The sequence below is a fragment of the Flavobacterium sp. IB48 genome, assembly GCF_016405855.1.
Taxonomy (GTDB): domain Bacteria; phylum Bacteroidota; class Bacteroidia; order Flavobacteriales; family Flavobacteriaceae; genus Flavobacterium; species Flavobacterium ginsengisoli.
Genome location: NZ_JAEFCA010000002.1, coordinates 562,702 through 620,372 on the forward strand (window position 1 = coordinate 562,702; position 57,671 = coordinate 620,372).

At 35.9% G+C, this 57,671-nt stretch carries 38 protein-coding genes and 1 pseudogene (2 of these 39 only partly in view); 21 read left to right on the top strand and 18 right to left on the bottom strand.

What is annotated here, in order from left to right:
• Positions 1–694: the 5' portion of a DUF4440 domain-containing protein gene (locus JC605_RS09515; RefSeq protein WP_198855942.1), read on the bottom strand. The gene continues 212 nt to the left of window position 1, outside the view; 694 of the gene's 906 nt are visible here — the first part of the coding sequence; the start codon lies at positions 692–694; its stop codon lies off the left edge, out of view.
• A gap of 235 nt (positions 695–929) precedes the next feature.
• Here JC605_RS09515 and JC605_RS09520 point away from each other — a divergent pair, with 235 nt between their 5' ends.
• The 3 genes from JC605_RS09520 to JC605_RS09530 all read left to right on the top strand — a co-directional run bounded on the left by JC605_RS09520 (position 930) and on the right by JC605_RS09530 (position 2,611).
• Entirely contained in the window at positions 930–1,523 is a 594-nt protein-coding gene (locus JC605_RS09520; RefSeq protein ID WP_198855943.1) for a hypothetical protein, read from the top strand.
• A 126-nt stretch (positions 1,524–1,649) separates the two neighbouring features.
• Positions 1,650–2,135: a GNAT family N-acetyltransferase gene (locus JC605_RS09525; protein ID WP_198855944.1), complete on the top strand. Its 486-nt coding sequence runs from the start codon at positions 1,650–1,652 to the stop codon at positions 2,133–2,135.
• Positions 2,136–2,137: 2 nt separating this feature from the next.
• The gene (locus tag JC605_RS09530; protein WP_198855945.1) at positions 2,138–2,611 is read left to right on the top strand and encodes a MarR family winged helix-turn-helix transcriptional regulator; all 474 of its coding nucleotides are present in this window, start codon (positions 2,138–2,140) and stop codon (positions 2,609–2,611) included.
• A gap of 1 nt (position 2,612) precedes the next feature.
• Here JC605_RS09530 and JC605_RS09535 read toward each other — a convergent pair whose 3' ends face one another.
• A complete protein-coding gene (locus tag JC605_RS09535) occupies positions 2,613–2,969 on the bottom strand; it encodes a helix-turn-helix domain-containing protein (RefSeq protein ID WP_198855946.1) in 357 nt (118 codons plus the stop codon).
• Between the two features lie 108 nt (positions 2,970–3,077).
• On the opposite strand from JC605_RS09535, the gene JC605_RS09540 reads away from it, so the two are divergent.
• The 3 genes and pseudogenes from JC605_RS09540 to JC605_RS09550 form a co-directional block, all read left to right on the top strand.
• Positions 3,078–3,710, top strand: a complete 633-nt coding sequence (locus JC605_RS09540; protein WP_198855947.1) for a nitroreductase family protein — start codon at positions 3,078–3,080, stop codon at positions 3,708–3,710.
• 259 nt (positions 3,711–3,969) lie between these two features.
• The gene (locus JC605_RS09545; RefSeq protein WP_198855948.1) at positions 3,970–4,347 is read left to right on the top strand and encodes a hypothetical protein; all 378 of its coding nucleotides are present in this window, start codon (positions 3,970–3,972) and stop codon (positions 4,345–4,347) included.
• A 129-nt stretch (positions 4,348–4,476) separates the two neighbouring features.
• A pseudogene (locus tag JC605_RS09550) lies at positions 4,477–4,935 on the top strand (transposase); the annotation flags it as partial.
• Between the two features lie 178 nt (positions 4,936–5,113).
• On the opposite strand, the gene JC605_RS09555 reads toward JC605_RS09550, so the two are convergent.
• Positions 5,114–5,632, bottom strand: coding sequence for a hypothetical protein (locus tag JC605_RS09555; protein WP_198855950.1), 519 nt, complete (start codon positions 5,630–5,632; stop codon positions 5,114–5,116).
• Positions 5,633–5,942: 310 nt separating this feature from the next.
• Between JC605_RS09555 and JC605_RS09560 the strand changes: the two genes are divergently transcribed.
• The 6 genes from JC605_RS09560 to JC605_RS09585 all read left to right on the top strand — a co-directional run bounded on the left by JC605_RS09560 (position 5,943) and on the right by JC605_RS09585 (position 23,465).
• On the top strand, positions 5,943–6,701 hold the full coding sequence (locus JC605_RS09560; RefSeq protein WP_198855951.1) for an AraC family transcriptional regulator: 759 nt from the start codon (positions 5,943–5,945) through the stop codon (positions 6,699–6,701).
• A gap of 30 nt (positions 6,702–6,731) precedes the next feature.
• On the top strand, positions 6,732–7,934 hold the full coding sequence (locus JC605_RS09565; protein ID WP_198855952.1) for an NAD(P)/FAD-dependent oxidoreductase: 1,203 nt from the start codon (positions 6,732–6,734) through the stop codon (positions 7,932–7,934).
• Between the two features lie 110 nt (positions 7,935–8,044).
• A complete protein-coding gene (locus JC605_RS09570) occupies positions 8,045–9,112 on the top strand; it encodes a BamA/TamA family outer membrane protein (protein ID WP_198855953.1) in 1,068 nt (355 codons plus the stop codon).
• A gap of 243 nt (positions 9,113–9,355) precedes the next feature.
• Positions 9,356–20,545, top strand: a complete 11,190-nt coding sequence (locus JC605_RS09575) for a gliding motility-associated C-terminal domain-containing protein (RefSeq protein ID WP_198855954.1) — start codon at positions 9,356–9,358, stop codon at positions 20,543–20,545.
• Between the two features lie 55 nt (positions 20,546–20,600).
• On the top strand, positions 20,601–21,524 hold the full coding sequence (locus JC605_RS09580; protein ID WP_198855955.1) for a type IX secretion system membrane protein PorP/SprF: 924 nt from the start codon (positions 20,601–20,603) through the stop codon (positions 21,522–21,524).
• A gap of 12 nt (positions 21,525–21,536) precedes the next feature.
• Positions 21,537–23,465, top strand: a complete 1,929-nt coding sequence (locus JC605_RS09585; RefSeq protein ID WP_198855956.1) for an OmpA family protein — start codon at positions 21,537–21,539, stop codon at positions 23,463–23,465.
• 74 nt (positions 23,466–23,539) lie between these two features.
• On the opposite strand, the gene JC605_RS09590 is transcribed toward JC605_RS09585, so the two are convergent.
• The 9 genes from JC605_RS09590 to JC605_RS09630 all read right to left on the bottom strand — a co-directional run bounded on the left by JC605_RS09590 (position 23,540) and on the right by JC605_RS09630 (position 36,767).
• The gene (locus JC605_RS09590) at positions 23,540–23,953 is read right to left on the bottom strand and encodes a 3-hydroxyacyl-ACP dehydratase FabZ family protein (RefSeq protein WP_198855957.1); all 414 of its coding nucleotides are present in this window, start codon (positions 23,951–23,953) and stop codon (positions 23,540–23,542) included.
• 144 nt (positions 23,954–24,097) lie between these two features.
• Positions 24,098–25,078 (bottom strand): glycoside hydrolase family 43 protein, encoded by a 981-nt coding sequence (locus tag JC605_RS09595; RefSeq protein ID WP_198855958.1) that lies wholly within the window; start codon positions 25,076–25,078, stop codon positions 24,098–24,100.
• A gap of 196 nt (positions 25,079–25,274) precedes the next feature.
• A complete protein-coding gene (locus JC605_RS09600; RefSeq protein ID WP_198855959.1) occupies positions 25,275–26,450 on the bottom strand; it encodes an aldose epimerase family protein in 1,176 nt (391 codons plus the stop codon).
• Positions 26,451–26,472: 22 nt separating this feature from the next.
• On the bottom strand, positions 26,473–27,495 hold the full coding sequence (locus JC605_RS09605; RefSeq protein WP_198855960.1) for a family 43 glycosylhydrolase: 1,023 nt from the start codon (positions 27,493–27,495) through the stop codon (positions 26,473–26,475).
• Positions 27,496–27,595: 100 nt separating this feature from the next.
• Positions 27,596–29,404, bottom strand: coding sequence for a glycoside hydrolase family 2 protein (locus JC605_RS09610; RefSeq protein ID WP_198855961.1), 1,809 nt, complete (start codon positions 29,402–29,404; stop codon positions 27,596–27,598).
• Positions 29,405–29,641: 237 nt separating this feature from the next.
• On the bottom strand, positions 29,642–30,682 hold the full coding sequence (locus JC605_RS09615; protein ID WP_198855962.1) for a glycoside hydrolase family 43 protein: 1,041 nt from the start codon (positions 30,680–30,682) through the stop codon (positions 29,642–29,644).
• Positions 30,683–30,967: 285 nt separating this feature from the next.
• Positions 30,968–32,140, bottom strand: coding sequence for a cellulase family glycosylhydrolase (locus JC605_RS09620; RefSeq protein ID WP_198855963.1), 1,173 nt, complete (start codon positions 32,138–32,140; stop codon positions 30,968–30,970).
• A gap of 81 nt (positions 32,141–32,221) precedes the next feature.
• Entirely contained in the window at positions 32,222–33,745 is a 1,524-nt protein-coding gene (locus tag JC605_RS09625) for a RagB/SusD family nutrient uptake outer membrane protein (RefSeq protein WP_198855964.1), read from the bottom strand.
• A gap of 16 nt (positions 33,746–33,761) precedes the next feature.
• A complete protein-coding gene (locus JC605_RS09630; RefSeq protein WP_233074078.1) occupies positions 33,762–36,767 on the bottom strand; it encodes a TonB-dependent receptor in 3,006 nt (1,001 codons plus the stop codon).
• Positions 36,768–37,162: 395 nt separating this feature from the next.
• Between JC605_RS09630 and JC605_RS09635 the strand changes: the two genes are divergently transcribed.
• Positions 37,163–41,092 (top strand): hybrid sensor histidine kinase/response regulator transcription factor, encoded by a 3,930-nt coding sequence (locus JC605_RS09635; protein ID WP_198855966.1) that lies wholly within the window; start codon positions 37,163–37,165, stop codon positions 41,090–41,092.
• A gap of 216 nt (positions 41,093–41,308) precedes the next feature.
• Here JC605_RS09635 and JC605_RS09640 read toward each other — a convergent pair whose 3' ends face one another.
• From JC605_RS09640 to JC605_RS09650, 3 genes are all read right to left on the bottom strand, one after another.
• A complete protein-coding gene (locus JC605_RS09640) occupies positions 41,309–43,513 on the bottom strand; it encodes a TonB-dependent receptor domain-containing protein (RefSeq protein WP_198855967.1) in 2,205 nt (734 codons plus the stop codon).
• 128 nt (positions 43,514–43,641) lie between these two features.
• Positions 43,642–44,028, bottom strand: a complete 387-nt coding sequence (locus tag JC605_RS09645; RefSeq protein ID WP_198855968.1) for a DoxX family protein — start codon at positions 44,026–44,028, stop codon at positions 43,642–43,644.
• Between the two features lie 143 nt (positions 44,029–44,171).
• On the bottom strand, positions 44,172–45,185 hold the full coding sequence (locus tag JC605_RS09650; protein ID WP_198855969.1) for a zinc-binding alcohol dehydrogenase family protein: 1,014 nt from the start codon (positions 45,183–45,185) through the stop codon (positions 44,172–44,174).
• Between the two features lie 280 nt (positions 45,186–45,465).
• On the opposite strand from JC605_RS09650, the gene JC605_RS09655 reads away from it, so the two are divergent.
• Positions 45,466–46,023 (top strand): GNAT family N-acetyltransferase, encoded by a 558-nt coding sequence (locus tag JC605_RS09655; protein WP_198855970.1) that lies wholly within the window; start codon positions 45,466–45,468, stop codon positions 46,021–46,023.
• A 7-nt stretch (positions 46,024–46,030) separates the two neighbouring features.
• Positions 46,031–46,465 (top strand): DoxX family membrane protein, encoded by a 435-nt coding sequence (locus JC605_RS09660; protein WP_198855971.1) that lies wholly within the window; start codon positions 46,031–46,033, stop codon positions 46,463–46,465.
• Positions 46,466–46,557: 92 nt separating this feature from the next.
• Here JC605_RS09660 and JC605_RS09665 read toward each other — a convergent pair whose 3' ends face one another.
• Complete coding sequence (locus JC605_RS09665) at positions 46,558–47,058, bottom strand: hypothetical protein (protein ID WP_198855972.1); 501 nt, start codon at positions 47,056–47,058, stop codon at positions 46,558–46,560.
• A 99-nt stretch (positions 47,059–47,157) separates the two neighbouring features.
• Positions 47,158–48,021, bottom strand: coding sequence for an AraC family transcriptional regulator (locus JC605_RS09670; protein ID WP_198855973.1), 864 nt, complete (start codon positions 48,019–48,021; stop codon positions 47,158–47,160).
• Positions 48,022–48,324: 303 nt separating this feature from the next.
• Here JC605_RS09670 and JC605_RS09675 point away from each other — a divergent pair, with 303 nt between their 5' ends.
• From JC605_RS09675 to JC605_RS09685, 3 genes are all read left to right on the top strand, one after another.
• Complete coding sequence (locus JC605_RS09675) at positions 48,325–49,161, top strand: sulfite exporter TauE/SafE family protein (RefSeq protein WP_198855974.1); 837 nt, start codon at positions 48,325–48,327, stop codon at positions 49,159–49,161.
• Positions 49,148–49,555 (top strand): DUF1634 domain-containing protein, encoded by a 408-nt coding sequence (locus JC605_RS09680; protein WP_198855975.1) that lies wholly within the window; start codon positions 49,148–49,150, stop codon positions 49,553–49,555. Before JC605_RS09675 ends, JC605_RS09680 begins: the two co-directional genes overlap by 14 nt.
• A 64-nt stretch (positions 49,556–49,619) precedes the next feature.
• A complete protein-coding gene (locus JC605_RS09685; RefSeq protein ID WP_198855976.1) occupies positions 49,620–50,642 on the top strand; it encodes an LLM class flavin-dependent oxidoreductase in 1,023 nt (340 codons plus the stop codon).
• A 485-nt stretch (positions 50,643–51,127) separates the two neighbouring features.
• Here JC605_RS09685 and JC605_RS09690 read toward each other — a convergent pair whose 3' ends face one another.
• Positions 51,128–53,527, bottom strand: a complete 2,400-nt coding sequence (locus tag JC605_RS09690) for a TonB-dependent receptor (RefSeq protein ID WP_198855977.1) — start codon at positions 53,525–53,527, stop codon at positions 51,128–51,130.
• Positions 53,528–53,763: 236 nt separating this feature from the next.
• Here JC605_RS09690 and JC605_RS09695 point away from each other — a divergent pair, with 236 nt between their 5' ends.
• From JC605_RS09695 to JC605_RS09705, 3 genes are all read left to right on the top strand, one after another.
• Positions 53,764–55,041: an acetyl-CoA C-acetyltransferase gene (locus tag JC605_RS09695; RefSeq protein ID WP_198855978.1), complete on the top strand. Its 1,278-nt coding sequence runs from the start codon at positions 53,764–53,766 to the stop codon at positions 55,039–55,041.
• 211 nt (positions 55,042–55,252) lie between these two features.
• Positions 55,253–57,163, top strand: coding sequence for a fumarate reductase/succinate dehydrogenase flavoprotein subunit (locus tag JC605_RS09700; RefSeq protein ID WP_198855979.1), 1,911 nt, complete (start codon positions 55,253–55,255; stop codon positions 57,161–57,163).
• Positions 57,164–57,238: 75 nt separating this feature from the next.
• Positions 57,239–57,671, top strand: partial view of a succinate dehydrogenase/fumarate reductase iron-sulfur subunit gene (locus JC605_RS09705; RefSeq protein ID WP_198855980.1) — the 5' portion only. 314 nt of this gene lie beyond the right edge of the window; the window shows 433 of its 747 coding nt (coding positions 1–433); it begins with the start codon at positions 57,239–57,241; the stop codon falls past the right edge of the window.

Consider the following 57,671-nt stretch of genomic DNA (forward strand, 5'->3'; position numbering starts at 1 on the left):
CATGCTCTCTAAAGTAAGCTGTAATATCTTTTTCTCCAGAAAGAATTGGCGTATAGTACGTTAAATACATCGCATCTGGCGTGAACATTTTAGCATGCTCTGCTCCCAGTCTGTTCTGAACCAAATTTTTAATAGAACCGTTTCTTTCTATTACTTCATTAATCAATTTGTCTGACGAAGTGTACTCTTTTGTTAAAGGAACTGTTGTGTCATCAATTTCAGGAATAAATCTATCATCAAAATAGCTATTAGCGCCCCAAATTTCTGCTGCGATAGTCATTCTATTTTTAGACGTTTTTTTCCATAAAACCATATATTTTCCTAAATAAGCGTACGGTTTTAAGTCTTTTAAGTGCAGGTTTTCAGTAAAATTTCCAATTTCTAGAATATAATTTCCAAAATCCTGCAATTCTAAAATAGTCTTTTGAAAAGAATTGACTTTTGCCTGATCTAACCATTGTTCATAAAACGCCGCAATCATTTTCTTTCCAACTCTTTGCCTACTATGTTCTGGCATTAACACAGATTGATCTGTATAGAATTTTAGCATCATGTCCTTATTGTTTTCAAATAAGGCAGCCGCAAAAGCAGCATTATAATCTTCAATTTGTTTTCTAACATCTGAGTCTGTTTTATTTTCTTGAGAAAAAACACTAACTACAAAAAAAAGAAAGGCTAAACTTAACTTAATCATATCTTATTACATTTGATTAAAACATAAAGATACAACATTGATAATCAAAATTTTAAAAACACAAAATTGCATTTAAAAACTGCTTCAGCAGAAACTTGTTTTTATAAAATATAAAGTTAATTTTTAGAAAAATTACATCTTATTGGGCAATAATTAGTTCTATAAAATGTTTATATAAAAGATTATGATGCATCTAATCTTTACATCAACCCTTCAAGATTAATATATACAAAAGATGAAAAAAATATTTTTTATAATTGCCTTTATTTCTTTTTCACTGCACAGTTTTGCACAGGAAATCGATAATAAATTCAAGCCAATTCCGGCAAAAGACGCCACAAAAAAAGAAGTTGTTCCTCCTAAAGAAGCAGCGCCAAAAGAAAACCCGCCTGCTCCTATTGAGAAACCTGCGCCGTTACAAGTTAATCCAGACGAATTGTTTAAAGATCAAAATCTATACAAACCAGAGGCTAATGTTGAAGGCATTTTTTATAGAAGAAATCAATTTTTAGGCAATTTCAACACTACAGCGGTTACATCAACTATTATGTATCGCGATGCAGCTTTTGTAGACGGCGATAAAGTAAAAGTATATTTAAACGACAAAGTAATTGAACCCGAAGTATTTTTAACTGGCGACTTTAAAAGCGTAAAAATAAACTTGGTAAAAGGAATCAACAAAATTGATATTGAAGCATTAAACGAAGGTTTTGCCTCTCCAAATACAGCTGAATTTAAAGTTTATGACGATAAAGGTCAGGTTATTTCGTCAAGCGAATGGAATGTTGGAACGGGATACAAAGCTGTTATTGTCTTGGTTAAAGAGTAAAATCTTTCTAACAGAAATCGTTTGAAATCATAAAAAACATTTAAAACTGCTGATCTCAGCAGTTTTTTTGTTGTATATATGTAGTTAACTACGTAGTTTTGTACCTATATTTAATTTACAAGACAAATGCAAATCCAGCCTATACAAAATAAGTACGAAAATGAAATCGTAGATTTGATTTTAAACATTCAGCAAAAAGAATTTAATGTTCCTGTTACTCTAGAAGATCAGCCAGATTTATTGGATATTGAGAATTTCTATTATAAACCAGGCGGAATTTTTCTTGGCGCTTTTATAGAAGAAAAATTAGTAGGCACAATCGCTTTGGTAAAATTCAATTCTGAAGCTGGAGCCATCAGAAAAATGTTCGTGAAAAAAGAATACCGAGGAAAAGAATTTCAAATCGCCCAACAATTATTAGAACAGCTAATTGCTTATAGCAAAGAAAAAGGAATTAAAGACTTATATTTAGGAACGGTTACACTGTTACAAGCTGCTTTACGTTTTTATGAGAAAAATAATTTTGTTACGATACCAAAAGAAACGCTCCCAACAGATTTTCCGTTAATGAGGCCTGACAATGTATTTTGTCATTTAAAACTAAATCAATAGAAATGAATATAATTGACGAAATTGGAATATTAGCCATATCAACGCGATTGCAACGTCTGAGCGAGCAACTTCGCAAAGACGGTGCATTAGTCTATAAATCTTTCGACATTGATTTTGAACCGAAATGGTTTCCTGTAATTTACACGCTCCATATCAAAGAAATGCTGAGTGTTGTCGAAATTGCAAATGAAATTGGTTATAGCCATCCGTCAACTATAAGTTTATTGAAGGAATTAGAAAAGCAAAAAATTATTAGTTCTAAAAAAGACAAATTGGACGAACGCAAAAGATTGATTGTTCTTACTGCCAAAGGAAAAGAGCTGGTATTAAAAATGCAGCCGGTTTGGACAATAATGAAAAATGCTTTAAACGAAATTGCAGATAATCAGAACAATCTTTTGAAAGCTATTGAAGAAGCAGAGCAAAAGTTAGCAACGCAAGGTTTTTTTCAGAGAATTTCAGAACTTAAAAGCTAGATTATTCTTTGCCCGTAATCTTTTTTCTGTGATTGTGTCCCCATTTTGCAAGAGAATCGATTACTTCTTTTAATGTATGCCCATATTCTGTCAACTCATATTCAACAGTTATAGGTTGCGTATTTAAAACAGTTCTTGTAACTAACTGGTTTTCTTCTAGATTTTTCAATTCTCGGCTTAACATTTTTCCAGAAATTCCTTCAACCTCCTTTAATAAATCGGTAAATCTTAGCCTATTAAAGCAAAGTGATGCAATGATAGAGATTTTCCATCTTCCGTTTAAAATATACATTGCATCATGCACTGCCATAATATGCTGTGCGCATTTTTTCTGATCGTGTTCTGGTTCTTTCAGCATGTTGTATTGTTAAGTTACCTCAATGTTACAGTTACTTTTGGTAATTGGATGACAAAAATACACTTAAAGTGTTTACATTTGAATACAATTTTTAATTTATAAAGAAAAATGGCCTTAATAGATGCACTAAAGTGGCGTTATGCTACAAAAAAAATGAACGGACAAGCAGTTCCGCAAGAAAAAGTAGATTATATTCTTGAAGCAGCAAAACTTGCACCTTCTTCTTCTGGATTGCAACCTTACAAGATTTTTGTTATCACAAACAAAGATTTAAAAGACAAAATTAGAGCGGTAAGTTTTGACCAAAGCCAAGTTACAGATGCTTCTCACGTTTTGGTTTGGGCTGCTTGGGATGGTTACAGCTTAGACAGAATCTCTGCTGTATTTGATAGAACAATTGCAGAAAGAGGAATTCCTGCTAATGCAATGGATGAGTACAAACAAAGACTTTGGGGAATGTACGAACCTCTTGGACAAGAATGGCATGCTAACCACGCTGCAAAACAAGCATACATTTCGTTTGGTGTAGCGATTGCTGCAGCTGCTGAACAAGAAGTAGATGCAACTCCAATGGAAGGTTTTATTCCTGCTGAAGTAGATAAACTTTTAGGATTAAATGAACTTGGTCTAAAAAGCGTTTTGGTTTTACCTCTAGGATATAGAGATCATGAAAATGACTGGTTGGTAAACATGAAAAAAGTTAGAACTCCGCAAGAAGATTTTATCACAGAAATTAAGTAAAAAATTAATTTTTGCTTAAAAAATGCTTTTGAAATGGCACCATAATAGTGCTTTTTCAGAAGCATTTTTGTTTTAAATATTTCATTTTCAAATTCAAACAAGATTCGAATAAACGAAATGAAAACTTGAATTTATTAAAGCTGTGTTATTTTTTTATTATTTGCAAAAAATAGGTACGCATTACGGATAATTAAATAATATTGTATAGCTAATTTTGCTTATATCCAAAACAATTCATTCTAATTAAATTCTAAGAACTATGTCTGATTTCTTAACGCAATTTGGGGAAGACCTAAAAAAAAACGTCCCAGGTTTCATCGCAGTATCTGTTGCTGAAATCGCTAGCGGCATGTCATACTATTCACAGTCTGCAGTTGCAGATTTTGATCCAGAATTGGCATCGGCTTACAACCTTGAAGTAGTTAAAGCAAAAATGAGCGCTATTAAAGCATTGAATTTAAATGGTCAGGTTATTGACAATATCATGATTACATTAAGTTCTCAAATTCACATTATTGATGTTTCTGATAATCAGGAATATTTTATTTACCTAGCGGTAGATTCTACAAAAGCTAATTTAGGTATGACAAAATCTATCCTTAATAAGTACAAAAAAGAAATTGTAGCTAAATTATAACACCATTTGCCCCCACGATAAAAAGGAATATTTCATGCTTGAAGTATTCCTTTTTATTTTTTATTGCAGTTTGTCCTTCGTTTCTTCAAAATATTCTATATTTCGAAAAACAAATGAGGAATTGTATAAATGGAATTACGCGCTTATTTTGAAAAATATTCTGATGAGGCAACCTGTATTGAAGAGCTCAAAAACAAACGTTTGGAGAATGGGCTTTTATGCAGAAAATGTGGGCATGATGAACACTCTTTCAGACAGAATGATTTAAAATTTCAATGCCGTAAATGCGGAAGCCGTACAAGTCTTCGATCTGGAACTGTAATGGAAAATTCTAATCTTCCAATTCGGTACTGGATGATCTGCATTGAATTAATGACTCTTTCGCATAGAAGAATGTCAATACTTAAAATTCAATATTTACTAGGACACAAAAGATATGAACCTATTTGGTTGATGGTGCAAAAAATTCGTTTGGTAATGAAAATTAGAGACGAAAAATACCGATTAAGAGCTTACTCTGAATTTGACCCCGAATTTCTTCAGAAAATAGATAAACTTGCCATGCAGAAAAAAAAGCAAAAACTGAATGATGGTGAAATGTGAAATGTGAGATGAAAAAACTTTTGAATAAAAAAGCCACAGATTACAAGATTAAAATGATTTTAAATCAGTGCTAATCCTGTAATCTGTGGCTTTATAATTTTATTGTTATAATTGCTTTGGAAAAATTCACAATTAACCATTCACAATTCACAATTCACAATTATTATTTCTTCTTATTCTTTTTTGCTTTAGATCTTTTCGCTTTGTTTTTAGCGATTTTTTTTGCTTTTGCTTTATCCTTAGCTTTTTTCGCTTTTGCTTTCTTTTTAGCTTTAGCTTTTAGTTTTGCTTTTTTAGCTTTCTCTTTCTTTTTGTCTTTTGCTTTTTCTTTTTTCTTAGCAACAGCTTTTTTCTTTTTCTCTTTTTTCTCTTTTTCCTTTTCTTTTTCTTTCATTTTTTTACTCTTTTTAGATTTTGGCTGATTTTCGTTTTCTTCAGATGTTTCTTCTTCAGCCTCAGATGAAATTTCTTCTATTTGTGTTGATTCTTGCACTGCTTCCTCTACCGTATTATCCTCTTTTTCTGCTACTTTTTTTGGAGCTCTTTTAGGTTTTGGTTTTACTTCTGGAGTTTCAGCAGATTCTAGAACTGGAGTCTCTTTTTGCTCGATTTCGTCATTTGAAATAACCGAAACAGCTTCTGCCTCCTGATTGATTTCATCAACAAGTATTTCTTTTGCCATTATTCTGTTAATTTTAAGAAATTGATTAAATTTATTTTGAATTAAACTAATTTTTAATGTTATTAAATCATTAAATTAACATCAAAAAATAATAAACAAAGATAGATTGAAAAAGACATTCGCCAATGTTAAGTTTTTCATTGCAAGAAAAAACGACATCTAATATACTAAAAAACAACAACTTACCCAATGTTAAGTTTTTTATCACACTTTTTATCGAATTACAAAGTCTCTTATAAGCTTTCTATGAGCGATACTTTTAATAGAAATAAAGTACATTTTGTTTAATTTCACTTTAAAATTTGATAAAATGCATCACGATTTATCCTATCAATACATCAAACCCAACAAAAACCTTTCAGATTTTGTGGATAGTTTTTGGTGTATGGAAAATAAATCGGATGAAAAACTGGAAACAATTGGTCTTCCAGACGGACGAATTGATTTATCGTTTATAAAAACAGCTGAAAATCCTTTTCAAATCAGGCTTCTGGGTTTAGGAACGCAACAGTATGAAAAAGGAATAATTCCAGCTAAAAGCTTAACGTTTGTTATTAGCTTTAAACTTCTTGCTGCTGAATATGTTTTTCACGAAAGTATTGCATCTCTTTTAAATTCAGGAAAAATACTCGAATCTGGCTTTTGGGATTTTGAAGAGCATGATTTGAAAAATTTTGAATTGTTCTGCGAAAAAGCAACTTCAAAAATTAACTCCTTATTAATAAAGGAAGTCGATACTCGAAAGCAAAAACTATTTGGTCTTGTTTATGAAACTCATGGTGCAATGACTGTAAAAGAATTATCAGAACAATCTAACTGGAGCAGCCGTCAGATTAACAGGTATTTCAATCAGTATTTTGGAATTTCATTAAAAGGATATTGTTCCATACTTCGTTTTCGGGCTTCATTGGAACATATTGCAAAAGGTAAACTTTTTCCAGAAGAGAATTTTTCCGATCAGACGCATTTTATTAAAGAGATCAAGAAAATTTCGGGTTCACTTCCAAAAGAATTATTTCAAAACAAAAACGACCGATTTATACTATTATCTGCTCTTTCATCACAATAATTTTGCAACATAGATTTTAAATACAAAACTATGTTACTAGAAAATAAACACGTTGCCATTGTTGGCGGCGGTATGGGCGGATTACTCTTGGCCCGTCTTTTACAACTACAGAATATAAATGTAAAAGTATACGAAAGAGACCTCAACTCAAAAGTTCGCGTACAAGGTTCTCCATTAGATCTGCATGACGATTCAGGTTTAATAGCTATGGAAAAAGGAGGTTTATTAGATGAATTTTATAAAAATATTCGTCCAAATGCCAGTAAAGCCCGCATTGTGAATCAAAATTTAGAATTGAAGTTTGACGAGCATTCTATTACTAAAAGTTCTACTGAAGAAATTATAAACCCTAGCAAGGATTCGCTTCAGGATATTTCAAAACCTCGTCCAGAAATAGACCGCTCAGAGCTTCGAGCCATTTTATTGCATTCGCTTAGGACTGAAACTATGGTTTGGGATAGTCAATTTCTTTCTATGGAAAAAGAAAATAATGGCTGGAGACTGTTCTTTAAAAATGGTATAAGTACTTATGCCGATTTGGTAATTGGTGCAGATGGAGCAAATTCTAAAATTCGTCCTTATGTAAGCGCACTTAAACCTATTTATTCTGGAATTACAATGATTGAAGGAACAATTTATAATGCCAAGAAAAATGCTCCTAATCTTTTTGAGTTTTCAAAAGGTGGAAAAGTACTGGCTTTAGGAAACGAACAAACCATTATGTACGGAACAAAAGGAGACGGTTCTTTAATGTTTTTGCTCAGCAGTAAAATTCTTGAAAATTGGATTTCAGAAAATGATCTAGATTTTAAAGACAATCAGAAGATTTTTGAATGGTTTAAAGAAATTTATCAAGATTGGAGTTCTGATTGGCATGAACTTTTTATGAGTGACGAATTGTATTTTATACCTCGTCCGCAATATTATTTTTCTCAGAATCAGTCTTGGGAAACGCAAGAAAATGTAACTATTATAGGCGATGCAGCGCATAGAATGCCTCCTTTTGCAGGAAAAGGCGCTAATTTAGCCATGCTCGATGCTGTTGAATTGGCTGATTTCTTAACTAATAATCAGTTTTCTGATTTAAAAACGACAATTTCTTATTTTGAAAAACGAATGCTCGAAAGAGCTGCAGAGGCTTTAGAAAATACTTTGAAAAACGGTGAAAAACTTCATGCCAAAGATGCTCTAGAAAAACTGGTTTCTATATTTAATCAAATAGCCAAATCTTAATTTCTTTTATTTCAATTACTTACATTTTTTAATTAAATTTACAAGTACCTGAAAAGTGTTATTTACTTATTTATACATCTAATATAAGTTTCACTAAACAAATTTAGACCATGAGGCATTTTCTACTCCTACTCTTTTTTACTTGTTTTATTTCTTCTTCTTTCGGACAAAAAATAACCGATTCTGTTCCAAAAAAAGCAAAAGAGAAGAAAATCGAACTTAGAGTAATGCCTTATTTGAGCTACAATAGAAATCTTGATTTTATGTTTGGGGTTATTCCAATGGCAATGTACAAAGTCAATCATAATGATACTATTTCTCCTAAATCATTATCTGGAATGTCGGCCATTTATACGACCAATAAATCTTATGTTTTGGTTTTCTTTAATAAATGGTACTTAAATGAGGACAAATGGCGTTTGAAATTTTTCTTTTTTACCGGAAATCAGAATTCCCAATTTTATGTTGATGATATAGATCAGCCTGATTTTTACGATTACGGAACCAAAACAACTATTTTGAGTTTGGGCGGCCAGCGCAAAATTGCCGGAAAGTTTTATGGCGGACTTTCTTATACTTATGCACACTACAATACAGTATATGAGGATAATGTTTCTCCTTCGTCGGTTTCACATAGTAATGCTTTGGTTGTAAACTTATTATTTGATACTAGAGATGCCGTTTATTATCCTACGATAGGATACAAAATTAAACTGGACTGGTCTACGTATCCAAAATTTTTAGATAACGAACTGGCATCAAATCGAATATCCTTTCAAGCCAATAGATATATTCCAAGTAGAGATAATAAAGATGTTATTGCAGCTCGTGTTTTTGGAAAATTCGGACTTGGGAATGTTGCATTTGAACAGCAAAGCACTATTGGAGGAACAGATATTCGCGGTTATTCTGAAGGAAAATACAGAGGAGCCGGATTAATGGATATTCAAGGTGAATACCGATACAACTTTGGAAAGAAAATGGGATTGGTTGGCTTTTTTGGTATCGCCACTATTTATGGTTCTGATACTCCAAGCTTTGATTGGAAAATGTATCCTGGAGGCGGTGTTGGTTATCGATACAATCCGTTCAAAAAATCAAAATTTAACGTTGGTTTAGATGGTGCAGTCGGAAAAGGAGATTGGGGAATTTATTTCAGAATCGGCGAAGCTTTCTAGTTTTAAAAAATTATTTAAAAAGCCCTAAGTCTAAGATTTAGGGCTTTTTTATTGTTTCATCCTCTGTTTTCTTGTTTCATTTTATAATATGCAACATCGAAAAAAAAATTTCAAGGCTATCTTTCTTTAAATTTGAGTATCCCCAGATATATTCAAAAATCTTAACTAATTAATGCTCAAAATCAATTTATTAATTTAAGGCGGTTAAACATTAATTTGCCTCCTTTCTATTCCTGATTGCTTATGGCACAATTTTATTTTTCTTGGAGAATCTGCACTTTATCAAAAAAACTAGCTTTTGCTGCATTGTTAATTTTTCTCACTTTTCAAACAAATGCACAAAACTGTACTGTAAACGCCGGAGTATTGAATATAACCATTTGCGCAACCGATGCAATGGTTTTAACTGGAAACAATCCGAGTCCTATTATTGGCACAGTCAAATGGACTCAAATCTCTGGTCCAGCAGTAACTATTAATTCACCAACAAGCCCAAGTACAACCGTTTCTGGCTACACAGGAGGAAATACCTATATTTTTAGATATAGCGCAACCTGTTCGGACGGAATTACAGCTTATCAGGATAAAGTTGTAAATGTTAAGCCTATTACTACTGCAATTGCAGGAAGCAACATAACAAGCTGTCCAAATAGTTCTGGAAATTTATCTATTACGGCAAATGCTCCTCAAAATACAGGAGAAACTGGCCGTTGGGAAATCGTCGGAGCTAACAATGCCGGGGTAGTAATTAATTTTCCAGATCTGCCAACCTCAACTATAACTTTGCCTTCTACGAGTTGCGGTGTTACAACACTTCAATGGGTTATTGAAGGTCCTGAATATGCTCCAGGCCAGCGCTGTAGAACTACTTCGCAGATAACTGTAACCAATTATGGCGGTGTTAAACCTGTTTCAGCAGGGCCAGATCAAACGCTTAGCAATTGTTATACTACAACACAAAGCACCAATCTTAATGCAACTTATGGAGGTTGCGGCCTAAATGGACAAAATGGGCAATGGACTTTTGTAAGTGGTCCAAATACGCCAACAATTGCCAATCCTAGTGCTAATAATACAGGAGTTTCAAATCTTGTACAGGGAACTTATACTTTTAGATGGACTGTAACTGGTCCTTGTGCTTCTGGCAATGATACAGTTGTAATTAATGTTCCTGCCGCGACACAAGATGTTACGACTCTTCCTGGTGGCGATGAAAATATTTTCTTTTGCGACAACAATATTAATCAAGTAACTTTAGTAGCACAAACTCCTTTATATGCAGGTGAAACCGTTCAATGGACACAGATAGCTGGAGATACTGGCGCTGTAATTGTTTCGCCAACAAATCCAACTACATTAGTTACAAATATATCTGATGCTGGTGATCCATATACATTTAGATATACGCTTACCAATAACAATACGGGTTGTGTTTTTACTAAAGACTATCATGTAGAATATAACGGTGCAACAAGAAGTATTGTGGCCAATAATGGCGATGATATGGTTGGAAGCTGTAATGCAACTGTATTTACTATTCCGCTTACCGTAACAGGAACTGGAGTAAATCAATATCGAATTGTGACAGGACCAGACACTTCTCCGCTCGCCCCTTTCCCTACTGCATTACAAGATGCCGGAAATTCTTTGACTTTAACGCTTACTACACCAGGAGAATATACTGTCGAATTTATTAGAAGCCAAAACGGATCAATTCTTGCTGGCTGCGATTATGGCTTTGACACTCTAAATATTCTAGTTTCTGGTGATCCTACTCCATCTAATGCAGGATCTGATGTAAGTTTGCCTTGCGGTGATACCAGTACAATGCTTTCTGGAGTTGTAACTGGCGAAGGCATGCATTTCTGGAGTCAGCTTAGCGGACCAAATCAGGCAGTGATTGCAGATAATTTTGCCATAGATACTCAGGTCACCGGACTTATTCCTGGAAGTTATGTCTTTCAATATATAACCAAAGGGGGCGGCGCAACTTGTGGTTTTTCAGTTGCCACAGTAACTATTTATGTATCTGATACGACATTGGGTACTCCAAATGCAGGACCGGATCAGATTGTTTGTGCCAATTCTCAAGTACGTCTTGGAGCTGCACCAGTTGAAGCAGGCGAAATTGGCACATGGAGTCAGGTCTCTGGACCAACTACAATTTCGTTTTCCAATGTTAACGACCCAAATGCGATAGCCTCAGGTTTTACGACAAATGTATCGCAATACGAATTACAATGGACTGTTTCTTATCTTCATCCTGGTCCATCTTGTAGTGCATCTGCTTCTGACAATGTAATAATCGTAACGAATAATTCTACAGCAGCCTCAACCTCAGATGCAGGCCCAGATGCCTGTTATCCTTCTGGAACAACCTCTTTTAACCTCAGCGGTAATACTCCTGGCTTTTTAGAAATAGGACTTTGGTCTGTAACACCATCAGCTGGAGTTATTTTTGCCGATACCAGCGATCCAAACACCTTAGTTACCGTTCCTGGAAACGGAACCTATGTTTTCACGTGGTCTATAGAAACCATAACAAGACTTTGTGAACCAAATCAGAGCAACGTTTCTGTTACAATTGCCAATACTCCTCCTGCCGCAAATGCAGGTCCTGATCAAGAAATCTGTGGATCTACCATTACAATGGCCGCTACAACTAGCAGTGGAGCAATTGGAACTTGGACAAGAATTTCTGGTGTTGGAGACTATACCATAAGCGATATTCATGACCCAAACGCAGTTTTTACTTTTACCTATAGTGGTTATTATATTTTTAGATGGACAGTAGATGCTTCGGTCTGCGGTCAAGCATTCGACGACGTTAATTTAACAATTGGTATTCCGCCTCACCAAGCTGTTGCAGGACCAGACCAAAATGTCTGTGGCAATACTAGCGTTACAATGGCAGGAAGTACGTATGACAGTTTTTTTGAAACAGGACAATGGTCAGTTCTAACTGGTGCGCCAAATCAGCCCAATATTGTTGATCCGACTAATCCAAACACTGTCATTAATGGGCTTGTAGCCGGAACTTATACCTTTAGATGGACCATAACTGCAAAAAGCATTTTCTTGTGCCAAGGAACTTTTGATGATATGGTTGTAGTGGTTACCCCAGCGGCAAATGCAGGAGCTGATCAGACTTATTGTGATGTTACTAGCATTCAGCTTACAGGAAATAAAAATTCAACTGGAACCTGGACACTTACTAGCACGTCCGGAAATCCAGCAGATGTTCATATATCACAATCTCCGCCAAATAGTTATATTGCAAATGCTACAGTAGTTCCTGGAAATAGTTACGTTTTTACCTATACCACTTCTAGTGCTACTTTTCCTAATGGATCAACTTGTCCAGGATCGTCTGATTCTGTAAATGTTGAAATTTTTAGTGGAGCAAGTATTCCGCCTGATGCAGGTCCAGATCAAACATTATGTATTTCTGATGTTAACGGAACTGCAACTTTACAAGGAAATATGCCTCCGCCAGATGTTGCTACTTTCGAATGGCGTTTTGCTTCTCAGCCCGCTGGAAGTGTAGCTGTAATCACAACTCCTACTGCTCCACTGACAACAGTTACAGGCTTAACAGTGCCAGGTTTATATATTTTGGAATGGGTTTTTGAAAGCCCTTCTTGCAGAACATTGTCTGATATTGTGAGAATCGTTATGAATGCACCTCCAAGTGCTGCAAATGCTGGCCCTGATGACACAGTAGCTTGTCAGACTACTTACAAAACGGCAGCTGTACCACCTACGGTAGGTATTGGTACATGGACATTTGCCTCTCAGCCTCCGGGAGGAGCGGCAGTAATTGACAATCCAAACAGTCCGGTTACTACATTATCCAATATTAATGTTTTAGGTACTTATGTCTTAACTTGGACAGTTACAAACGGTCCTTTTCCTAATCCATCATTATGTCAGCCAACCTCAGACACAGTCAATATTACTTTTAACGATAATCCACCAACCGTAGCCAATGCAGGCCCTGATCAAGAAATGTGTAATGTTACTACAGCAACTATGGCTGCAAATACTCCACTTATTGGCACTGGACTTTGGACTCAAGTTTCTGGACCTAATACGGCTACAATATCAGCTCCAAATAATCCAAACTCGCTAATGTTAACTTTAATTCCTGGGACTTACATATTTAAATGGACAATAACAACAACCGGATGTATTTCTGAAGATACTGTTCAAGTTACAATTTATGCAAATCCATCAACTGCAGAAGCAGGTCCAAATCAAAGAGTTCCTCAATTTACAGCAGTAAATATGAATGCAACTCCTCCAACAGTTGGTACTGGAGAATGGACTCAGGTTTCTGGACCAAGTACGGTAAGTTTTATGGATCCAACCTCACCAACGACAGCCATTACAGGAACTGTTCCTGGAATATATACTTTGCAATGGACCGTAAGCAATGGTAATTGTGCCGTTTCATCAGACACTATGAACCTAACCATTTTGTCGATTGCCGATCTTGAATTAACTAAAACAGTAACGCCAACAACAGGAAGTATTGGCGATGTTGTTACTTTCAATATCAACGTTTTCAATAATAACGCACTAGGTGGGTCCGCTACCGCAACTAATGTTTCCATACGTGATTTCATTCCGTTCGGTTTTGCACTTGTTGCTGGAACGGTTACTTCGGGAGGAGTATACAATGTTGGAGACAATACCATTACTTGGAGCGGTATCACAATTCCTAGCGGAAGTATTTTAAATTTATCCTTTAAGGCTACAATTCTGGGCGGAGGATCTTATGTTAATACCGCAGAAGTTGTCGCATCAGATCAATTCGATCCTGATAGTACACCTAACAACCAAAATCCTGCAGAAGATGATCAGGATAGCGCAACAGTGGTGCTAGATGTAGCCGATTTATCATTACAGAAAACCGTTTCGCCCGCTACTGTAAGTATAAACGATAACGTCGTGTTTACAATTAGAGTTACCAACAGTGGTCCTAATAATGCTACTGGAATTACAGTTTCAGACAATCTGCCACCTGGATATACGTATGTAAGCGATAATGGAGGCGGAAAATACAATAATACCACTGGAATTTGGAATGTTGGCAATCTGAATAATGGAAATTCTCTTGCTTTGCAAATTACAGCCAAAGTAAACGTTGTTTCATCAGCAAATAATTATATCAATACCACCGAAATACAAACTGCGCATCAATTTGATCCAGACAGTACTCCAGGAAACGGATTACCTGAAGATGACATGGCTAGCGCTACAGTTTCTTTAAAACAAGCTGACTTAGAACTTACTAAAACGGTAACCCCAACTTCTGCCGCAGCTGGAGATCAGGTAACTTTTACAATTAATGTGCTTAACAGAGGACCTGGAAACGCGACTGGAGTTGCAGTAAAAGATGTTATTCCTGTGGGATACACGCTTATTCCAGGATCAGTATCTGCTGGTGGAACCTACCAGGTTGCAACGGCAACACTTGAATGGAAAAATCTGTTAATACCTGCAAACTCTAATGTCAATCTGACTTTTAACGCATTTGTTAATCCTTTAGGAAATTATCTAAATGTTGCACAAATTACAGCTAGTGATTTACCTGATCCCGATAGTGTACCAAATAACAATGTTCCATCTGAAGATGATCAAGATGATGCTGAAATAACTTTTATCGGGCCTTCTGCCGACTTATCTTTAACCAAAAATGTAGTTACAGGTAATACAAGTCCTGTGGTTGGAAGTCAAGTTTCATTTGAACTTAAAATAACAAATGACGGTCCAAATAATGCAACCGGAGTGCAAGTAACAGATTTATTGCCTTCTGGCTTTCAATACGTAAATTATAGTTCGTCTGCCGGAACATACGACAGTACTACTGGAATATGGAATGTTGGTACAGTTGATACTGGTGTTACTGAATCACTTATTCTTGATGCAAAAGTATTGCCAACAGGAGATTACAAAAACATAACACAGGTTACCGCCAGTGATCTTCCTGATCCTGACAGTACGCCAAATAATGACGATGGAGATCAAAGCGAAGATGATGAAGATAATGTGGTATTAACTCCTATACCGCCATCTGCAGATCTTTCATTAACAAAAACAGTAAGCAATGCTACCCCGCTTGTTGGCTCTCTCGTAACGTTTACTATTATCACCACAAACAGTGGCCCGCAAGATGCAGCCCAAGTTCAAGTAACCGATTTACTGCCTTCTGGATATACTTTTGCTACTTTTAACGCCACAAGCGGAACTTATGATAGTACAAGTGGCTTATGGACTTTGGACATATTAGAAAGCAGTGAGTCTGAAACCTTACAGATTAATGCGATAGTCAAAGCAACTGGAGATTATACCAATATTGCAGAGGTTACCAATAGTGATACTCCAGATCCTGACTCAACACCAAATAATGGAGTGCCAACAGAAGACGATTACGGAACAGCTACAACTACTCCTATTCAGCAGTCTTCAGATTTATCTTTGGCTAAAACTGTTAATAATGCTACACCATTAGTGGGTTCTCTGGTTACTTTTGAAGTAGTAGTGACCAATAACGGCCCACAAGATAATTTTGGCATACAAGTTACAGATGTGCTTCCGTCTGGTTATACTTTTACAGGATTTACCGTTTCTACAGGAACTTATGACACCGCTACAGGAATATGGACTGTGGGTAATTTAGTAGCTGGTGATGCAGAAACACTGCAAATTGTGGCAAAAGTAAACCCAAGTGGCGATTATTTAAACAAAGCCGAAATAACTGCCGCTAGTCTTCCTGATCCTGATTCTACTCCAAATAACGGAGTTACAACAGAAGACGATTATGCAGAAGCTACAACAGTTCCTATTCCAACATCAGCAGATTTATCACTAACTAAAACTGTTAGTAATGCTACTCCGCCAGTTGGTTCACAAGTAACGTTTAGTATTCAAGTCACAAATTCTGGTCCGCAGGAAGCAAATGGAGTTACTGTTACCGATTTACTGCCTTCTGGATATACTTATGTATCGTATAGTGCAACGACAGGAAGCTATAATCCAGCAACGGGTCTTTGGACAGTTGGAAACATGCCTATTTCAGATTCTTATACTTTACAAATAACAGCTACAGTAAACGCTTCTGGAAATTATACCAATAGTGCAGAAATTACAGCAAGTAGTCAGCCAGATCCTGATTCAACTCCAAATAATGGTGTTACAACAGAAGATGACTATGCAGAAGCGACAACAGTTCCTGTACCAACATCGGCCGATTTATCGTTAACTAAAACAGTAGACAACACTACTCCACTTGTAGGCTCTCAAGTAACTTTTAGTCTTCAAGTAAGCAATGCAGGGCCTCAAGCTGCAGATGGCGTTGCTGTTACCGATTTACTACCTTCTGGTTATACTTATACATCTTACAGTGCAACTGCTGGAAGCTATAATTCGGCAACAGGTGTATGGACTGTTGGAAATGTCGCAATTGGTGTGACTCATACTTTACAAATAACAGCGGTAGTGAATGCTGCAGGAAATTACACAAATACTTCCGAAATTACAGCAAGCAATCAGCCAGATCCTGATTCAACTCCAAATAATGGAGTAACGACAGAAGATGATTATGCAGAAGTATCAACAACACCTGTAACGCAATCATCTGATTTATCAATAACCAAAACAGTAAACAATACTACGCCTCTAGCCGGCTCACCAGTGACTTTTGCGGTTGTTGTTACCAATAATGGACCACAGGATAATACGGGAGTTCAAATAACCGACTTGTTACCTTCAGGGTATACATATAGCGGTTTCACACTTTCTAGAGGAACCTATAATCCAACAACAGGTCTTTGGACAGTTGGTAATTTAGCCAATGGAGAATCTGAAACACTGCAAATTACAGCCATAGTAAATGATACTGGTGATTATCTTAATATTGCTGAAGTAACTGCAGCCGATCTTCCAGACCCTAATTCTACTCCAAATAATGGAGTTCCTACTGAAAATGATTATGCTACAGCAACTATTACTCCGACAGCACAATCTGCAGATTTATCATTGACCAAAACAGTAAGCAATAACACCCCATTAGTAGGTTCTTTGGTTACTTTTGAAGTCATTGTAACCAATAACGGACCTCAAGATACTTCGGGTGTAACGGTTACCGATTTACTTCCAAGCGGCTACACTTATTCTAATTTCACGATTTCTACAGGAACTTATAATCCAACGACTGGATTATGGACAGTTGGCAATTTAATCAATGGAAAATCAGAGACTTTACAAATTTTAGCAATAGTAAATCCGACAGGAAATTATGTAAACATTGCCGAAGTAACCGCAAGTGCGCTTCCTGACCCAGACTCAACGCCAAATAACGGGGTTGTAACAGAAGATGATTATGCAACGGCAACAGCCACTCCAAATGCTCAAGCCGCAGATTTATCTTTAACTAAAACAGTTAATAATACCACTCCATTAGTAGGGTCGCCAGTTATTTTTGAAATAATTGCAACAAACAATGGTCCACAGAATACTTCTGGTGTTGAAATAACCGATCTGCTGCCTACTGGATACACTTTTGTTACTTATAGTGCCACAAAAGGAGTCTATAACGCTGTGACAGGAAAATGGACAATTGGCACATTTCTAAATGGAGATTCGCAAGTTTTAAGAATAACAGCTATTGTTAACCCAACAGGAAACTATGTAAATATTGCCGAGGTAACTGCAAGCAATCTGCCAGATCCTAATTCAACACCTGGAAACGGAGATCCAACTGAAAATGATTATGGAACGGCTACAACCTCACCGTTAGGACAATCTGCTGATTTATCTTTAACCAAAACAGTTAATAATCCTACTCCATTAATTGGATCATCGGTAACTTTTGAAATCATTGTTTCAAATAACGGCCCGCAGAATACTTCTGGAGTTGAAGTGACTGACTTATTACCTACAGGATATACCTTTAGCGGTTTTACAGCAACAAAAGGAACATACAACAGCACCACAGGAAAATGGAATATTGGTTCTTTAGTTAATGGAGATTCTCAGACATTACAGTTAACCGCTATTGTAAATGCAACTGGCAATTATTTAAATACGGCCGAAGTTACTGCAAGCAGCCTTCCAGATCCAAATTCAACTCCAAACAACGGAGTTACTACTGAAAATGATTATGCAGAAATTGCAACTGTTCCTGTTCCTCCAATGGCAGATTTATCTCTTGTAAAAGCTGTAATTGGCGGAAATTTAAGCCCAATATTTGGAGCAACAATTACATTCCAAGTTACCGTAACCAACAGCGGTCCACAAGATGCTACTGGGGTAAAAGTACTCGATATGCTGCCAAGCGGTTACGAATATGTGGTATACAGTTCTACATCTGGACAATATTATAATACAACTGGAATTTGGGATATTGGCACTATACCAAGTGGAGCTTCAGAGTCTTTACAAATAGGTGTCAAAGTCAATACAACCGGAGACTATCAAAACATTGCAGAGGTTTACGCTTCTAATGAATTGGATCCAGATTCAACTCCAAATAACGGAGTTACTTCAGAAGATGACATCAGTTCTGTGTTATTGAGTCCTGTTCCAGCAGTAGCCGATCTTTCAATAGAGAAAAAAGTAATCAATAATATACTTAATCCTGCCGTAGGATCGCAAATTTCATTCTCTATTACAGTAACCAACTCAGGCCCTAGCAATTCTACTGGTGTTACCATAAAAGATGTATTGCCTTCTGGATATGATTATATTTTCTATAATTCGACTTCGGGACCTTATAATCCTGTAACGGGCGAATGGACTCCGGGAATCATCCTTGCTGGAAATAGTCATACTTTAATTTTGAATGTTTTTGTAAAAAGTCCAACAGGTACTCCAGACGAATACTTAAATACAGCAGAAATTATGACTGCAGATCAGCATGATCCGGACAGTACACCAGGTAACGGAGTTACGACTGAAGATGATTATGATAGTATTGCGGTTACACCGGTAATTGTAATGGCAGATTTGTCTATTAAGAAAACAGCTCTTAATCAAGATGCCGTTCACGATGTAGGTTCAACGGTTATTTTTACTGTCACCGTAACCAATGATGGTCCTGCAGATGCCTCTGGTGTAAGAGTAAAAGACTTGCTTCCTCCTGGATTTACCTATCAGACCAGTAGTCCTACGAGCGGTTTATACAACTATGTGACAGGTATTTGGAATGTCGGAAATATTCCAACCGGAACCGATCAGTCATTGGATATTTATACAACAGTAAATAAGCCGTCAGGTATAGCAGGCGAATATACAAATATAACCGAGGTTATTGCCAGTAATCTGCCAGATCCAGATTCGACTCCAAATAATGGAGTCACGACCGAAGATGACTATGACAGTTTGCAAATCAAAGTTGCCGTTGCCGATTTAAGCCTGGAAAAAACAGCCAGCAACAAAAACGCAAATGTAAACGAAGTTGTCACATTCACCTTACAGCTTAACAATGAAGGCCCAAGCACCGCTACTGGTGTCGCTGTTGAAGACTTGATACCGCTTGGATTCAAGAATATATCGAATATCAATAATGGAGGTATATTCAGTAAGAACACAATCAAATGGGTTGACCTAACTGTTCCTGTCGGAGGTATTACATTGACCTATGAAGCAACTGTAGCGAATCCGCTCGGATTGGAAAGTGTTGATTATGTTAATATTGCTCAAGTAACTGCCAGTAATCAATTTGATCCAGATTCGACTCCAAATAATGATAACGGAGATCAGAGCGAAGACGATGAAGATTCTGAATCTATCAACATCCCTTCTACCGACGTAGCCATCAATAAAGAAGTCGATAAAACAGATGTTCCGATGGATAGCCAAGTAGTCTTTACCATAACGGCAGAAAATTTAGGCAATTTAACTGCAACAAATGTAGAAGTGCAAGATGTATTGCCTAAAGGATATTCATTAGTAAACTCAGCGGTAACTTCTGGAACATACGACTCGAAAACGGGAATCTGGAGCATTCCAGCGATTACTAAAGGAACTCCTCAAACATTAACACTAACTGTTAAAGTGGTTGATTTTAATGATTATTTGAATAACGCTCATTTGGTTAAACTAGATCAGATAGACACCAATTCGGCAAACAATCAGGATAGCGCGACCGTTTCGCCGAACTGTCTGAAAATCTATAATGAGTTTTCACCAAATGACGACGGCCAAAACGATTTCTTCTACATTGATTGTATTGAAAGATATCCAAATAATCAGCTCGAAATCTTTAACCGCTGGGGTAATTTGGTTTACTACCAAAAAGGCTATAAAAATACTTGGGACGGAAAAGCGGAAGGTTCTGCTAAAACGCTTCCTGAAGGCACCTATTTCTATATCCTTGATTTAGGAGACGGATCTAAAAAAACCTCTGGATGGGTTTACCTAAAATAAAACCATCCAGAAAAAAGAAAATTTAAGAATAGGATTAACCAAAATAAAATTGGCTATGATTAAAAATATAAAAAAGGTTTTCGCGATAATAACTCTATTCTCGGTATATGGAGCCTTTGCACAGCAAGACCCGCAATACACGCAGTATATGTACAACACACTCACCGTAAACTCGGCTTATGCCGGTTCGCTGGGACATTTAGCTATAACAGGAATTTACAGAACACAATGGGTTGGTATTGAAGGCGCTCCAGACACTCAAAGTTTTTCTCTCGATACACCAGTCGGAAAAAATGTAGGTCTTGGAATTTCAATCGTAAACGAAGAAATCGGACCAACAGATGAGCAATATCTAGACGCCAATTTCTCTTATACCATTAAATCTGGAGAAAATCATAAACTTTCTTTTGGAGTAAAAGGAGGCGGACGTGTCATTAATATCGACTGGTCTAAAGGAAGTTATAAAGATCCCGATGTACAATTTCGTGAAAACATTACCAACAAATTCCTTCCCGTTATTGGAGCTGGATTGTATTGGCATGGAGAGAGAGATTATATCGGACTTTCTATTCCGAATTTTATGACCCGCGAACGTTATACTTACGATGATATCAGCGAAGATTTGGTCAATCAGAGAATACACGTTTATCTTATTGGAGGTTATGTTTTTGACCTTTCGGCACATACCAAATTCAAACCTGCTCTTTTCCTAAAATATGTGGCTGGCGCTCCTATGATTGCCGATATATCTGCCAATTTTATGTTCAATAACGCTCTTACACTTGGTGTTTCCTATCGTACATCAGATTCTGTGAGCGGTTTGGTCGGAATACAGATCACGCCAATGATTATGGCAGGTTACGCTTACGATTATACTACAACCGCTTTGCAGAATTACAATAGCGGTACGCACGAAATTATGCTTCGTTTTGAACTGGTTTCACGCAAAAAAGGACTAAAATCACCAAGATTCTTTTAATACGAATAGTCTATGAAAAGAACAATTACTATACTCGCATTATTGGTTTTACAGCTGATTCATTCGCAAACCAAAAACAAAACTGCCGATGCTCTTTTTGATAAGATGTATTATGTTGAAGCCGCAAAATCGTATGAACTTTCCATCAACAATGGAGATGCTTCCAAAGAAACACTTCAGCGACTTGGAGACGCTTATTATTTCAATACAAAAATGTCCAGTGCTTCAAAATGGTACGGAAAGCTAATTGCTGACTATCCGAATGAAGTTTCTGCGGAATATTTATTTCGTTACGCACAGTCGCTGCAAGGAATTCAGAATTATGAACTGGCAAAAAAATGGATGAAAAATTTCTCCGAAAAGCAAAAATCCACAGATCCTAGGGCTAAGAATTTTTCTCTTAAAAATGTCACTTTAGAAGATATTGAAAATATAAAACCTTCTTTTCTGCTAGAAAATTTAGACATAAATACTGCTAATTCCGATTTTGGACCAATGTATTACAAAGGCGACTTAGTTTATTCTACTACCGCCGATTCTTCCTATTTTAAAACTGAAAAATACGGATGGAACGATCAGCCTTATCTGAATATGCAACTGGGAAAAATAAGCGAAACGCAATCTAATGTCACTTTTAAAGAACGCTTCGGAAAGGACATTACAACAAAGTATCACGAGGCTTGTATCGCCTTTTCTCCTGACGAAAAAACGATTTATTTTACCCGAAATAACTATAACGGCAAATTAAAACGTGACAATAAAGGCATTAACAATCTAAAAATCTACTCGGCAACCGCTGTAGAAAACCAAAACGGAACTACACAATGGACCGACATTAAAGAATTACCTTTTAACAGCGACAATTACTCAGTTGGGCATCCTTCCGTAAGCAAAGATGGTAAAAAGTTGTATTTCGTGTCAGATATGCCAGGAACAATTGGTTCTACCGATATTTTTGTAGTGGATATTTTAGGCAATAATCAATTCTCGGAACCTAAAAATTTAGGCGAAAAAATAAATACGACAGGACGTGAAATGTTCCCATACATTACCGATCAGGCGCTGTATTTTTCTTCTGACGGATTTTTAGGATTAGGAGGTTTAGACGTATTTGAAAGCAGATTAAACGATGGCGCTTTTGACACACCAGCCAATCTAGGAGCGCCTTTAAACAGCAATAGAGATGATTTTGGTTATATCGTTAACGAAGCCACTAACAAAGGTTTTGTGTGCTCAAACAGAAAAACAGGAAAAGGCGATGATGATATTTACTCTTTTGAAAGATCGTGCAACCAAGCCATAAGCGGTTATGTTTATGATGCTATTTCAAACAACAGAATTGCCGGTGCAATGGTAACGCTTAAAAATGCAAACGGAATAAAAGTAGCAGAAACCGTTTCTCAGCTCGACGGAAGATATGATTTTAACAACAACGTAAATTGCAATACTCCATATACAATTGAGGTTACAAAGGACAATTATAACACCAATACGAAAGCCATTGTTACGGCAAACAGCTCTGGAAAAACAGAAGCTCTTGTAGGTTTAGATCCTGCTTTAATTGCTCGGGAAAATGGAGTTCTGAAAATAAAAATCGGAATTATTTTCTTTGATTTAGACAAATCAAATATACGTTATGATGCTGCAATAGAATTAAATAAAGTAGTTCTCTTAATGCATCAGTATAACTCAATTGTTATAAAAATTGAATCGCACACCGACTCTCGTGCCAATGATCAATACAACTTGGAATTATCTGATAGAAGAGCAAAAGCCACAAGAGATTATCTTATTTCCCAAGGAGTTGCTCCCGAAAGAATCGAAAGTGCAATTGGTTACGGAGAAACCCAATTAATCAATAATTGCTCCAATGGCGTTCCGTGTACAGAAGCGCAACATCAAGTCAATCGCCGAAGCGAATTCATCATAACAAAAATGTAAAAAAAAACGCCTTAAGAATCCAATCTCAAGGCGTTTTTCTATAATCTTTCTTCTTGCTTCTATTGTCTATTGTCTCACTGAAGCTTCACACACATCCATTCTCCTTTCATAATCAACTTATCTTCATCAAAGGCTTCACCAGATTGTTTTATGATTTTTTCGCTTGTACGAATGTTTTTTACGACAAATTTAACGAGCTTATTGAATTCAACACCTCCAAAAAACTCCACTTTATCTAAGCTAACCAATCCAAAAACGCCATCTGCGATTCCTAAAAGCTTTATTCCTGCACCACCACATTGCGCCATAGCTTCGATCAAAATAGTTCCCGGAACAAAATTAAAATCGGGAAAACTGCCCTGAAGCCAGGCATCTTTATCTGTAAACGTCTTTAAACCAACGATTGTGTCTGTTGTATAAGAAATAATTTCATCTACAAAGAGAAATGGAGCACGATGCGGAATTAAGTCTTCTATTTTTTTAGTCATGTCTGTAATTTTTAACAATGTACGAATCTGAACTGAAATAGACAATATTAAAATGGCATCTGTGTTAAAAGCAGGTTAAAATGTTAAAAAAAGGCTGACTTAAAAACAAGTCAGCCCACGTTATCAACTCTAAAATCACAAGTTTTATTCTGTTAGCAAAACAAAACTTTTCGCATCTGCTTTGATTTTATTTCCTTCAAAATCAATATCGATTATTGCTGCTTTTCTTGGAGAAACACCGCTATTGCTAAAATGCGTATGCAGCACATACTTCATTTTTCCGTTTTTATCATAAAAAACATCGCCGTGACCCACTCCGTTTATGCCAACATCTTTTCTGCTAATTATCGGACTTTCAGTTGCTTTTTCCCAAGGTCCCATTGGACTTGAAGCTGTCGCATAACCCACTGCATAATCGGGATTTCTAAAATCGTTTGCAGAATAAATCATATAATACAGATTATTGTGTTTTAAAACTGTCGGACCTTCTGTAACAGGCCATGAAACATTCTGGGTATTTTCCCACGGAAGAATACCAGAAATACATTCTTTCAGCGTTTCTTCTTTTATTCCAGAGAAATCATCATTCAATTCAGCTACAAAAATTCGGTTTCCATTAGTCAAACGCACGTGATAAAGGTACTTTTTGCCGTCCTGATCAACAAAAAAGAAAGGATCAATCTGTTTGCCCGAATTAAACATTGAAGCCTTAGAATCGTTTTTAAATGGCCCAAGCGGACTATCGCTGCTTGCAATGGCAATATTCTCATCGGCAGTATAAATCATATAAAACTTATTGTTGCTTTTAAAAACTTGCGGTGCCCAAAAACCTTTCGTTCCATAAGCATCTCCTTTTTTTAGAGCCAGTCCATTTTGCGCTCCAACAGGACCTTTCCATTTTTTCAAATCGGAAGAAGTGTACACTTGAAAACCTTCTCCATTAGGAAAATCTCCCGTGGTTGTTCCGTACAAATAATAAACTCCATTTTCATAAAAAATGGTTGGATCTGCCAACAAGATCGGTTGCTCTTTTGAAGTCGTTTTTTTAACCGTTTCTTTATCCTGAGAACAACAAATAAAGGCACAAAACAGACTTAAAAGCGTAAAATATTTTTTTATTTTCATTATTAAACTTTTTATTTAATTAAATCAATTTAAAAGCTAAAAATCAATTAGTTAAAACAACACTATAGAAAACCTCTATGACGCAAATTTTGTTAAAACCCCGTCATTTCGCTTCAAAAAACTCCTTTTTATTTTTCACAAAAAAATCTTTCGCATAACGTTTTTCAACTTCTAATTTCCAACTCAAAACTCCTTACTATTTAACCGAAAATTGATACAAAGAAACCGTATGATACTTCTCTCCTGCCTTTAAAGTTATTTGAGGGAATTTTGGCTGATTTGGCGCATCTGGAAAGTGCTGTGTTTCTAACGCAAAAGCAGTTCTAAAATCATCTTTAGCGCCTGATTTAAAGGCGTTTTTGCTCTGCATGAAGTTTCCACTATAAAACTGTAGTCCAGGCTCTTCTGTATAAATATCTAAAGTAATACCTGAAACATCACCTTTAATCGTTGCCGCATGAACAAATCCGTCTTTTTTAGTGCCATTAAGCACATAATTATGGTCATAACCTTTTCCGAATTTCAGCTGTTCGTCTTTGGTTTCTATTCTTTCGCCAATTTTATGTTTTGATGTAAAATCGAATGATGTATTTTTTACCGATTTCAATTCTCCAGTCGGAATCAAACCTTCATCAACTGGTGTAAATTTATCTCCGTAAATCTGTAATTCGTGATTTAAAATTGTTCCGCTTCCTTCTCCATTCAAATTGAAAAAGGCATGATTGGTTAAATTAACAATCGTAGTTTTATCCGTTGTAGCTTCATATTCCATTTTTATTGCATGATCATCTGTAATAGAATAAGTTACTTTTACATTTAGATTTCCGGGAAAGCCTTGTTCTCCATCTGGCGAAGCATACGTAAAAACCAGCGTATTCTCATTTGTCTTTTCAGCATTCCAAACAACGTCTTGAAACCCTTTTATACCACCGTGCAGCGCATTTTTTCCGTTATTAAGCGGAATTTGATATTGCTTTCCTTCGAGCGTAAATTTGCCTAATGCAACTCTGTTGCCAACTCTTCCGATTGTAGCACCAAAGTAAGGTTCCGTGGAGTTTTTAAAGCCTTTTACGCTATTCATTCCGACTACGACATCGGTTGGTTTTCCATTTTTATCCTTAACCCATAAACCTACTAATCGCCCGCCATAGTTGGTAAAAGCAACTTTTATGTCTTTATTTTCGATCCAATACAAACTGACTTTTTTACCATCGATTATTGTGTCGAAGTTTTTAGTCTCTAAAACCGTTTTTACTGAATCTGATTTGATTTCCGAACTTTCTTTTGAAGCCGTATTTTCTTTTTTATTGTCTTTACAGTTAAATTGGAAAAGTACAAGCAACAAAACTGCAGCAATTTGAATATTTTTCATTTTTATCTTTTTTGAAATGATTTTAATTTGACGGAATAGCCAATGGCATTCCTTCACTAACTGGCTCACCCAAAACTGGAAAACCGTTGGCGTCCCATTCTATTTTTTGCATTCTTGGCGATCTTTTGTTACCGCATCCCTCTCCTGGGTTTGAATTGGCATGATACAAAATCCAGTCTTCCTTTCCGTCAGGAGATTTAAAGAATGAATTATGTCCCGGCGCGTAAACTTTGTTTTTTTCTGATTGTTTGAAAATAGGCTCAGGAGATTTCTTCCAAGCATTTGCATCTAGCAAATTATCTGTGCCCGTAAAGGTTAACAGTCCTAAAGCATAGAAATCGGTCCAGCATCCACTTGCCGAAAACACAATGAAGATTTTTCCGTTTCTTTCTAAAAACTGTGGCCCTTCGTTCACATTTACCTGCGGCGGATTCACCTCATCGTGCAAAGCTCCGTGTGTTTCCCAATCGTTTGTTGGTGCAGAAATCATAACGCGATCGCCATCAATCTCTAACGGATTTTTCATTTTGGCAATGTAAATATTCTGCTGACCGTTTTTGTCTCCTTCCCAGCCTGCCCAAATCATGTACAGCTGTTTTTTATATTCAAAAACATTTCCGTCAATTGCCCATTTATCGGTTTTCGCAGCGATTTTGCCTTTAAATTCAAATTTCCCTTCAAACGGATCTGAAGATTTATTTTCTAAAACATACATTCTGTGATTGTTATTATCGCCATTATCTGCCGCGAAATAGCAATACCATTTTCCATTAATGATATGAAACTCAGGCGCCCAGATTTCTGCCGAATAATTGGTGTTTTTGGGCGGTGTCCAAATCACTTTGCTTTCTGCATTTTTAATATCCGAAAGATCTTTTGTTTTCCACAAAACCAATTTGTTTCCAAGTGTGTTGGTGTAGTAATAGTAGCCTTTGTAATACGTACTGTAAGGATCTGCTCCCGACGGAAGGATTGGGTTAGTGAATGTTTTTTGCTGTGCGAAACTTATCGTTGTGAACAGGAAAAGGATTAGATATTTTTTCATTTTTAGTTTTTTGTTAGTCTTTGAATTTTCTCTCGCAGATTTGGCAGATTTTTTTTTATCAGCATAATCTGCCAAATCTGCGAGAGAAATAAATTTAATTTTAATTCAAAGCATTGATAACCTCCGTATTAATTTTGTTCACAGCTTTAAAATCCATTTTATCTACTTTTCTATCGTAAGTCATAAAACCGTTTACTTCGCCTTCAACATCGGTTGTTTGAGTATAGACTGCAGCCGAGAATCCCGTTTTAACGTATTTTCGAAGCGTTTCCGCGTACTTTTTGTATTCGGCGGTAACTTCTGCCTCATTCTTAAATTTGATGTATCCCCAGTTGTCATTTGCTCTCCAAAGATGTCCTTCTAACGGAAGACCGATTCCGCCATACTCTCCCAAGACGGTAACTCTTCTAGCATCGTACAAATACATATCTGGACCAGGATAATTGTGTAAATCTAAAATATCGCCCGTTTGAAAGTGATTTCCTCCGCTTGCAGAATTAATCAGACGCGTTGAATCATGATTTTTGGTCCATTCTGTAATTTCAACAGTTTTAAATTGCCCCCAAGCTTCGTTAAACGGAACCCAAACCACAATACTTGGGTAGGAATACAGATGATCCATAATTTCACGCCACTCTTTTCTGTAGATTTCTTCTGATTTTGCCGAACGCTGTAATTCTGTTCCTTCAAAATACTTTCTATTTTGCCAAACTGGCTGATCGTCTCCACTTGGCATATCTTGCCAAACCAAAATTCCTAACTGATCGCAATGCGTATACCAGCGCTCCGGCTCGACTTTTACGTGTTTACGAATCATATTAAATCCTAGTTCTTTGGTTTTAACAATGTCGTATTTCAAAGCTTCATCAGTTGGCGCTGTATATAATCCGTCTGGCCACCAACCTTGGTCAAGAGGTCCGAATTGAAAATAATCTTTGTTGTTTAATTGCATTCTCACGATTCCGTTTTCATCGCGTTTAGAAGAGATTTTTCGCATCACAAAATAACTCTTTACCTCATCAACCACTTTGTTTTTGCTGATTAAGCGAATTTTTGTCTGATATAAAAACGGACTTTCAGGCGACCACAGTTTCGGATTATTCAAAACAATATCATTGCTTTCACCCACAACTGCTTTTTCTTTAGCAATCTCTTTTCCGTTATCGAAAACAGAAATTTCTACCAAATCGCCTTTTTCTGCTCCATTTACCTCAGCTTTTATACTAATCGTATTTTGATCAATATTTGGCGTTGTTTTTAATGCTAAAATGTTTTTAGCATTTACAGGCTCAATCCAAACCGTTTGCCAGATTCCAGTAACGGGCGTGTACCAAATTCCTTCTGGATTTTTGACTTGTTTTCCTCTTGGCTGAGGCCCATCGTTGGAAGGATCCCAAACTTTCACAACCAGTTTCTGATTTTTTCCTTTTTGAATGAATGGCGTAATGTCAAACGAAAACGGCGTATAACCTCCCGTATGCGAACCTACTTTTACATCATTCACAAAAACTTCTGTTTTCCAATCGACAGCACCAAAATGCAAAAGGATGTTTTTTCCGTTCCAGCCCGATTCAATCGAAAATTGAGTTTCGTACCAAAGTTCGTTTTTAGCACCAACTTCTTTCATCACGCCAGACAGACTCGATTCGGCTGCAAACGGAACCAGAATCTGCCCGTCATATTTTGAAGGCGCTGCTTTTCCAAATTCTTGAATGCTATAATTCCACAAACCATTCAGATTTTTCCATTGGCCGCGCTCCATAATCGGACGGGGATATTCGGGTAAAGTTTTCTTCGGATCAACCTGCTCTGCCCATTTGGTCTTGATTTTATCACCTTGTGGTTTCCATTGCGCATTAGCCGCAAACATGGACAACAAGGCTAAAAAAAGGATGCTTTTTCTTTTCATGTTTTATATTTTTAGGCATTTAATGAATGCCATGATTTTCTTCTAAATCAAAATGAATTACCGGGCTCATCTCCACATAAGCCCGATAATTACTGAACTAAACTAACTTAACTAACCAATTTTTTGAGTTATGAGTTTTGAGTTAGAAGTTATGAGTTCTTGCTAATTGTTATTTTATTCCTCAATAAATAACCAGCTAGTCATCACAACAAAAACTCATAACTTCTAATTCATAACTTATAACTTCTTCGTAAGGCCGAATTTCTTCACCAAACTGTCGTATTCTTTTTTAGAGATTGTAATCATGCAGCCGTGGCGTACTTTTTCCGGAAGACTGTATTTGTCCCAATCTGAGAAAAAAGTGTAGCCTGAGGCTTGAAACCAAGGTCCGTTTAGGTTGTCTGCAATCGATAATCCGTAGGAAACACCTGGATATTGTTCGTAATACATGTACCATATTTTGTCATCTGGAGAAGGAATTAACATTGGCGCTTCTCTGAAGTTTGGACTGATAGATTGCTGGGGCAAAGAATAAGGTCCTAAAAGATTTTTTGATTTGGCAATTCGGATGGTCTTTCCGGTTGTCCAATACAAAGTCGGATACGTTTCGTCTTTAATCACGGCGTAGTAAGAATCGCCAACTTTACGAATAAAAACATCAATCGTTCCCATATCCCAATCGAATAAACGTTTTGGAGTTCCTTCGAAAGTTTTTAAATCTTTAGACAAAACATACAAAGTACGCTGACTTGCCCAATAACGTTCTCCGTCTTCTTTTGTTCCTTCTAAATGTGGCGTATGCCAAGTCATGATGAACTTTTGAGAAGGTTCATCATAATACAATTTTGGAGCACCAATTCGCTGTAAAGCATTTGAATAATCTGGCGTACTTTTTAAATCGGGCGTATAATCGGAATGTTTTTTCCAAGTGATTAAATCATCCGAAACCCAGATATTAATGCTTTTGGCATCGTCTCCTGTATTTCCTGCAATGTAATATTTCCCGTCTGGACCTTTGCAGATATCGGGATGTCCCTTATAATCTTCAAAAACGCGTTTTCCATTGTTCAGATTTTCCCAATGAAGTCCATCCAAACTAACCGAATAATACAATCTGCCGTAATCGTTATGCGTCATATGCGCAAAAAGATAGGCTTCGTTTTTTGGTTTTTCGTTTCCTTTTACTTGTCCGGGTGGGTCTGGCTGTTGCGCATTTGCTGAAAACCCAACAACGATTACCATCGCCAAGAAAAGATTTTTTATTGTATTTTTTTTCATGTTGCTTAAGAATTGTTTTTTGCCACTAATTCCACTAATTCACACTAATTCTTTTTTTTTGCCACAGATTAATGGATTAAAATGATTTAATCTTTGGGCTGAAAATTTAAACATATAGAAACATAGATTTTATTCTTTCTGTTCAAGATTACCAAAAAAAAGCTCGCTTTTACACATAGAACTATGTGCTTTATTTGCAATGAAATGCCTTTTTCATAGACAATCAAAAACTATGTTTCTATGTGTTTAAAATCCTTTTAATCCTTTTAATCTGTGGCTTAAAAACTATTTTTTATTCGCCTCAGCAGTCATTTTTTTAATCAAATCGGTTTCCGCCTGAATGTATGGCGTTCCGTCTGTATGTAAAACATCGTGAAACCATAATTTTGGTTCTGCTGTGTATGTTTTTGTCCAACTATCCCAAGCATATTTCGTTTGTGTTTTTCCGTCTACAAATCCCCAATTGATCATTCCTACGTTGTATTTTCTCGCAATTGGAAGGAATCCTTCAAAAGTGCTTCCGTTTGGTCTTGCCATATATTCTGTACAGATTAGTGGTTTTCCATAACGCTGTAATTGTTTGATTACTTTTTCGAAATCCTGAGGCGTGTTGTAATTGTGGAAAGAAACAATATCAGACTGCTCGATCTGCATTTTGTGCATTGGTTTCATCTTTGCTTCGTCGCTCCAATCTCCTACCCAAACTCCAGAAGTCAGTGGCTGAGAAGGATTGCTCTCTCTTGCCCACGCAAAAACATCTTTTAAAAGCGGTAAAATCAAATCGACTTTGTTTTTAATTTCTACTTTTTCGTAAGATGGTCCTGTCATGTTATCTGGTTCGTTCCAAACATCCCAGCCTAAAATTCGTTTGTCATCTTTAAAATGAGAAACTGTTTCTTTTACATATTTCTCTAAACGTGGATATTGTGTTTTATCCTGAAGCGCCTTTTGTCCCGGAGCTTGCACCCAACCTGAATTATGTGTGTGTGGTTTTGGAGCACGCTGTTTTCCTAAAGCAGGAAACGGATCCCAACAAGAATCAAACAAAACAAAAAGGGTTTTGATGTGATGTTTATCAGCAATTTCTAAAAACTGATCCATACGTTTGTAAAGTCCTTCTGCATCTTGCTGATGCAATAAGTCGTGCAGATACACGCGCATTACATTCATACCAAGACCTTCAGCCCAGCCCAATTCCTGATCAATTCGTTTTGGATCAAAAGTATCTTCCTGCCACATCTCTAACTGATTTATAGCTGTGCTAGGAGAATAATTTGCCCCAACCAACCAAGGCTGTTCTGCGTACCATTTATTGGCCTGATCTTTTGTCCAGATTTCTCTTTTTTCTATTGAGGCGACTTCGCTTTCCTTTTCTTCAGGATTATTTTTTTTATTGTTGCAGCTAAGCAATACGAGTCCTGCTAACATAAATGTCAGACACAATTTTACTTTCTTCATTTCAATTTTATTTTTTTGAACAATCGTTCTTTATGATAAGGGAACCAGACTTTTACATCTGATTCCCTCAAAAAATCAGTTTTAATATCCAGAGTTCTGCTCTAGATTTGGATTATTATCTACATCACTTTGCGGAATTGGCATTCTGTGATTTTTTCCAACTGTGAAGTTTTTAAAATCTGGATCACGAAGCGCAATTTTATCAACAGAAGCTTGAGAATTTAAATCTCCCCAACGTTTTAAATCTTCCCAACGCACGCTTTCGCCACACAATTCCAAAACTCTTTCCATTTTCAAACGCTCTAGGAATTTGTCGTGATCGTTTCCAATTTCAGGATGTGCTGTCGCCAATGCATTCATATTTGCACGAGCTCTAACTAAATCAACATACTGATACGCTTGAGCAGTATTTCCTAATTCGTTTAAAACTTCCGCGTAGCGCAATAAAATATCCGCATAACGAACCAATCTGTAGTTTACTTGGTTGTAGTAATCTTCGTTATTTCTGTAATAATCGCGGCTTCCTTTTCTAAACCAAGCTTCATTATTGTTCCATTCCCAGTTTCTTCCGTATGTTTTGTCTCCAAAATCGGCTAATAACTGAGGGTAGAATAAAGTCCATCTTAACCTTTCATCCAATTTTCCGTCTTTATTGTTTTCTTGTTTAAAAGCATCCACTAACCAAATACGCGCTTGTCCGTCAGACCATCCAATTCCTCTTGGCGCGAAAAACTGAGAACGGTTGCTAGAAACTGCTGCATTTTGCGCTTCATCAGTTCCTCCTTTTCTTTGGTCTCCAAACTGGATTTCAAAAACAGATTCGGCATTATTTTCATTTGTATCCGTAAAATTATCTCTGTAGTTAGATACCAAACTGTACTTCGCTCCTGCTCCAGAAATTAAAAACTCAAGAGCTCCTTTTGCTTCATTCCATTTGTGCTGTTGCATATATACTTTGGCAAGAAAGGCCTTTGCGGCACCTTTATCTGGTCTTCCTAATTGATCAGCTGACCAATCTCTTGGCAAATCTTCAAAAGCTTCATTCAAATCTTTTTCTACTTGAGCCCATATTTCGTCTACCTTTACTTGTTTTGGCAAATCTGCTGGCGTAGACGGATCTAAAACCAATGGCACATCTTCCCAAATTACACCTGCATAATAGTAGTGTAATGCTCTAAAGAATTTAGCCTGCGCGATAATTTTCTTTTTATCATCTTCATTCTGAAAAGTGATATTCGGAACATTAGCCAAAACCTGATTACATCTAAAAATAGCTTTATAAGTATCTCTCCACGTTACGGCATTTCCTTCCCAAAAATTATAATTGATATAATTGAATCTAGTCCAATCTGCCAATTCTGTCCACGGACTCACGCTATAACCTTCATCAGAAGTTAAATCCAGACGGAAATAAATCCATCTCGCCCACAAACCGTCTTTATAAAACATGGCATAAATAGAGTTTACACCGGCTTGTGCATCACTTTCAGTTTTCCAATATTGGTCTACTGTAATATCATTTGGGCTATTCAAGTCCAATTCGTTTTCACAAGCGGTAAAAACAAGACCTAGAAAAGCTGCTGTTATAATTATTATTTTTTTCATTACGCTGTTTTTTTAATTAAAAGCTAAACTCTACACCCAAAGAATATGTTCTAAGATTTGGGAATGCCCCATTATCTACACCTCTTTCAAAAATATTACTGTTGGTAAACTCAGGATCCAATCCTTTATACTTAGTAATCGTTATAATGTTCTGTGCAGATAATGTTAATCTTGCTCTCGAAATACCCGAATCTTTCAAGACACTTTGCGGAAAATTATATCCAAATCCGATGTATTTCAATCTGATAAAATCGCCATTTTCTAAGAAACGGTCTGTATCTCCTCTTGAATTTAAAGTTGATCCTTTTGTAATTCTAGGAAAATCGGTATTTGGATTTTCAGGTGTCCAAGGCTGAATGCCTCTTCTGTAGTTACTATTGTCATCAAAACGATCTACAACACTTCTAAATCCGTCATAAACAGTAGCTCCATGAGAAGCAATCCAGTTCATAGAAAAATCAAAGCCTTTATATTCAGCTCCAGCGTTTAAACCCATTTCAAATTCTGGCCACGGACTTCCAACGATTGTTTTATCTTCATTAGTAATTTGTCCGTCTCCATTGTTATCCTTAAAACGAATATCTCCAGGAACAGCATTTGGCATGATTACTTTTCCGTCAGCATTTTTGTAATTATTAATTTCTTGCTGATTTTGGAATAATCCATCTGTTTGCAATACATACCACATTCCTACTGGCAAACCAGCTCTTGTTACTGTATTTCCTGAGTAGTTTTCATTTTGTCCGTTACCCAATGAAACCAGTTTGTTGTTTATTTTGGTAAAGTTGACAGAAGCGTTAAATGAGAAATCATTGATTTTTTTGCTATAAGCCAATTCCAATTCAAAACCTTTATTTTCTACAGTTGCAGCGTTAGAAATTGGGTTTCCTCCGTCGTTTCCTGTAGTCAATAAAATTGGGAAACCAAATAATACGTCTTCAGTACGAGCAATAAAATAATCTGCTGTAAAACGTAAATCATTATTTAAAACTCCTAAATCCAATCCGAAGTTGGTTTGTTTTAGTTTTTCCCAACGCAATTCAGAATTTGATAATTTTACTTGAGTGGCAGAAGGATATAAAGTCTGGTCTTTTCCTAATACAATTTGTCCAAAATTATTTACGAAGCTTTTGTACTCGTAATTTCCAATATTTCCAGATCCTAATTCTCCATAACTTGCTCTTAATTTTAAATCTTTAATGAATTCTGATTTAAAGAAAGATTCGTTGCTTATTCTCCATCCTGCAGAAATAGATGGAAAATTCCCCCATTTATTGCCATCGCTGAATCTTGAAGATCCGTCACGTCTGATTACGGCATTGAATAAATAACGATTATCATAATTGTATTCTAATCTTCCTAAATACGACGTTAAAGCCGCTTCATTAATAAAACCTCCAACAACTGGCGAATCTCCTTGGTTTAAAACTTCATAATATTCTCCAGTTCCAGAATTCATCGGAAGATTTCTTTTTGTTCCGTAAATCTGATTGTAATTGTCTTTTTGATAGGTCTGACCAACTAAAACCGTGATATCATGCTTTCCAAATTCTTTCTTGAAAGTCAATGTATTTTCGAACAATAAAGTTTCTGATCTTCCTTTGTTTTGGTCTGTCTGAGAAGGATCCTCAGGCTGGTTTAAAGTCCAGCTTCCTTTTTTTCTCATGTATTTATAAGAATCAAAACTTGTTTCATAACCAAAATTAAAACGGTATTTCAACCAAGGCACAAATTTTAATTCAGACCAAATGTTACCTCTAATTCTAAAGTTTTCGTTTGTTGTGTTAGAAAAATCAGCTAACGCCAAAGGGTTTGTTCCAAAAGTATCGGCAACTCCTTGTTTTCCGTAACCATATCCGCCTGGATTAGAAGCGTCATAAAGCGGAATTGTAGGCGTCATTCTGTATACATCAATAATTGGATTTCCAGACATTTCATCTGTTTTAGAATTACTAATGGCTAAATTTTCTCCAATGCTAAAAATTCCTTTTGTACCGCTTGAATTCACACGGAATGAAATTCTGTCAAAATCAGTTCCGATAACAGTACCTTGATTTCCAAAATAATTTCCAGACATAAAGAATGAAGAATTCTCACTTCCTCCAGAAAAACTAGCATTATAATCTTGCATCATTCCCGTTTTAAAAACAGCATCTTGCCAATCTGTATTTACAGCCATATTTAAGTTTTGTCTCGGAAGTCCAGCATTGTCATACGCCATATTGTTGTATTTAGCAAACTCTTCGGTTCCCATTAAATCATAGCGAGGCATAGAGGTAAAACTGCTTTTTGCTGATACTTCAACCTGAAGCGGCCCTTTTTTACCTTTTTTAGTCGTAATGATAATGACACCATTTGCCGCTCTAGAACCATAGATTGCTGCTGCAGAAGCATCTTTTAAAACCTGAATCGATTCGATATCGTTTGGGTTAAAATCTCTGTTTGCAGAAGTTACCAAACCGTCAATTACGTATAATGGGTTTGTATTTTGAAGATTCTTAAGTCCGCGAATTTCAACATTGGCTTCTTGGCCTGGGCGTCCGCCACCGCGAACTTTAACTCCCGTAACCAAGCCTTGAAGTCCGTCTGCAACTGTTGTAACTTGTCTTTTCTGAATTTCTTCTGGTTTAACTAATGCAACAGCTCCTGTAAGGTCTTTTTTCTGTTGCGATCCATAACCTACAACAACTATCTCGTCCAATTTCATGGCATTTTCTTCCATAGTAACATTTACAGAAGTTTTGTTGTTGATTGCAATTTCGATTGTTTTGTAGCCTTGCGAACTAAAAACTAGTGTCTGATTTCCACTGGCGGTAATTTTATAGCTTCCGTCAAAGTCTGTAACGGCACCATTTTGGGATCCTTTTATTAAAACATTCGCAAAAGGAACCGATTCGCCAGTTGCGGTAGTAACTTTTCCCGTAACAGTAATCTGCTGGGCAAAAGCGGACTGCAGTAATAAACTAAAGAAAACCAAGAGGTGATATCTCTTCGTTAAAAAGTGAGTGAACTTTGTTTTCATTGATTTTTGCATTTTAGATAGTTTTATTTCTTTTTGTGGTTTGGTTTAATGAAATATTGCTCTTTTTTATCCGTCTGGAATACGGGCAAAAAAAGAATTAATATTCTTTGGTTCTAATAAATTGTTCATTTTGTTTCAAAATTATTAATGGTTAGATTTTTCAAACTTTATTTTATTGATAGTATATTTTTAACCTTAAAATTTTATCAATATCGTTTATTTGAAAATTCAAATTAGGCGCTTTTTATTCAAAATAAAATGCTTCATTTGTGTCAATATCTCTCTCAAATGATTCAAATTGTATTAAAAACAGTCCGTTTTCATTCAGATGCAACATTTTGTAGAATATTGAGACGATATGCAGAAATATTGATTTAAGCCTTATAAATACACCTATGCGTAAATTCTTTCTTTTTTTATGTTTCAGCTTTTTTTCGATAAATTTTTCGAATGCGCAAGATTATTATTTTAAACATTTTCAGGTTGAAGAAGGACTTTCCAACAATACCGTTTTAACCTCCATTCAAGACAATGATGGTTTTATGTGGTTTGGAACCAAAGATGGTCTAAATCGTTTTGATGGCTATCGTTTTAAAACCTACAGAAGCAATGGAGATCCTATACATAGTTTAGGAAGCAATTATATACAATCGCTGCATGAACACAACGGCACGATTTGGGTTGGAACGGACAAAGGTTTGTATCATTACGATAAAAAGCTGGACAACTTTACGATTTTGAACGAAGCCATAAATGATCGTATCAATGACATCAATCACGATCAAAAAGACAACATTTGGTTTGTTTCGGGCAACATTTTGTATAAATATTCTCCAAAAAAGAAAGAAACGACCACTTTTAATCCAAACAAATATTTTATCACTACTTCGATAACAAAGGATTATAAAGGCGAAATCTGGGCTTCTTCTTTAAATAAAATCTATCATTATTCTGAAGAAAACCTTTCTTTTGAAAATATTGCTCTAAATCCGCCTGCTGATAAAGCCAATTTTAGAATCACTGTTATTTATGCTGTTGATCGCGAAAACATAGTAATTGGCACGCTCGATCACGGCGTACTCCTATATAATAGAAAAGATAAAACGACAAGCGAACTTAAATTTGGAATTAAAGAACCGGTTTTCGTGCGTCAATTCAGAAAAAAAGGAAACGACGAACTTTGGATTGCGAGCGAATCGGGTGTTTACGTGTATAATCTGAAAACCAAAACGGCTGTAAATCTGAAGAAAAATTACAACGATCCGTATGCGATTTCAGACAATGCGGCCTACTCTATTACCATCGATAAAGAAAACGGAATCTGGATTGGGACTTATTTTGGCGGTGTCAATTACCATCAGAAACAATATACGCAGTTTAAAAAGTACTTTCCGCAGAACAATCAAAATTCCATTAGCGGAAGCGCAGTTCGAGAAATTCATAAGGACGATCATGGCGATTTATGGATCGGAACCGAAGATGCTGGCGTGAATCGTTTTAATCCGAAAACACAAAAATTTACATCTTATCCTGTTTCCTACTATAATATTCATGCTTTAATGCCTCGAAAAGACAAAATCTGGGTGGGAACTTTTGAGCATGGTTTGGATGTTTTGGATAGAAATTCTGGAGCAGTTTTAAAACATTACAGCGCAAATGACGGACGAAGCGGACTTCATAGCAATTTTATCTTTTCTTTCTACGAAATGAAAAACAAGGAGCTGATTGTTGTAACAACATCAGGACTTTATCGCTACAACGAACAAGCCGATAATTTTGAAATTCTAAAGTTCTTTCCAGAAACGTATCATTATACGAATATGAAGGAAGACAGCGATGGCAATCTTTGGGCAGGAAGTTATCGTGACGGATTATTATTTTATAATCCGAAAACCAAGAAAAAAGAGGTTTTTACGTATGACTATAAAAATCCGAATGGAATAAGCAACAATACCATCAACGCCATTTTTGAAGACAGTTTTAAGAACCTATGGATCGCCACTGAAAACGGATTGAATCTCGTAAACAGACAGAATCATACTTTTACCAAATTCACAACCAAAAACGGAATGCCGAGCAATGTTTTCTATTCTATTTTGGAAGACGATTCTAAAAATCTCTGGCTGACAACTTCTAAAGGTTTGGTAAAATTTGGTCCAGATCATAAAACCATCAAGATTTTTACCACTGCAAACGGATTACTGAGCGATCAGTTCAATTATAATTCGGCTTTTAAAGATGCAAACGGCGATATGTATTTTGGAAACCTAAACGGAATGATCAGTTTTAATCCGAAGCACTTTAGTAAAAACAAATACACGCCTTTTATTTACATTACCAATCTACAAATTAACAATAAGGATATTGAGGTTAACAGCCCAGACTCTCCTATTTCACAATCTATTTCGTTTGTGGACGAATTGGAGCTCAACAACAATCAGTCAACTTTTAATCTGGAATTTGCTTCTTTGAACTATACCGCACCAGAATTGACAGAATATTGGTTTCAGCTCGAAAACGTCAATAATGATTGGGTTTATTTAGGAAGAAACAACAAAGTTTTCTTTACCGAACTGGCTCCTGGAGATTATGTTTTTAAAGTAAAATCATTGAATAGTTTTGGGGTTTGGAGTAAAGAAATAAAACTTAAAATTACCATTCTGCCTCCATTTTACGCCAGCACTTATGCCTATATTTTGTACTTTATATTGTGCTGTGCTGGATTCTATTACATTATTCGCTATTCTCAAAATCTGACTCAGATTAAAAATAACCGTAAAATAAAGCATCTAAACGACGAAAAAGAAAAAGAAATCTATCAGGCAAAAATTGACTTTTTTACCAATGTAGCACACGAAATCAGAACGCCTCTGACTTTAATAAAAGGTCCGCTAGAAAAGCTTTTGGGAATGAAATACGAATCGGAAGAAGTGCCTCAGCATCTTTCGATTATGAAGAAAAATACTTCGCGCTTATTGAAGCTCGTAAATGAATTGCTTGATTTTAGAAAATCGGAAATTGGAGGTTTGAAATTGACTTTCGTCGAAGCGAATATTTCTTCGATGGTTCGAAATTTTCATTTGAGATTCAGCCAATTAATTGAAGAGCGCGGATTGGAATTTGACTTGGAATTGGGCGAAAAAGACATTCATGCTTTTGTCGATAAAGAAGCTTTTAAAAAGATTCTCAGCAATTTGATCAACAACGCTATTAAATATTCAAACAAAAAGGTTTCCATTTCTTTATTTAGAGATGAAAAGAAACTGCATTTGATTGTAAAAAATGATGGAAACATTATTCCTATTCATTTAAAAAATAAGATTTTCGAACCGTTTTTCAGGGTTGATGACAGCAGTACGGCTTCAGGAACTGGAATCGGACTTTCGTTAGCACATTCTTTGGCGCAATTGCATAACGGAAGTTTAGAATTGATTGAAGATGCTAGTTACAATATTTTCGAATTGGTTGTTCCGTTACATCAGGAAGAAGAATTTATGCTTTATGCCGATGCTGAAAAAGAACAGACAGAAAATGAAACGCCAAAAGAAGCTGTTGAAATTAAAAACGAAAAAGCGCAGGTTTTGGTTGTAGAGGATAATGAAGATCTTTTGAGTTTTATTACTACCGAATTGGCTGGAACATACACGATTTTAAAAGCAGAAAATGGCGAAGAAGCACTCAAAATCATTCATAACGAAAACATCCAACTTGTTATTTCAGATGTAACGATGCCTGTTATGGACGGAATTACGATGTGCAAAAAGATTAAAACTAATCTGGAAACGAGTCATATTCCGGTTATTTTATTAACTGCCAAAAATTCGCTAAAATCTCAAATCGACGGACTTGAAGTTGGTGCCGACGCTTATGTGGCAAAACCTTTTTCTATGGATTATCTGAAAGTACAAGCAAACAACTTGATTGAAAACCGCAGACAGATTATGAATTATTATGCGAGTTCTCCCCTTTCGCACATTAAAAGCATTGCTCACAATAAAACCGACGAAAAGTTCTTGAAAAAACTCGACGACGAAATTCTTAAAAACATTACAGATCAGGATTTGAGTGTAGAATCGCTTGCCGAAATCATGAATATGAGCCGTTCTACTTTATACCGAAAAATTAAAGACATCACAAACTTGAGTCCGAACGAATTAATCAATATTGTACGATTAAAAAGAGCCGCAGAGTTATTATTAAACGAAAACTACAAAATGTACGAAATCGCAGAAATGGTAGGCTATAAATCGCAAACGAGCTTTGGACGTAATTTCCAGAAGCATTTTAATATGTCGCCAACGGATTATATTCAGAAAAATCGTTGATTATTTAACCACAAAGTTCGCAAAGAGTTTACGCAAAGCTCACGAAGTTTTTTAAGCTAATATTAAGTCCACAAAGTTTTTCAAGTTCAGCCTTTGTGGACTTAAAATAAAATGCAATAACTAAACTTTGCGTTTCTTTGCGTAAACTCTTTGCGAACTTTGCGGTTAAAAAACTTTTTAATTCCATGATGTCCACGCGGCATTTAATAAATTCCCCTACCACATATATTTCAAAATCAAACGCGCATTAAACGGCGTTCCTGCTGTAAAATGAATTTCTTCTACAGGATCCGTTTCATTTGCCAATCTTGATTCGGTTAAGAATTGTGTTTCTTTCCATTTGGTGTTGAAAATATTGTCGATGTTTACTCCAATCGAAACTTTCTTAATCTGATAATTTACAGAGAAATCGGTAATGCAATAGCCTTTTGCTACAACCGAATTGTCTTCGTTTGCTGGTCTGTCTCCTAAGAAACGAGTTCTTATGCTTCCTGAGAAACCTTTTAAATCTTTAACCGAAATTCCGTTCATTAAAGTATTTTTTGGAGCCAATGGCAGATAATCGTTTCCTTTAGGCTCATCTATTGCTCTTGCATGCGTGTACGTGTAATCGGTATTCCAGAACAACCAATTGGTCAATTGATATCTGAAGCCAAAATCGAAACCTTTTCTTTCTGTTTTCCCGCTTGGTTCAACAACCGCTTCGTCTCCTACATAAACAAATTCCTGCGCTAAATACAAATACCAAATTGCTGAATTAACAATCATGCGCGGAAATGGTTTCCAGTTGATTCCTAAATCTGCTCCGTAGGTCTCTGGAAGAATTTTTTCCCCTTTTTGCGCCACTACTACACGCGTATCATTGCTATGAAATCCTTTTCCTAATTTCAAGAAATAGTTTAATTTATCATTTTGAGTATACAAAAAGTTCAGTTTCGGACTCACAATTGCTTTTGTCTGTGTCTGATTCGTGTAGGTTGCCGCCAATTGATCTTCGTAACCAAATTTGAAATAATCTAAACGCAAACCTCCATTTATCAGCCATTTTCCAGATGTAAAATCAAGACTTGAATACGTAAATAAATTGGTCTGATTTACAGTTCCTAAACTCAAATAGTCTAAAACTGTCTTTCTGTTTAAAGTATGCGATAATTCTACATCTTTATTATTATCGTTTCGAAGCCCAGCACCCAATTTAAAACGCCATTGATTGTTTAATTTCTGATCGTATTCTGACTGAAAACCTACAATCGTTCTGTTTTCTTTCTGTTTGATTTGATCGCCGTTTACAGGATCATTTAAGAAAAAAGTAAAATTAGAATACAGTTCAAAATCATATTTGCTTAAATAAGCACTGCTTTTAATATGCGTATTGTCGTCAATTTTCGCATCATACTGCAAATTGAAATTAGTTCTATCGGTATTTCCTCCTTCATTTGGATCGATTGCTCCATAATGCGAAATAGTTCCATCGTTTACAGCGCGATCTGGAATCTGTCCGCTAGCATCCCATTGGCTTTTAAAATGCGAAACCGAGATAGCCAAACGATCTCCATTTTCCATTTTAGCATTGTATTTTCCAAACAAATTAATTCGGTTAAAGTTTTGCGGAGCATCAAAATAACCATCGGTCATCATGTATTCTCCCGCAAAATAAGCCGACTGGTTTTCTTTATTCAATAAATTAAACATGGCAACAGTACGAAAAGTATCAAACTGTCCGCCCTCAAAAGAAATAGAACTATTTTGCAAAGCATTTTTAGTATTAAAACCAACATATCCTGCAGTGGTAAAATCGCCTTTATCCGCAAAATAAGCCCCTTTATCAAAATCAATATTATCAACCGTTTCAGGAATTACAAAATGCAAATCCGAATATCCTTGTCCGTGTGCGTGCGAAACCATATTTACTGGCATTCCGTCTACAGTAATATTGATATCGGTTCCGTGATCACAATCAAAACCTCTTAAAAAGATTTGTTCTGCTTTTCCTCCACCAGCATGCTGACCTATGAAAAGTCCTGGAACTTTACGCAATAAATCCTGAGAATTTGAAATAGGCTGAATTTCAAAATCAATTTTAGAAATAGTATTCAGATATTTTAGATTATTGCCAATCTTAACTTCTTCTAGCAAAAACGGCTTTTCTTCTAAAGAAATCGTCAGAAAATCTAAAGAAGTCAGTTTTATTTTTTGAGTAGAGAATCCTTTTTTGGTAATAACCAAACTATCATTTACCTGAACGCCTTCTAAGGTAAACTTTCCGTTTGCATCGCTATGTGCGTGTGTTTTTGAATTTAGGTTTCGAATTAAAACTTCTGATGATGCTTTTCCGTCAGCGTCGTTTACAATACCATTTAGAGATTGAGCATTAATTGCAAAAGAAAAAATAAAGAGGATAAAGGAGAATAAGAACTTCATTGCTATTTTGATAATTATTGGGGTAGTATGAACACAAAAATAGCATAATTAAAAGAATAACCATAAAAAAAGCTCTAAATCAAAAATTTAGAGCTTTTCTATATAGTAAACCTTTTACTTTGAGAAAATTAATCCCATGTATTGGTTTTAGAAACGGCATATTTACCAGCTCCTGTAAAGAACAATGCTAGAGCACCAAACAGATAAAGCCCCAATAATTCTAAAGCGTAACCTCCATGATCGCTAATTGTAAAGAGTTCATTAGCATGTACCGTTGCAACTGCTACGATACAAGTTATTGCCAACAGAACTGCAGCAATTCTAGTTCTAAATCCTAATAAAATGGCAATTGGAGCTAAAACTTCGCCAATGTAAACCGCATAGCCAAATGCGCCCATGTTTTCTACAAGGAACGAAATTCCGTGAATCAGTTTAGAAACACCGTGAAAAAGCATTAATCCACCAGTACTTAAACGCAATAGCAATAATCCAAGGTCTGTGTTTTTTGAAATCATAAATAATTTTGTTTAGGTTAAAAATTTATATCAATTGGGTTTGTAAGCCGACTAAAATACAAAAATTTCCTATTTAAAAATAATATTATTTAAAACAATTCCAAATAACCGTTTTTAGGCTATCACAAAGCTCATTTAGAGCTTTAAAACTTAATGGCAATCTTTCCAATTGTTCGTCCCGACTCCAAAAATTCGTGCGCTTTCTTAAGATTTTCGGCTGAAAGTCCGTTTAAGGTTGTGTTTAAAGTTGTTTTCAAAATGCCATCATCCAACAAATCTGCCACGATATTTAAGATATTATGCTGTTCTACCATATCTTCAGTTTGGTACATAGATCGGGTGTACATCAATTCCCAAGAAAAAGACACGCTTTTGCTCTTTAATTTGGTTAATGCAACAGGATCGCTGCTTCCGGTAATAGAGGCAATATGTCCTTGAGGTTTAATTAATTCTACCATTGTATCCCAATAAGCATTGGTATCTACGAAATCTAAAATAAAGTCAACATACTCAAAACCTGCTTCTCGAACAGATGAAACCAAATCTTTATGATCTACCACAAAATCAGCTCCTTGCTGTTTGCACCAAGCAATTGTTTCTGGACGCGACGCTGTTGCAATAACAGTTAAACCCGCTATTTTCTTAGCCAATTGAATCGCGATAGAGCCTACTCCTCCTGCTCCGCCAATAATCAGAATCGATTTTCCTTTATCTTTATCTGCCGTAATTCTGATTCTGTCAAATAAAATTTCCCAAGCGGTTAAAGCGGTTAACGGAATTACAGCTGCTTCTTCGATACTTAACGATTTTGGCTTTCTGCCCACAATTCTTTCGTCAATAATCTGATATTCGGCATTGCTCCCCTGTTTGGTAATATCTCCTGCATAATATACAGGATCTCCAACTTCAAACAAAGTAACATCTTGTCCGACAGCCTGAACAATTCCGACAGCATCCCAACCAATAATTTTGGGAGTTTCAAGAACAGTATCTTTCGCACTATTCTGGCGAATTTTAAAATCGACTGGATTTACTGAAATCGCATCAATTTTAACTAATAAATCGTGTGGCCCTGGAATTGGTTTTACGGCTTCAAATTCGATAAAACTTTCTGGGTTTTCTATGGGTAATGATGTTTTAAATCCTATTGCTTTCATTTCTTTTTAATATTTAAATTAAAACTATACCACAAATATAAGACGAGTTGAAATCTCTTAATTGGTATATATTGAGCGTATATTTGTATATTTTTTTCAAAGCTACTAAGATACTAAGGTGCTAAGTTGCTAAGTTTTTTTTTGCGCAAAGCTTTAGATCAATTACTTTGTGTATTTTAAACAATTGAAACACCTTTAATCTTAAAAGAAAAACTATCTCCGATAGCTAACGAAACTATGTGTTTAAATAAAGCCTTAAATTTGCTAAAAATACTACACTATGAATATCAGAAAAGCCGAAAAATCAGACTCAAAATATATTGCTCCTATATTATTATTAGCAATGGAGGATATTATCTATAAATTTATTGCAAAGGAAGATTACGCTGTAGCGAAAGATTTTCTGCAGCATTTTGTCGAAAGTGATAACAATCAGTATTCTTATCAAAATTGTTTTGTGGCAGAAGAGAATAACGAAATTATTGGTGCAGTAAATATTTATAATGGTGCAGACATTGAAGAATTGCGCGCTCCAATAATCGAATACGTTCGCAAACACTACAATCCTGACTTTGATCCAGAATTGGAAACCCGTGCTGGAGAATATTATATTGATTCTTTAGGCGTGAATCCGAAATATCAGGGAAAAGGAATTGGTTCTCAATTATTGCAATTTTTGATTGATAAATACGTTCATAAAAATAAAGAGGTTTTAGGTCTCCTGGTTGAAGAGGACAATCCGAGTGCTAAAAAACTGTATTTAAAGCTTGGTTTTAAAGTAGTTGGAAACAAAACTTTGGTTAAGAAGAACCTAGAACATCTTCAAATCAAAAATTAATTATAGAATGAAAAACATCACAATATTAGAAGCAGGTTTAATTTTAAGAATAGTTTTAGGAATCACAATGCTTTCGGCCGTAGCAGACCGATTTGGAGTTTGGGGCGCACCGGGATCTAACGCAGTCGCCTGGGGAAATTGGGAAAACTTTGTTATCTACACACAAACCCTAAATTCTTTTGCCAACAGAGCCACAGCAGAAGTTCTTGCAGGAGTTGCCACTTTCTTTGAAGTTTTACTGAGTCTTCTACTATTATTTGGTTTCAAAACCAGACTTGCCGCTTTAGGAACTACCATTTTAATGTTCTTTTTTGCTTTTGCCATGTCGGTTTCCGTTTCTGTAAAAGCGCCTCTTGATTATTCTGTTTGGACAAGTTGTGCGGCAGCTTTACTATTGGCTAATATTGGAAAAACGTCTTACGCTGTTGACAATAGAATATAGCTTTTTGAGTTGATGGTTTTTGGTTGATAGTTGATGGGGTAAAAATTTTTCCTAACAACCAAAAACTATCAACTATCAACCAAAAAATCAATTCACATCTTTTTTCGGAAATAAATTCGTTTTGGAAATTGATCTTCTATGCTTTCCTCCAAATCAAATTCTTCGTAATTCAATAATCGTAAATTGTCGATTAAAGCATTGTCTATGGCAAAAGCTTTCACCCAGATTAGATCGTGTTTTCGCTGGTAAGCAATTTCTTCGGCACGTTTAATAAGCGCTTTTAAATCTTCTTCATCAAAATAAATAATCTCACTTAGATTAATTGCTTTTGACGCTCCTAGATTTTCGTTTAATATTCTCGACGAATCCAATTTTAAATAAGATTGTGGTGCTTCACCAAGATATGCCATTAGAATTTCGATCGAAAAATCATTCTGAATTCGAAACAATTCTTTTTGAGAAAGATGCTGCTCTGCATATTTTTCTCCCAAATCTTTTTCCCTAAATAAATTGGTATAAAACTGAACGGCTTTGTCTTCCATCCAAGAGACATTATCATTAATAATGACAACAAATTTTGCAATTCTACTCATTTCTTTTCCTTTTAATAAAAGAGCAAAGTTGTACCGATTATAGGTCCGAAAAAAGAGCGATACGGCTTCAAAATTGTACAAAATGTCGGAAACCCTATTTTAATCGTTTTGTTTTTTCCGATATTCTAAAGGCGAAATTCCTTCGTAGTTTTTAAAGAATCTTCCAAAAGCAGATTGATCAGTAAAATGGAGCAAATCGCTTATCTGATTGATGGACATTTTTTTATGCTGCAATAAAACTTTAGCTTCCAGAATCACCATTTCGCTAATCCAGTCACTCGCAGTCTTTCCGCTGTGTTTTTTAATGACTTCAGACAAATATTTTCGGCTTACATTTAGTTTATCAGCATAATGTTGTACCGTTCTAAAATTCAAAAAATCCTTAAATAGCAGTTCTTTAAACTGTTCGAATAAAGGATTGTGCGTTTCTATAATGCTCTTTTGTTCCTGAATAGCATCAATTTCATAAATTAAAATATACAGATAACTTCTCAAAATAGAAGCTTGATTCTTGTATCTGTTTTCTGATGCTTCTTTAATTAAATTAAAAATGCGTTCAAATTTATTTTCATCTGTTTTTGCAAGTTGAGACAAATGACTATGATGGTTTTCAAAGAAATCATATTGGGCAAGAAAAAACACATTTGTCTGATTTTCGAGAAAAAAATGCGGCTTAAAAAATATAATATCAATTAAAATTTCGTCATCGTTTTTAGAAAAACTCCTAATTACAGATGGTCCCAAAGTAATAAGAGCTGGAGCATGAACGACTTTTTTTTCGAGTCCCGTCTGCATGATTATGCTTCCTTTTCTCAGAAATTCAATTGCATAACTTTCTGCACGATAAGGTTCGCTAATATATGGATGCTCGCTTGTCTGAATATAGAAATACTCTTTCTGATCTGCATTAGAAAACAAACTCTTATGATGCGTTAAGGAATAAGTGAGGATTTTATTCTTCAAGACTCTTTTTTTGGTAATCATTGTTTTTTCAAATATACCTTTTTTTTAGTTTGCAGTCGCAGTTTTTAGTCTCAGTCGCAGTCTCAGTTTGCGGTCTTTGCAGTAAGAACAGGTGTCTTTGTAAAAGTTTGAAACTTTGACAAAGCTTCTCTACTCTAAAGCTAACTGAGACTGAAAACTAAAAAACTGAACACTGAGACTGAGACTGAAAACTAAAAAAATTTTTAAGGTATATTTAAGGTCATAAAGCTGTTTCTAACAAATTTGTATTCGTAAATTAGCAAATACAAAAACATATCTTAAATGACAATACTTACCTTTACGCTTATAATGATTCTAGGAGCTTTTTTAGCTGGTTTTATCGGTTCATTATCAGGCTTGGGCGGAGGAATTATCATCATTCCGCTTCTCACAATTATTCTCGGTGTCGATATTCATTATGCCATTGGAGCTGCTTTAGTCTCTGTTATCGCCACTTCTTCAGGTTCTGCTGCAGCTTATGTAAAAGAAGGAATCACCAACATGCGAATGGGAATTTTTCTCGAAATCGCCACTACAATTGGAGCGGTTTGCGGAGCCTTGCTTTCGACTATTGCCCCTACTTCTTTTATAGCCGTTTTGTTTGGTTTAACGCTGATTTTCTCTGCTATTAATTCTCTTCGAAAAAAAGAAGAACATATCGTACTAGAATCTAGTCCGCTGGCTAAAAAGCTAAAATTAGAAGGAACTTATCCTACTCACGACGGCGAAGTTGTAAAATACGGAACCAAAAATGTTATTGGCGGTTTTAGTATGATGGGTGTTGCCGGAATGATGTCTGGATTGCTCGGAATTGGTTCTGGTGCTTTTAAAGTAATTGCAATGGACAATATTATGCGTGTTCCTTTTAAAGTTTCTACCACAACTAGTAATTTTATGATGGGTGTTACGGCAATGGCGAGTTCTGTAATTTATATTCAGAAAGGATATATTGAACCCGGAATCTGTATGCCAGTTGTAATTGGAGTTTTGTTTGGAGCTATGGCTGGAGCCAAAATATTGGTACGAACAAATCCGAAGAAATTGAGAATATTTTTTGCCTGCTTGATTTTTGTTTTGGCAATCAATATGATTTATAACGGACTAAATGGAAAAATCTAATATGGTACAGGAAGAAAAATTTGGAGAAAAAGATTTTCAGACAATTATAGGAAACTTGCTTCGTTACGGAGTTTGGATTTCGTTATCTGTAGCCTTCATTGGCGGAATCGTTTATTTGATTCATAACGGAAATCAGATTGAGGATTATTCTGTTTTTAAAGAAAATGATCGCAATATATTTGAAGTAATCGCCACAATTTACAATGGAGCAATTCAAGGAAACGGAGAATCATTAATATTTACAGGAATTATTTTCTTGTTTATGACACCTGTTTTACGTGTGCTGCTTTCGTTATTTTCGTTTTTATTGGAAAAAGATTACTTATACGTTGGCATTACATTAATTGTAATACTGATTATCATTATCAGTATATCCTTTGGTTTCTCACATTAAAAAAATTGTAGAATTTAGATTTAAGATTGTAGAATTTGGAATTTAAATATTGAAATTTAAAAATATGGAAATAGGAATAGACAGTTTTGCTTCGGCAATGTATGGCGATAACAATACTCTGAGCAGTGTTGATGCTATGGAACAGCTACTACAGCGAATTGAATTTGCAGATCAGGCTGGTCTAGATGTCTTCGGAATTGGAGAACATCATAAAAAAGAGTTTTTAGATTCTGCTACGGTTGTTATTTTGAGTGCGGCGGCGGCAAGAACAAAAAATATTCGACTGGCAAGCGCTGTTTCTGTTTTAAGTGCTGCAGATCCTGTAAGAGTTTATCAGAGTTTTGCGACTTTAGATTTAATTTCAAAGGGAAGAGCCGAAATTGTAGTTGGTCGTGGTTCTTCTATTGAAGCTTATCCCCTTTTTGGATTTAATCTGAATGATTATGATAAGCTATTTAGCGAAAAACTAGACTTGCTTTTACAGATTCGGGACAACGAGTTTGTAAACTGGGAAGGGAAATTTCGTCCTGCCATAAATAATTTACCTGTTTATCCTAGAGCAATACAAGAGAAATTGCCTATCTGGCTTGGAGTTGGCGGTACTCCAGAATCTTTTATAAGAGCTGGATCACTTGGGCTTCCGTTAATGGTTGCTGTTATTGGCGGACAAACACATCGTTTTAAACCTTTAGTTGATTTATATCGTGAAGCAGGAAAAGCTGCGGGTTATAAACCAAATGAATTAAAAGTCGGTTTGCATTCGCCTGGCTATGTGGGCACTACAACAGAAAAAGCAATTGAAGAATACTATCCCGGTTATGCCGAATTATGGACTAAATTAGGATATGAAAGAGGCTGGCCACCTGTAACAAAAGGCAAATTTGATGGTTTAATTGATGATCTAGGCGTTTTAATTGTTGGAGGTCCAGAAAGAGCTGCAGAGAAAATCCTTCGTCATAGTGAGGCACTTGGAGGCGTAGATCGATTTACTTTCCAAATGGATAATGCTGGATTAACGCATAAACAATTAATGAATGCGATTGAATTGATTGGCACAAAATTGATTCCTTTGATTAAGAAGGGATAGTTTTTTTGCCACAGATTGCACAGATTAAAAGGATTTTTTCTTTTTATTCCTTATTTTATAGATTGCTATTGTTATTAAAATTTGTGAAATTTTCACGCAGATTTAAAATGATTTTGGTACATGAAGCAAATCATTATTTATGAATTAAAAAATCTGCACGATCTGCAAAATCTGCGAGAAAAGATGGTTTTACTAATAGAATTTTAAAATCTCTCCAATAATTAAGTAGCGTCCAGCTTCAGCTGGATGGAAAATATAGCAAAATCTAAAAGGCTTTAGCCAAACATCACTAGTTTGGCTAAAGCCTTTTTTTTAAATCTTTATTTGTTGCCTCCAGTTAAAACTGGAGGCAATTCAAAGGAATTACACTTCTAAGAACCTTTGTACTTAGAAGCTTAGTATCTTAGCATCTTAAAAAAAAAGCATCGCCAATTAAGACGATGCTTTTGTTATGATTTGCAATTTTTCAACGATAACAAACCAATTTAGAATTTATAAGTAAGACCAACTCTAAAGTTTCGTCCTGGTTCTGCCTGCCAATAGTAAGCTTGTAACCACTCATAATAAGAACCACTGTATAGATATTTGTCTAGGATATTAAATACATTTGCTGTTACTTTAATTTTTCCAATTTCGTAAGATAGTCCTCCATCTAACTTAAAGTAAGTAGGCAATCTTTCAAGACCTTCACCCCAAGTATCTGTTTGGCGTCCATCAAGGAATGTACCGCCTATAGAAGCTCCAAATCCTTTTAATTTACCATTTTGAATAGTATAATTTAGCCATGCATTCGCAGTATGTTTTGAATAACCAGGAACAATATCACCTTTTTCAATACCTTCCACATTAGATTTTGTTACAATAGATTCTGTAAAAGCATAATTTGCAATAAGATTAAGACCATCAAATATTTTTCCTCTTAAATCAAACTCAAACCCTTGCGCTCTTTTTTCTCCCAATACAATTTTTGTCGGATTCGACGGAGTACTTAAAGGATCACTAGTTAATTCATTCTTTTTCAAAATATTATAAACAGACAAAGTAGTATTCCAAGAACCGTCAAACCAATCTTTTTTGATACCAAATTCAACGTTATTACCTGTTAATGGCTTCAACTCACCATCTCTAACAACACCAGATTGCGGTGTAAAAGCTTGATCGTATAACCCGTAAACAGCAAAATCATTAGTGATAGAATAGCTTACTCCAAAACGTGGTGTAATATGACTATCTTCTTGTGGGTCGTCATAGCTGCTAGTCTGTTTAATCCATGTATATCTTGCTGCAAGTGTTACTCTCAGCTTATTTTCAAAAAATCCAAGTTCATCCTGAATATATCCTGCTGCATATTTTGATCCATAAAGTCCTCCTGCTCTTTGGCTTAAAGGTGTATCGTGATCAAATTGCGGAAAACCATTCGAAGGAGTTCCATAATTAGGGTTATAAATGTTAAAAGGATTATCAACAGTATCAAGATCATGAGACTGTCCCCAATCTGCCATATAATCTTTGTCACCTAAATCTACACCTCCCAAAACTTTATGAGAAATGGCTCCTGTATTAAATTTTCCATTCACGAAAATTTGTCCCAAAAACATATTACTATCTGCATCCCAAATACCCACATTTCTAATAATATCTCCGTTACCAATGTCTCCATTTGCAGTTGTTGCTGGCCCTACAGCAGATGGCCAAGAACTATATCCTTGTTGAATATATTTGAAATAAGAAGTCTGAGCTGTCAATTTCCAGTTTTCGTCAAATTTATGTTCAAATTGCAAATAACCACTGTGATCTTGAATATTAGTATCTGGCAAACCTGGCGCCGTCATAGTAAAATCACGTGGCAAAGTAGCATAACCACCCGCTTTAGGTCCAAAAACATAGTAAGAACCAACTTCTGTCATGTTTGCATATTGAAAATTATACTCAAAAGTCAATTTTGTTCTATCATCAAATTGGTATGAAATAACTGGCGCAATAACATAACGGTCATTGTGCTCAAACGGACGATGAGAACCTTTCTTTTGTGCTGCTCCATTAAATCTATAAAGCAATTTTCCTTTTTTATCTAATTTTCCGTCAAGATCGACACTCACTCTATAAAAATCATAACTTCCGCCAAGAACACTTACTTCGCCTTTTGTAACTCCTGTCGGTTTTTTAGTCACCACATTATACAATCCGCTTGGATCTCCGCTTGAAAGCATGAATCCTGCTGGACCTTTTACAAACTCAATATGATCTACAAAACTCATATCTTCCGTTAATGGTCCCCAGAAAGAAGAAACTACATTAAATCCGTTTCTAAAAGCCTGAATTTGAGAACCTCTCATTGTAATATTGGTATACAAATCTCCCCAATGCTCCAAACGTACAGCACCACTCACATTTCGGATTACACCGTCGCTCATACTTGTAATTTGCTGATCTTTTAAGGTTTGACCACTTACAATTTGTATGTTTTGAGGAATTTCTAAAACTGGTGTTTGAAGACGTAATGACAATGAAGGCTTATCTTGCTTGTATTTATTCTTTTTAATCACTACTTCATCAAGATCTTCCTGGCTTTCTGAAAGAGAAAAATTCTTAGTTGTCACTTGTTTTGAATTAACTACGATTTTATCCTCAATAGGCTGAATTCCTACTCCATTTAATACGATAGTATAAGTTCCTGGTTTTACATTTTTAATTTCGTAATGTCCTGAAACAGTCGTAATATCTGAATATTTTGTTCCTTTTAAAGCTACAGCAATATTTTCTGCAGGTTTATTGCCACTCAAAGAAACTTTCCCGTTTACAGTTCCAAGCTGTTGCGCCATCATATTTAATGAGCTCAAAAGCAGTACGAAAAAGTAAACTTTTGGATTAAAAATTATTTTCATTTGGTTTTGATTTTAAATTGAGCGACAAAAGTATGTGCTAATCTCAACTTTTCCAAATTATTTTTATCCATTCTAAATAAATACAACAAAATAAAGAAGATCAGTAGAAATAATTCTAAAAACTTTAATTCTCAGTTATTTCCTGATAATCTTAATCTGCATTAAGAAGGAAACCAAAATCTATTTCTATCTTTATATTTCGAAATTTCAAAACCAAAAACAAATAACTTCCTGATATGAAATCAAATACAATAAGAAAAGTTGCCATTGTAGGCTATAACAGAATTCCTTTTGCAAGAGCTAATACAGCCTATTCTAATGTGGGAAATAAAGAAATGATGACCGCTGCACTCAATGGTCTTATTGATAAATACAATCTAAAAGGAAAATTATTAGGCGAAGTTGCGGGAGGTGCAGTAATTAAACATACTTATGACAACAATTTGATTCGAGAATGCGTCATGCAAACCAGTCTAGATCCTGCAACACCTGCATGTGATTTGCAGCAGGCTTGCGATACCGGAATTGAAAGTGCTATTTATATTGCCAATAAAATTGCGCTTGGACAAATTGATTCTGGAATTGCTGGAGGTGTAGATTCCATCAGTGATATGCCGATTGCTGTAAGCGAAAAACTTAGAAAAATATTGTTAGAAGCCAGACAAGCAAAGTCTTTGGGTGAGAAAATCAAAACGTTTTTAAAACTTCGTCCAAAAGATCTTAGTCCATTGGTTCCTAAAAATGAGGAATCGCAAACTGGACTCTCTATGGGCGGACATACTGAGATTACAGCAAAATATTATAAAATTTCGCGTGAAGACCAAGATGAGTTTGCTTTAAGAAGTCATTTGAATATGGCAAAAGCTTATGATGAAGGCTTTTTTGATGATATGATTACACCTTTCAACGGATTGGATAAAGACAATAATCTTAGAAGAGACAGTACAATTGAAAAATTAGCGAAATTAAGACCAGCCTTTGATAAAGTAAATGGTACTTTGACCGCCGGAAATTCAACACCTTTAACAGATGGAGCTTCTTGCATTCTTCTGGCTAACGAAGAATGGGCAAAAGAGCAAGGACTTCCTATTTTAGCTTACATAACTTTTGCAGAAATTGCAGCAATTGAATACGTTAAAAATCAACAGAATCTACTATTGGCACCTTTATTTGCAGCTTCAAGAATGTTAGAAAAAGCGGAATTAAACCTGCAAGATTTTGATTATTACGAAATTCACGAAGCTTTTGCTGCTCAGACTTTAGCAACTTTAAAAATTTGGGAAAGTCCTGAATTAAGTGCCGAAATTGGCTTAAAGAAAACGTTAGGCGCAATAGATCAAAATAAATTGAACGTAAAAGGAAGCAGCTTAGCAGCCGCTCACCCATTTGCCGCAACTGGCGGAAGAATTATTGGCGTAATGGCCAAATTATTGAACGAAAAAGGTTCAGGAAGAGGCTTAATTTCTATTTGTGCTGCAGGCGGTCAAGGAGTTACCATGATAATCGAAAAATAATTTTTTAAAAATATTTCAATTCAATTTTATAAATCTGCAATAATCAGCTTAAATCTTTTTAATCTGCGTGAAAAATGTAAACATGTAACTGTACTTAAAATCCATTTTTTATTTAAATATATTCATACAAAAACAGCTAAATATCAATATTTTATACTAAATTTAGTTTTCTATTTAAGCTTTTGTATCAATTCATTTTAAACCACTAAAAATGATGGAATCAAAAATACCCGAAGGTCCTCTTGCTGATAAATGGAGTCTTTACAAGTCTAAAGCCAAATTAGTCAATCCCGCAAACCGAAAAAAACTAAATATTATAGTAGTCGGAACAGGTCTTGCGGGCGCTTCGTGCGCGGCTTCTCTTGCTGAACAAGGATATAATATTAAATCTTTCTGCTTTCAGGATTCTCCACGACGCGCGCATTCTGTTGCCGCTCAAGGCGGAGTAAATGCTGCCAAAAACTACAAAAATGATGGCGATAGCACTTATAGAATGTTTTATGATACTATAAAAGGTGGCGATTTTAGATCTCGTGAAGCCAATGTTTATCGTTTAGCCGAATGTTCTGCTCATCTTATAGACCACGCAGTTGCACAAGGGGTTCCTTTTGCAAGAGAATATGCGGGATATTTAAATAATAGATCTTTTGGAGGTGTTCAGGTTTCTCGAACTTTTTATGCCAGAGGCCAAACCGGACAACAACTTTTATTGGGCGCTTATCAAGCCTTAGAACGTCAAGCATTTTTAGGAAAAGTTGATTTGTATACTCGTCACGAAATGCTTGAACTCGTGGTTATTGATGGCAAAGCCAAAGGAATAATCGCTCGAAATCTTGAAACAGGAATTTTAGAACGTCATGCCGCCGATGCCGTAGTTTTGGCTTCTGGAGGTTACGGAAAAGTATATTATTTGTCTACATTGGCAATGGGTTGTAATAGCTCTGCACTTTGGAGGGCGTATAAAAAAGGAGCTTTCATGGCTGGTGTAAGTTGGATTCAGTTTCACCCTACTTCACTTCCACAACATGGTGAAAACCAATCTAAATTGACTTTAATGTCGGAATCGCTTCGAAATGACGGACGTATCTGGGTTCCTAAAAAAGCCGCAGATGAACGAACTGCAAATGCCATTCCCGAAGAAGAACGCGATTATTACTTAGAACGCCGTTATCCTTCATTTGGAAATCTAGCGCCAAGAGATATTTCTTCAAGAGCAGCAAAAGAAAGAATTGATGCTGGTCATGGTGTTGGACCTATGAAAAATGCGATTTATCTCGATTTCTCGGATGCCATTAAAGCGCAGGGAAAAGATAAAATCGAAGCCAAATACAGCAATCTTTTTGCGATGTACGAAAAGATCACAGGCATAAACGCTTATAAAGAACCTATGCTGATTTCACCCTCAGCACATTTCACAATGGGCGGACTTTGGGTTGATTATGAGCTTATGACTACAATTCCTGGTTTGTTCGCCTTAGGCGAAGCTAATTTTGCCGATCATGGAGCCAATCGTCTCGGTGCCAATTCGCTGCTTCAGGCTTGTGTCGACGGCTATTTTATTGCGCCATATACAATCCCGAATTATTTGGCAGGCGAATTGAATTTACCCAAATCTGATATTTCACATCCGGCTTTTGAAGAAGCGGAGAAAGTAGTGAGAAGACAGTTGGATCGCTTTTTACATACTAACGGAACACTTTCTGCAGATTATTTCCATAAAAAAATCGGACGTCTTTTGTATGAAAAATGCGGTCTTTCGCGAAGCAGAAAAAAATTGGAAGAAGCCTTAATCGAAATTCGTGAACTGAAAGCTTCATTTGAAAAAGACCTTAGAATTACAGGAGATAATACTTTAAACAGCGAACTAGAAAAAGCTGGACGAATAGCCGATTATATAGAATTAGCCGAATTAATGTGTTACGATGCCTTACAACGTGAAGAATCCTGCGGTGCACATTTTAGAGAAGAATATCAAACCGCTGATGGCGAAGCTGTCCGCAATGACAATGAATTCTGCTACGTTTCTGCTTGGGAATGGAAAGGTTTAAATAATGAACCAGAACTTCACAAAGAACCTTTAACCTTTGAATCGGTAGAACTTGCGGTGAGAAGCTATAAATAAATGGTGAATATTAATTGTAAATTATTAATTCACAATACTCATTCATAATTAACAATTCATAATTAACAATTATATATGAAACTTTATCTAAAAATATGGCGGCAGTTTAATTCTTCAACTAAAGGAGAAATGACAGATTATGAAATTGATGGAGTATCTGAACATATGTCGTTTCTAGAAATGTTGGATCTTTTAAACGAATCTCTAATTCAAAATGGAGAACGAGTAATCGAATTTGATCACGACTGCCGTGAAGGAATCTGCGGTCAATGCGGTGTAATGATAAACGGACGCGCTCACGGGCCTTTAAAAAACACTACAACCTGCCAACTCCATATGAGAAGTTTTAAGGATGGAGATACTATTTATATTGAACCTTTTCGCGCTAAAGCTTTTCCTGTTCTACGCGATTTAAAAATTGACCGAAAAGCATTTGATTCTATCATTGCTTCGGGAGGTTTTATTGGCGCTGCTACGGGTCAGGCGCCAGAAGCAAACAGTATTCCGA

Bases quoted from the DNA above. Each gene is read 5' to 3' on its own strand.
- JC605_RS09560 (WP_198855951.1), top strand. From the start codon at position 5,943: ATGCATCACGATTTATCCTATCAATACATCAAACCCAACAAAAACCTT.
- JC605_RS09700 (WP_198855979.1), top strand. From the start codon at position 55,253: ATGATGGAATCAAAAATACCCGAAGGTCCTCTTGCTGATAAATGGAGT.
- JC605_RS09575 (WP_198855954.1), top strand. From the start codon at position 9,356: ATGGCACAATTTTATTTTTCTTGGAGAATCTGCACTTTATCAAAAAAA.
- JC605_RS09610 (WP_198855961.1), bottom strand. From the start codon at position 29,404: ATGAAAAGAAAAAGCATCCTTTTTTTAGCCTTGTTGTCCATGTTTGCG.
- JC605_RS09595 (WP_198855958.1), bottom strand. From the start codon at position 25,078: ATGAAAATAAAAAAATATTTTACGCTTTTAAGTCTGTTTTGTGCCTTT.
- JC605_RS09645 (WP_198855968.1), bottom strand. From the start codon at position 44,028: ATGATTTCAAAAAACACAGACCTTGGATTATTGCTATTGCGTTTAAGT.
- JC605_RS09600 (WP_198855959.1), bottom strand. From the start codon at position 26,450: ATGAAAAATATTCAAATTGCTGCAGTTTTGTTGCTTGTACTTTTCCAA.
- JC605_RS09535 (WP_198855946.1), bottom strand. From the start codon at position 2,969: ATGCTGAAAGAACCAGAACACGATCAGAAAAAATGCGCACAGCATATT.
- JC605_RS09665 (WP_198855972.1), bottom strand. From the start codon at position 47,058: ATGAGTAGAATTGCAAAATTTGTTGTCATTATTAATGATAATGTCTCT.
- JC605_RS09675 (WP_198855974.1), top strand. From the start codon at position 48,325: ATGACAATACTTACCTTTACGCTTATAATGATTCTAGGAGCTTTTTTA.
- JC605_RS09565 (WP_198855952.1), top strand. From the start codon at position 6,732: ATGTTACTAGAAAATAAACACGTTGCCATTGTTGGCGGCGGTATGGGC.
- JC605_RS09545 (WP_198855948.1), top strand. From the start codon at position 3,970: ATGTCTGATTTCTTAACGCAATTTGGGGAAGACCTAAAAAAAAACGTC.
- JC605_RS09540 (WP_198855947.1), top strand. From the start codon at position 3,078: ATGGCCTTAATAGATGCACTAAAGTGGCGTTATGCTACAAAAAAAATG.
- JC605_RS09620 (WP_198855963.1), bottom strand. From the start codon at position 32,140: ATGAAGAAAGTAAAATTGTGTCTGACATTTATGTTAGCAGGACTCGTA.
- JC605_RS09680 (WP_198855975.1), top strand. From the start codon at position 49,148: ATGGAAAAATCTAATATGGTACAGGAAGAAAAATTTGGAGAAAAAGAT.
- JC605_RS09690 (WP_198855977.1), bottom strand. From the start codon at position 53,527: ATGAAAATAATTTTTAATCCAAAAGTTTACTTTTTCGTACTGCTTTTG.
- JC605_RS09650 (WP_198855969.1), bottom strand. From the start codon at position 45,185: ATGAAAGCAATAGGATTTAAAACATCATTACCCATAGAAAACCCAGAA.
- JC605_RS09615 (WP_198855962.1), bottom strand. From the start codon at position 30,682: ATGAAAAAAAATACAATAAAAAATCTTTTCTTGGCGATGGTAATCGTT.
- JC605_RS09525 (WP_198855944.1), top strand. From the start codon at position 1,650: ATGCAAATCCAGCCTATACAAAATAAGTACGAAAATGAAATCGTAGAT.
- JC605_RS09530 (WP_198855945.1), top strand. From the start codon at position 2,138: ATGAATATAATTGACGAAATTGGAATATTAGCCATATCAACGCGATTG.
- JC605_RS09660 (WP_198855971.1), top strand. From the start codon at position 46,031: ATGAAAAACATCACAATATTAGAAGCAGGTTTAATTTTAAGAATAGTT.
- JC605_RS09520 (WP_198855943.1), top strand. From the start codon at position 930: ATGAAAAAAATATTTTTTATAATTGCCTTTATTTCTTTTTCACTGCAC.
- JC605_RS09630 (WP_233074078.1), bottom strand. From the start codon at position 36,767: ATGAAAACAAAGTTCACTCACTTTTTAACGAAGAGATATCACCTCTTG.
- JC605_RS09685 (WP_198855976.1), top strand. From the start codon at position 49,620: ATGGAAATAGGAATAGACAGTTTTGCTTCGGCAATGTATGGCGATAAC.
- JC605_RS09625 (WP_198855964.1), bottom strand. From the start codon at position 33,745: ATGAAAAAAATAATAATTATAACAGCAGCTTTTCTAGGTCTTGTTTTT.
- JC605_RS09580 (WP_198855955.1), top strand. From the start codon at position 20,601: ATGATTAAAAATATAAAAAAGGTTTTCGCGATAATAACTCTATTCTCG.
- JC605_RS09695 (WP_198855978.1), top strand. From the start codon at position 53,764: ATGAAATCAAATACAATAAGAAAAGTTGCCATTGTAGGCTATAACAGA.
- JC605_RS09655 (WP_198855970.1), top strand. From the start codon at position 45,466: ATGAATATCAGAAAAGCCGAAAAATCAGACTCAAAATATATTGCTCCT.
- JC605_RS09555 (WP_198855950.1), bottom strand. From the start codon at position 5,632: ATGGCAAAAGAAATACTTGTTGATGAAATCAATCAGGAGGCAGAAGCT.
- JC605_RS09605 (WP_198855960.1), bottom strand. From the start codon at position 27,495: ATGAAAAAATATCTAATCCTTTTCCTGTTCACAACGATAAGTTTCGCA.
- JC605_RS09585 (WP_198855956.1), top strand. From the start codon at position 21,537: ATGAAAAGAACAATTACTATACTCGCATTATTGGTTTTACAGCTGATT.
- JC605_RS09590 (WP_198855957.1), bottom strand. From the start codon at position 23,953: ATGACTAAAAAAATAGAAGACTTAATTCCGCATCGTGCTCCATTTCTC.
- JC605_RS09635 (WP_198855966.1), top strand. From the start codon at position 37,163: ATGCGTAAATTCTTTCTTTTTTTATGTTTCAGCTTTTTTTCGATAAAT.
- JC605_RS09640 (WP_198855967.1), bottom strand. From the start codon at position 43,513: ATGAAGTTCTTATTCTCCTTTATCCTCTTTATTTTTTCTTTTGCAATT.
- JC605_RS09570 (WP_198855953.1), top strand. From the start codon at position 8,045: ATGAGGCATTTTCTACTCCTACTCTTTTTTACTTGTTTTATTTCTTCT.